The organism is Pontixanthobacter aestiaquae (assembly GCF_009827455.1).
Taxonomy (GTDB): domain Bacteria; phylum Pseudomonadota; class Alphaproteobacteria; order Sphingomonadales; family Sphingomonadaceae; genus Pontixanthobacter; species Pontixanthobacter aestiaquae.
The window spans coordinates 571512-629182 of the sequence record NZ_WTYZ01000001.1 but is presented as its reverse complement, the minus strand read 5'-3'; the positions used below and the strand labels follow the sequence as shown (position 1 = coordinate 629182).

The window sequence follows — 57671 nt, the reverse complement described above, 5'->3', positions numbered from 1 at the left end:
CAACTTCCCCGGGCATTGCGGATCGAGAAATCGGAGGCTTCACCGCTGCTCTCCGGCGAGAAGCGCAAGCCTGCATTGGAAGCAGATCTCACCAGCATATTGGAACGTGAGGGCGTAGCGGTTTCAGAAACCGTCGTGCTGGAACGGCTCGCGCGCACCGATGGCTTCGTCCGCTCGCGCCCGCGCCTGCTCCGCCGCATATCGCAGCCAGGCTATGAGAACATCAAGCTGATCATCGCTGGCGTGCGGCTTGATGGCGAAGAGGGCTGGAAAATCGCCCGTGTCGTCAAACCGCCACCGCAGCGCGGCGCCATGGGCACAATTCTGGTCCAGACATTGCTGATCTATGTGCTGCTGGTGGGCCTGCATTTCCTGCTGCTGCGCCGGATTACCAAGCCACTCAAACAGCTGACTCGCCAAACCGAGTCATTTGGTAACGGGACATCCGATCTGGAGCCGATTGAACCGCAAGGCCCTGAGGATATTCGCAGCCTGATCACAGCGCATAATGCGATGGAAAGCCGGATTGCGGCGCTGCTCGACGAAAAAGACGTAATGCTGGGCGCGATCGGGCATGATCTCAAGACACCATTGGCCGCATTACGCGTGCGGATCGAAAGCGTGGAAGACGAGGCCGAGCGCGCCAAAATGGCCGCCAGTATCGAGGATATTACGCGTTCGCTCGATGATATCCTCTCGCTCGCACGGATCGGCCGCGCCAGTGCGCCGCCGGAGAAAGCCGAATTGTCGGCCTTGGTCCGCTCGGTTGTCGAAGAATTCGAAGATATGGGCAAAGCCGCGTCGCTCGGCGATATGCCGCGCCTCACCCAAGCTATTTACGTGACCTGGCTGCGCCGTGCGCTGCGCAATCTGATCAGCAACGCGCTGCGTTATGCAGGCACCGCGCATATCTCCATGCTGCAAGAGGATCGCACCATCATCCTGCGCGTAGAGGATAGCGGCCCGGGCATCCCCGAAACACAGATCGCCAACATGCTCGAACCCTTCACCCGCGGCGAAGCCTCGCGCAATCGCGAGACCGGCGGTGCAGGTCTGGGCCTGACGCTCGCCCGCGCTATCGCCGAACAGCATGGCGGAGAGTTGATGCTGCAAAATCGCGAAAGCGGCGGATTGCGTGCAGAGATCAGGTTGCCGCTATAAGGGTTGAATACTTGGATGGGTTTCGGTGGATAGGGGGGCTGCCTTGCGCCTCCCAATAGGAGGAAGCTAAAGGATCAACATGACTACGGAGGCTAGAGTGTATGCTTGTCAATGAGGTTCGCGCTGAAATCTCCGGACACCAGGTCCGCGTGGCAAATTACGTCAACAGCGCAAAGCTCTATATCGATGGAGATTGCCGCGACACTTTCGAAGAGCTGTTCTCTTTGGGTCGCGAACCATCACTGAGTGCGTCGATATCGGACACGCCTCGGCCAACGCTTGTCGAAGTGTTTTTGAAGACTGGCCTGCTCAAGGTGAAAATCAAGATTTGCGCCAACGGTCAATTCGTTGCCGGCGACAACTTTTGATTTAGCGACTACCGCATCAATCCACCGATCAGATTGCGCACGAAACGGCCGGCAACAGGCCCTGCGAGATCGGTCGCGATCGAACCGGCTGCCGAGGTTACTCCTGAACGCATCGGATTGGCGCGCGATTTTTTGCCGAGGACCTTGGACGCCGCCATGCCTGCGACAGAACCGACGGCCACTTTGGCACCGCGGCTAAACGCCTTTTCCCAAATGCTCTTGGTTTTGCGCGGCTGTCTGCGGACTTCTTCCTCGCCTTTCGCCTCGACCTCTTTGGCGGTTTCAACCGCATCGGAGGCTTTCTGCGCGAGGACCTCCTCCGCGCTTTCGCGATCCACCTCCTCGTCATATTTGCCCTCGACCGGGCTGATCGATTTGATGATCGCGCGCTCTTTCTTGGTAACCGGACCAAGGCGCGAGCGCGGCGGTTTGATCAGCGTGCGTTGCGTAACGGTCGGCGCGCCGTCTTCGTCGAGCGTAGACACCAGCGCTTCACCCACCTTCAGTTCAGTCAAGACTTGCGCAATTTCGAGTTCAGGGTTGATCCTGAAATTTTCGGCCGCCGCCTTGATCGCTTTGCGATCGCCAGCAGTGAACGCCCGCAGAGCATGCTGAACTCGGCTGCCCAATTGCGCCGCAACCTCGTCAGGAATATCCGTTGGATTCTGCGTAACAAAGAATACGCCGACGCCTTTGGAGCGGATCAGGCGGACGACTTGCTCGATCTTGTCTTCCAGCGCTTTGGGGGCATCGTCGAACAGCAGATGCGCTTCGTCGAAGAAGAACACCAGCTTCGGTTTCTCCGGATCGCCCACTTCGGGAAGTGTCTCGAACAACTCCGCGAGCAGCCACAACAGGAATGTCGCGTAGAGCTTCGGGCTGCGCATCAGCTTGTCGGCGGCGAGCACATTGATGTAGCCGCGCCCTTCCTCATCCGTCTTCAGGAAGTCATCGATTTCAAGCGCAGGCTCGCCGAAGAACTGGTCAGCGCCTTGGCTTTCAAAGCTGAGCAATTGCCGCTGGATCGCGCCAACGCTTTGTCTGGATACATTGCCATAAACCGAAGACAGCTCTTTCGAATTTTGCGAGGCATAGAGAAGCATCGATTGCAGATCTTCAAAGTTGAGCAGCAGCAAACCATTGTCATCTGCATAGCGGAAGACAATCTGCAAAACACCTTCCTGCGTGTCATTCAGATCAAGCAGACGCGCGAGTAATAGCGGGCCCATTTCGGAAATCGTCGTGCGGATCGGGTGCCCTTGCTCGCCATACAAGTCCCAGAAAATCGCCGGATTGTCCGAATATTCGTAAGTCTCCATGCCAAGGTCTTTGGCCCGGCCTTCCAGCTTGTCGGCATGTTTGAACTTGGACGAACCGGCCATCGCAATGCCCGACAGATCGCCTTTCACATCGGCGACAAAAACCGGGACGCCATTGGCCGAAAAGCTCTCTGCCATGCCCTGAAGAGTGACAGTCTTACCGGTACCAGTTGCGCCCGCGATTAATCCGTGGCGATTGGCGCGGCCCAAATCGAGCGATTGGTTCTCGTCATTGCCGCCGAGCCCTAGAAAAATCTCGCCCATTCTGTCTCACTCCAACCCGAATAATGTTCGATCCGCGCTGTGGCGCAGGGCTGCACCAATGGTCAAGGGCGTGGCCGGGAGGTGGTCAAGTATCTCGACTTGCGCGCTGGAGAAGCTAAGGCTGCGGGGAATGTCTGACCGGTCCGCCTTTGTCCTGCTTGACGATGCCCGCGAAAGTGGTGCGGCAAATGCGCATCTGTTTGAAGAACCAGAGCAGATTTTCGTCGCACGGCGAGCAGAGGAAGTCGCTGATATATTGGCGCAGGCTGATGCGGCAAGGCGTAACAGTGGCGGTACGCTGGCAGGTTATCTCGCTTATGAAGCTGGCCTTGCGCTAGAGCCTAAGCTGCTGCCGCTCGCTGAAGCGCGCAGCGGGGCGAATGGGCCTCTCGTTTGGCTTGGCTTGTTTAGGGAGGAACGTGTTTTAGCCGCAGCGGATGTAGAAAACTGGCTGGCAGAGAATGGTGCAGGCGATGCCTCGCTCGGCCCGCTTGAACCGCAAATATCGACGGGCGGATATGTAAAATCATTTGAAGCTCTGCAGGACGCGATCCGTTCAGGCGATATCTATCAAGCCAATCTGACATTTCCGCTCGCAGGGTCCTATCGCGGGGATCCTGTGGCGCTCTATTCGGCGCTGCGACCGGCGGCCAAGGGTGGATATGGCGGGTTGCTGTTCGATGGCGCGCATTGGCTGCTCAGCCTTTCGCCCGAATTGTTCTTCAGCCTGAAAGACCATGCCGCAAAGGTAAAACCGATGAAGGGCACGCGCCCTCGCGGCCAGAACGAGTTCGAGGATAAAGCTTTGGCGGAGGAACTTGCTAGCTCGGTCAAGGACAAGGCCGAAAATCTGATGATCGTCGATCTGATGCGCAATGATCTGTCGCGCGTTGCCAAGGCGGGCAGCGTGCAAGTCGATGCACCGTTCGCGGTCGAAAGTTACCCGACGGTCCACCAGATGGTCTCAACCGTCCGCGCCAGTCTGCAGGATGGTAAAGGTGCGGCCGATCTGATCGGCGCGATCTTCCCGTGCGGATCAATCACTGGCGCGCCCAAAATTCGCGCGATGGAGCTGATCTCCGAAGTCGAGCGCGATGCCCGCGGCGCTTATTGCGGAGCAATTGGTCGAATCGATGCAAATGGCGATGCAGCCTTCAATGTTGCTATTCGCACACTGCGGCTTACTCCGATTGAAAATGATCAGGGCGACGCTGTTCTTGGCGTGGGTTCAGCGATTGTGGCTGATAGTGATGCGATGCAGGAGTGGCGCGAGAGTATCGTCAAAGGCGGTTTTGCGCGCCAATCTTCTCTCGATCACAGCGCGGCCCAATTCGATCTGATCGAGACCATGCGGTTCGATCCGGACACCGGCATTGATCTGCTGGAACTCCATCTCGAACGCATTAAGACGAGCGCTGCAGAACTTGGCTTTTCGTTCGACCGCCACGCGACCCGCAATCAGATCCATGCGTTGTGCTTCGAGTTGGAGCGCCCCGCCAAAGTGCGCTTGCTGGCCGCCCGCAGCGGAGCGATCTCGCTGGTCACTACCGATCTACTGCCCAAACGCGAAGACCCTGTCGAATGCATCGCCTTACCCATACCCGTTGACCCGAGCGACTGGCGGCTCAGGCACAAGACGACTGATCGCGGCTTTTACGAGGCAGCGCGCGATGTTGCTGAAACCTACCGCGCGTCCGAAGCGCTCCTTGTGCGCGACGATGGCCTCCTTACCGAAGGCAGTTGGACCAGCATCTTTGTTGAGCGCGACGGAAAGCTGCTTACCCCGCCAGCCTCCCTCGGACTTTTACCTGGCGTAATGCGCCGCTCGCTGCTGGAGAGCGGCAAAGCGCAAGAAGCCGAACTGACACTCGACGACCTTACCAATGGCTTCTTGCTCGGAAACGCGGTGCGCGGCCTGATTCCCGGAAAGCTGAAACCATGAACACCGCCCCGATTATCGCCCGCATTCCGATCGTCTATGAAGACGGCGAAGCGCTGGTGATCGACAAGCCCGCCGGGCTTCCCGTCGATCCGCCGCGCAATGGCGGGACGTGTCTGGAAGATTATTTTGACGGGCTCCGGCTCGGCTTCAAACGTCGGCCTATTGCCGTGCACCGGCTGGATACCGACACATCGGGTTGCCTGCTGCTCGCGCGCAACCCCAAAGCGGTGAAGCGGTTTGCGCAGGCTTTTCAGGATCGGCTCGTTGGCAAAATCTATCTCGGCATTATCGGCGGCGTGCCATCTGACAGCGAAGGCACTATCGATTTTCCGCTTGGCAAGATCAGCAGCGCCGAAAAGGGGTGGCGGATGGTGCGTGATGAAGGCGGCAAGCCCTCGGTCACACATTGGAAAGTGCTCAAAACCATTGGCGAGAACACGCTGGTCGAGTTTCGCCCGGAAACAGGTCGTACTCACCAGATCCGGGTCCACGCCGAGAGCGGCCTTGGTATGCCCTTGATTGGTGATCCGGTTTACGGGCCGGAGCACGGCAAGAGCATCGGCGCCAAACGCACCATGCTACACGCCTCAGCGATCACCGTGCAGCGGGACAACAAGCCGGAAATAGCAGGCATTGCACCGATGCCGGATGATTTCGTGGCCCTCGGCTTCAGTGATGGATGATGACGCTCCATCCATAGTCGATCGGGCATTAGCTAGCGTTCAAGAGAGCTTCATCGCCAGCTCCGGTCCGGGCGGGCAGAATGTTAACAAAGTCTCCACAGCCGTCCAACTGCGGTTGAATGTCTTCGCATTGCGGCTCAGCCCGCCCGTCTTCAATCGCCTGAAGACACTGGCAGGCAGCAAAATGACCGCCAAAGGCGAGATCGTTCTGACCGCGCGCAGCTACCGCACGCAGGAGCAAAACCGCGAGGATGCACGCAAACGCCTGAGCGAAATGCTGGAGGAAGCCCAGCGCCAGCCGAAAAAGCGCAAAAAGAGCCGCGTGAACCGTGTTGGTAAGGAAAAGAGGATCAAAGCGAAAAAGAACCGCGGGGCGATCAAGGCCAATCGCGGAAAGGTCAGCCGCCGCGACTGGTGAGAATGCTTGACTTTCCCCCGCATTTCACCCATTGGCCTCGGCTTGAAGGGCGGCGTTCAGCGTCGCCTGTTGTTTTTCTGGCCTGATTCGGCTTTTTCGGTCCGGCCCCATTCGAATTTAGGAATACGTCATGGCGAAGCCAGCAACCGTCAAGATCAAGCTCGTCTCGACCGCAGACACCGGATTCTACTACACAACGAAAAAGAATCCCCGGAACATCACCGAGAAGATGACTTTCCGCAAATATGACCCCGTCGTGCGCAAGCATGTCGAGTTCAAAGAAGCGAAAATTAAGTAATCTGAACCGCTGGACTGGGAATAGTTCAGTGACGGTTCAACGCTCTGGCGTTAAGAGGCAGGGCATGAACATTGTGACATCTCTCACTCGGAAGCCGCTGCGCACCGCCATAGCGGGCGCACTGGCTATTGCTTTGCCTGCGGCCATTCTGGCCCCTGCTGCACCGGTAGAGGCTGCAGAAGGTGATCTGGCGAAAGCCGTCGCTGCATTGCGCGGCATCTCTACGATGAAGGCCAACTTCACCCAGACAGACCGTCAGGGGCAGACAATTTCCGGCGTGATGACGCTGAAACGCCCAGGTAAAATCCGCTTCCAATATCAGGATGGCGTGCCCTTGCTGGTGGTTTCCAACGGCAAATCGCTGACCATGATCGATTATGACGTGAATCAGGTCCAGCGCTGGCCGATCAAGAATTCGCCGCTGGGCGCATTGCTCGATCCGAGCCGTGATGTGGCTAAATTCGGCAAGCTGGTTCCGACCGGCAACAAGGACGTGATCAGCGTAGAAGTCCGCGATCCGGGCCGTCCTGAATTTGGCGTTATTACGCTGATTTTTGTTCGCAACGCTGCGGCGCCAGGCGGATACCAGTTGACCAATTGGGTGGCTCTCGACTCGCAAAACCACCGGACCACTGTTCGGCTGACGAATCAACGGTATGGTATGTCGGTGTCTGACACGGCGTTCACGTACAAGGATCCGCGCCGCTCGTCTCGCCGCCCACGGTAAACGCATCGGCGACATCCCGCCCCGCGAATAGGACGGGCTGCGGAGGATTGTTCATTGGCTAGCAATGCAAACAGGCATATTCTTTGCTCTGCAGTTCGGTTGAAGACGGGTTTCCCCCCTGTTGCCTCAGTCTTCATGAAGACCGTGCTGCGCCAAAAGCGTGACGAACGCTAATAGGAAACCCTCGTGCCAACGCCCCCGGCGCGAGGGTTTTTTGTGTTTTGTTTGTTGTTGGTTTTAGCCCCCTCAGTCGCCGGGCGGAATGCATCCGCATTCCTTGGCTACGCCTAACGGCGGCGCGCGGTCGCGCTTGCGGTCAGCTGGTCGCTGACCGGACCATTCCAAGCCTTCGGGACAGCACCCATTCTTGGTCACGGCAGTCATAGGGCCAAGCGGCCCGCCCGCAGCGAAGTGACCGTCAGGGAGCGAAAGCGAGGATAGCCAAGCGAGCCGGATGGCTCGCGCCCGGCGACTGAGGGACCAAGCAAAAGACTGCGCCAAAACAAACTCTCCACTCTTCCAATAGACTTCGCGTCGCAGTCTCCCTATCTCGGCCTCCATGGTTTCAGTAGCATCTTGGAATATCAATTCCGTCCGCCTGCGCATGCCGATTGTGGCGCAATTCCTTACTGAGCAAGCGCCCGATGTACTTTGCCTGCAAGAAATCAAAACGGTTGAGGAAACCTTCCCGTTCGAGGCGTTCAATGCTCTGGGCTACACGCATCATGCGATCCACGGGCAAAAGGGCTATCACGGTGTGGCGACCGTCAGCCGCATTCCGATGAAAGAATTCAGCCGCCATGATTGGCAGGCCAATGGCGAAGCCCGGCACGTTGGAGTCGAACTGACTGGCCGAGGCTTAGGGTCTGGTCAGGACATGGTGATCGAGAACGTCTATGTCCCTGCGGGCGGCGATGTACCGGATCGCGAAGTGAACCCGAAATTCGGCCAGAAGCTGGACTTCTTACAGCGCATGACCGATTGGGCCGAAACAATTGAGCGTCCGACGCTGATCGTCGGCGATTTCAACATAGCGCCACTCGAGAGCGATGTGTGGAGCCATAAGCAATTGCTTAAAGTGGTCAGCCACACACCACTTGAAGTCGAAACACTGCAGCGCTTCAAAGACGCGCATGACTTTGTCGATGTCGGCCGCGAATTTATCAAAGATCCTGAGCGCTATTTCAGCTGGTGGAGCTATCGTTCAAAAGATTACCGCGTCGGTGATCGCGGACGGCGCTTGGACCATATGTGGGCCTCGCCCGAACTGGCAGCCAAAGCCACTGGTCACAGCATTTATGAAGATTGCCGAGGCTGGGAAAAGCCATCGGATCATATTCCGCTGGTAACGGAGTTTGCTCTCTGAGCGCCAACACGCCCTCTCCTTCACGGCGCGTGGCCCGCGCTATCGACGCGCTGCGCCATGGGTGGCCCATAGCCATGGATGGCGGGCCAAGCTTGCTGCCGGTAGAAACCGCAATTGCGGCAAACGCAAAGGCTGATCGGATGCTGATCTCGTCAGCCCGCGCGGCAACGCTCAAGCTCACCAACCAACGCGATGCAGCAGCACCGCATGCACCGGTATTGATCCGTGGTGCCGATAGTTTCGACCTGCAAACCGCATTGCCAATTGCCGATCCCGCGCTCGATTTGGCGAACCCGCTCAAAGGACCCTTCAAAGCGGATGCTATCGATTGGCAGGATAATGCCGTTGCCGCGATGGAGCTTGCGCGGATAGCCGGAATCCTGCCAGCCTTTTTGGTAAACCCAGTGGATGCGGGCGAGGCAGAACATCTCGCCGCCAGCGATCTCGATCATTGGTCGGACACCATCAATCTGGCGATCGCCACACGCGCTAAACTGCCCGTTTCGGCCAGCAAGGACGCGCAAATCGTCGCTTTCCGCAGTGCCGACGACATACGTGAACATGTCGCGCTGATTATCGGCGAGCAAAGCAGCGAGCGCGAACCATTGGTGCGTCTCCATTCGGAATGCCTGACCGGCGATATTCTCGGCAGCCTGAAATGCGATTGCGGTCCGCAGCTTGATGCAGCGCTTGCTGCAATGGCCGACCAAGCTGACAAAGGCGGTTGGGGGATTCTGCTCTACATGCGCCAAGAAGGGCGCGGAATTGGCCTGGTGAACAAGCTGCGCGCCTACCGGTTGCAAGATCAGGGCTTCGATACTGTCGATGCGAACCAACGGCTTGGCCTGCCTGATGAAGCGCGCGATTTCCCTTTGGCAGCGCGGATGCTCGACTTGCTGGGTGTCAACGCAATTCGCCTGATGACCAACAATCCGAAGAAAGTCGCTGCTCTGGAAGCGGCAGGCATCACCATCACCGAGCGCGTTCAGCATCAATTGCCCGATAATCCGCATAATCGCCGCTATCTGGAGACCAAACGTGATCGCTCAGGGCATTTGCTGACATGACCGCAGTCACTCTCCGCCCCGAGCAATCCGGCGACGAAGCAGCGATCCATGCGCTGACCGAAGCCGCATTCCGCGACATGCCATTCAGCGATGGCGACGAGGCACCGCTGGTCGGCAAGCTTCGCGATGCAGGCGATCTAACATTGTCGCTGGTGGCCGAGGATGCCGAGCAGATCGTCGGCCATATCGCGTTTTCGCCGGTCACTATCTCCGACGGCGCGGCGGACTGGTATGGACTCGGCCCCGTCTCGGTCACTCCGGTATTGCAGCAGACTGGTATCGGCAGCAAACTGATAACACGCGGCATCGCTGATATTCGGGCGATGGGTGCCAAGGGCATCATTCTGCTAGGCAGCGACGAATATTATCCGCGCTTTGGCTTCACGCATGATCCAGAGCTGCAATATCCCGGCCCGCCCGCGAAGTATTTCCAGCGGCTTGTTCTCGATGGTGATGCGCCCAAAGGGGTCGTGAAATACGCCCCCGCCTTTGGCTAAGCCGATGTCAAACGCCCCAGCGATTGCCCCATCCGGACCACGCTGAGCGGTTTGAGGTCGTCCGCCCATTCGACTTGACCGGGCTCGAACAGCAGAACCACGGTTGAGCCCAAGAGGAACCGGCCCATCTCGTCACCCGCATTGAGTTTCACCGCATTCTCGCCATCGGTAGCGAAATTGCCACGGACAATCTGCTTTTGGTGCGGTTTGACCAGACCGCCCCACACAGTTTCAATACTCGCTACAATCATTGCACCAACCATCACACTGGCCATTGCGCCAACGGGCGTGTCGAACACGCTGGAAAGCCGTTCATTGCGGGAGAACAGCCGGTCGACATTCTCCGCCGTCACAGTGTTCACGGAGAACAAATCGCCGGGAATATAGGCCGTTTGCCGTAGCGTGCCATCGACCGGCATATGCACACGGTGATAATCGCTGGGTGACAGATAGATCGTGATGAAACTGCCGCCTTCGAATTTTGCAGCAAGATCGGTGTCGCCGCCCAATAGCTCAGCAGCGGTGTAGCTTTGCCCCTTGGCCTGAAAAATCCGGCCATTCTCTATCCGGCCAAGCTGGCTGACCGCACCATCGGCTGGGCACAGTACCTGCGACCCGGCATCAGCCAGCGGACGCATTCCCGGCTTGAGCGCGCGAGTAAAGAAGTCATTGAAACTGCGATACTTGCCCAGCGGCCTCTCCGCCTGCTCCATATCGACGTGGTATGCCTTGACGAAACGCCGGATCAGCCGGTCACGCAGCCATGGACGTTCGCTAGATGCAAACCGGCCCGCCAATCGGGACAAGGCATGTTGCGGCAGAATGTGCTGCAACAGAATGAAGGGGTTGAGGGAAATGGCGCACTCTCCAGCGACTATTGATAATCAACAATCTCCGTAACAGCGCAGCCGCTGTGATACCAGCAAAGGCGTGCTTAGCGGCTTTCGAAGCCTTGCAGACCCTGGCCGAGATTATTCGGACCGATATCCAGATTGTCACCCGACCAGTCCGCCACGAAAATCGTGTTACGACGGACCGAAGGCGCTAGGCGTGCGTCGTTTCCAGCGATTTGCAAGCCGTTCGAGGTATGCAGTTTGTCCTCTGCGCCTACCGCAATGAAGGCCGAGTAATTTTCTTTATTCTGACCTTGGACGAACCAATTATTGGTGATCTGGCCGATCGCGCCCGCAGGCAGATCGATCATGTAATTGGTGCCGCGTCCTGCGGAATCGTCAAAGCTGGAAGAGGCGACATCGACGCGGCTCGCGCGGGCTTTCACATAATGTCCGCCTGTGCCTTTTTCGAAACGGCTGCGCGTGATCCGCAGATGACCGTAATCGCCGATATACACCGAATGCGCGCAGCCACCGCCGCCTTCACATGTACCAAGTCCGGAGAACGTCGATTTGTCGATGACGATCTGCCCGTCGGAATCGTTGGCCGAAAGAATACCTTGCTGGCTGTCGAGGAACCAGCTTTGCGCTACGGTGAGATCGCCTTGCTCCAACCGTATGCCAGCGCCGTTAAAGTCGGGCACAGCCATGCGGCGGAATACGAGGCCGGAAACACTTGCCTCGCGGCCACGCAAAACGAGCGCAGCTTTGCCTTCGCAGGTCACACCGTCAAAAACTGCTTTGCCGCGAGCGGCAGCCATATATGCAATCGATCCGCCCTCTTGCACCGCGCATTGGCGGTGGGTTCCGGCAGCCACCGCAATGGTGCCACTGCCGTTGCCGATCGCGTTGACGGCGTCTTGCAAGCGCTCATATCCGCGGCCGGTTTCCACCACAGTAAACGCAGCGTTTGATTGCGCAAATACCGTTGCCGCGGGTATAGCGGCAATGGCCGTCGCAGCCACAATGGCGGTGATTTTCAGAGACGGGCGAGCAGGAAGTGCTTCGAGGCGGGCTTGTGCGTAATGTTCCATGCGCCCGCGATAGAAGAAAAGGGTTAACGGCCTGCTAAGCCTGTCTTGGCCGGCTGCACGTTAAGGTCGCCACTTCCAACCGCCTTTGGTGCGGCGCTTCGCAATGAATACGAACAGGATCGTCATGATTATCATGGCGGCGACCAGAATTGCGGTCACGCCCAGACCTCCGGACTCAAGCAGTAATGCAGCCCCAAACATAAGTACGATATAGCCAGCGAGCAGCACCCAGCCCTGCCATGCTATCGGCAGGCCAGAGCCATATCCAAACTTCTTCGGTGCAAACCAGTATCCCTCTTCGAAAAACCTATGCAGCATCTCTAATCATCCTTGGATCTTTGGGGCGGACGTCCCCGTTTCGGTTTTAGCGACAGTTGCACAGTGATTCCGTGCGCCTCCAATGCCTCGCGCAGAAGCATTTCGATTTGCGCATTGGCCGAGCGAAGCTCCGCCGCGGCCAGCCGCTCGATCGCAGAATGCACCGCAGGATCAAGCCGAAGGGCAAAGGCTTTCTTGCCGGATTTTGAGGATGGTTTGGCCATCGCTCGAATCTCCAAATCGCTCTATTGCCAAGCCGGCCTATTGATACAGCGTGCCAGCGTTCACCACAGGATGCGCCTCGCGTTCACCGCACAGCACCACCAGCAGGTTCGACACCATCGATGCGCGCCGTTCATCATCGAGCTCGACAATCCCGTCATCGCTGAGTTTGGTCAATGCATCCTCGACCATACCGACTGCGCCAAGTACAATCTTGGCGCGCGCCGCGATGATCGCGTCAGCCTGTTGACGCTTGAGCATCGCGCTGGCGATTTCGGACGCGTAGGCAAGATGCGTGAGACCCGCCTCGTCCACGACGATACCTGCTGTTTTGAGCCGGTCATTAAGCTCTTCCAGAAGCTCGCGATTGATGACATCGCCTCCTGAACGGAGCGTCACTTCCTCGCCTTCGAAATCATCATAGGGATGGCGCGAACCGACTGTGCGCAGACCCGCTTCGATCTGGATATTAACAAACTCCTTATAGTCATCGACATCGAAGCTCGCCTGCGCCGTATCCGCGACACGCCAAACCACATTGCACGCAATTTCTATCGGATTACCGCGCAAATCGTTGATTTTCACCCGCTCCGAATGAATGTTGTGCGCTCGCGCGCTGATCTTGCGACGCATCATCCAGGGCCAGATCCAGCGCAGTCCCTCGGTTCGCTCCGAGCCGCGATATTCGCCGAATAGCGTAATTACCGCTGCTTGATTCGGCTGGATCATAAAGAAACCGCAGGCGATAAAAACCAGGCCAAGTAGCGAGCCGACCATACTGGTAATAAACACGACCTTGGCGGCTTTGCTGGCCCCGTCGATTGGCGTCATACTGGACACCAGCCAGACAGCCAACGCCACGAGCGCAAGCATCAGAAGCAGTAGCATGTAACCGCTAAAAGTGCTGGCCGGGGTTTCGCGGCTTATGTTCATGCCGCCTGTTGTGTCAGACATCATCCTATCTCCGATATAATTATGATATCATATTTATATCAAGCCGGAAAAATGTCAATATATCCCGGTTGGGAGGAAATCAGGTTGGCGGCTCAGTATTGCCGGATCACCGAGAGAAATGCCCCACCATGTGCAGCGAGTTTCTTTGCGCCCACGCCGCCAATGCGGCCCATTTCGTCAAGAGACGCAGGACGTGCGGAGGCCATCTCGCGCAACGTCGCGTCGTGGAAGATGACATAGGGCGGCACTTGCGCTTCCGCGGCCAGTTCTCGGCGCAGCTCTCGCAAAGCATCGAACAATGGATCGCCAACCGGATTGGGTGTTCTGTCACCGCGTTTGGTGGCGCGTGATCGCTTGGGCGGAATAACGATTTCCACCGCTTGTTCGCCCTTGAGAATAGCTGGCGCATCACCACCCAGCGCCAGGCCGCCATGCTCGGTCGAAACCAGCGCCCCGCGGGCCTGCAATGCGCGCGACAAGGGTTGCAGCATCGCCGCTTCCTCTCCCTCGACAATGCCGAACACGCTCAACTGGTCATGGCCGCGCTGCTTGATCCGGTCGTCGCGGCTTCCGGTCAGCACTTTTTGCAAATGCCCGAAGCCAAAGCTCTGTCCGGTCCGGTATGCCGCCGAGAGCAACTTGCGTGCAGTCTCGGTCGCATCAGTGACTTTGGGGGGAGACAGACAATTGTCGCAATTGCCGCACGCTTTCTCCGGCTTCTCTCCGAAATGCCTGAGCAGGACCGCACGGCGACAGGTTGGTGTCTCGACCAGACTGGCGAGCATATCCAGCCGCGTCCGCTCATCGCTGCGACGTTCCTCTGGCAATTCCGCCAACCGCTGCCGCGCTTGCGCAAAATCGCCTGCCCCCCAATACATCGTTGCTTGGGCCGGATCGCCATCACGGCCCGCGCGGCCGGTCTCCTGATAATAGGCTTCTATCGATTTGGGGATGCCCGCATGCGCGACAAACCGCACATCGGGTTTGTCGATGCCCATTCCGAAGGCGATCGTCGCAACAATCACCATGTCTTCTGAAGCCACAAACGCAGCCTGATTTGCCGCGCGCTCTTCTGCTGGCAGACCCGCGTGATAAGGAAGGACCAAGCGGCCCGTCGCTGCTGCCAGCTTGAGTGCCAGATCCTCTACTTTGCGGCGGGTTGGGGCATAAACGATACCTGGTCCGGGTTGCTCTGCCATCAGCGTGGTGATTTGCCGCACCGGGTTATCGCGGTGCTGTATCGCGTAGGTGATATTGGGGCGATCGAAACCCGCGAGTACCAACCCCTCTTGCGGAATGCCCAGCTGGCTCAAAATGTCGGAGCGCGTGCGCTTATCTGCTGTCGCCGTTAGCGCCAGCCGGGGCACTTCCGGAAAACGCTCCATCAGCGGCAGCAATTGACGGTAATCAGGCCGGAAATCATGGCCCCATTCGGACACACAATGCGCTTCATCAATCGCGAACAATGCAATCTGCGAGGATGTCAGGAAATCGCAGAATTGCGGCTGGCTAGCGCGTTCCGGAGCGACATAGAGCAAGTCCAGATCTCCCGCGCGATAGGCATCCATCGTATCGCGCCAATCCGCATCGGCGCTCGTGAGAGTCGCGGCGCGGATGCCATTCGCCCGGGCCGACCGCAACTGGTCATGCATCAGCGCAATCAGCGGAGAAATAACCACGCAGGTCCCATGCAGGAGCGTCGCGGGCAGTTGATAGGTCAGCGACTTGCCAGCGCCGGTTGGCATCACCGCCAGTGTCGAATGCCCTTCCAATATCCGCGCCAACACATCAGGCTGCCGTCCGCGAAACTCGCTGAAACCAAACACTGTGCGCAATTGCTCACGAGCGCGTTCAAGCTGTAAATTAGGGTCAGGAAGTGTCGCCATCAGCGCCCTCATGGCAGAGGCGCCGCCCCGCGCAAACGCCGTATCCACAGCTTTACCCTTTGCGCAGTATGCGATTGCTGTTTATCACCCCGTGCACCATCAGGGGCCGCTGACTTTTTTGGTGAGCGATTCTCAAGAAATTATTGGAAGGGAAACATCATGAAGAAGTTTGTATCTGTCGCTCTCGCCAGCACCGCTGCTCTCGCACTGTCCGCTTGCGGCACTGCTGAAGACGCATCGGCTGACGCTGAAGCGGAAACCGTAGAAGTGCCGGCCGAAGAAGCTGTAGGCGATGTTACTGAAGAGCCCGCTGCCGATGCAGATGCTGCTGGCACCGAAGCTGTTGTTGAAGACACCGCTGGCGACACGGCTGCTGCTGTTGCTGCCGAAGCCGACACCGCCGCAGATGCCGGCGCTGCTGCTGCCAACGACGTGTTGGCCGAAGTTGAAAAAGCTGCCAAAAAAGAAGGCAACAAGATGGTCGATAAGGCCGTCGATCGCGTGAAAAAAGAAGTCGAGTAAACCTCGGCCCTTCTATCGGGAATTTGGAGCGGGCGGGTCGTTAAGGCGATTCGCCCGCTTTTCCTTTGGGGCCAGGCGGGTATGGTGCCTCCATGCAATGGAAACCGACACCGATTCTGCCGCCCTTGGGCTTTCTCATGGCCAGCCTTTTCCTGCTTACTGCCTGCGGGAATGCGGATAACGAGCCGGGACCCGGCGGAGTGAGCGTGGGTGAGGCCCGCGCGCTCGATGAAGCCGCAGAAATGATCGAGGCTAAAAGACTTCCCGAACAAAATCCGCAAGCCAGCGAACCCGCAGAGCAGGCCGAAGAGCCAGCCCGCGAAGACTAACAGAAAAACTCGCTTGAAAGACATAGTGGACGCGAGTGTGAGAGGATCAAACATGGCCGACAGCCCCACCCAAACCGGGATGGACCCGGAAATTTTCTCGCAATTTATTGATCAGCTCCAACGCTATGTTCGCGAACGACTGATCCCGGCAGAGGATGTCGTCATCGCGAATGACCGGATCCCTGACGATCTGGTCGACGAGATGCGTGAAATGGGTTTGTTCGGTTTAACCATGCCAGAGGAATATGGCGGCAGCGGCATGAATGTCCCGCAATATGTCGAGACAATACGCGTGCTCAGCTACGCTCTACCGGCCTATCGCTCCATCACTTCGATCAATCTGGGAATGGTCTGCTCGGCGCTCAAAAACTCTGGCACCGAGGAGCAGAAGAGCGAATGGCTTCCTCGTCTTGCAGCGGGTGAAATCGCATGTTTCGGCCTGACCGAGCCTGGCTCCGGATCGGACAGCGCGGCGATGGCCACGACGGCCAAGCGCGATGGCAATGGTTACGTGCTCAATGGCTCCAAACGCTACATCACCAACGCACCGCATGCCAAACTCGGCCTGATTATGGCGCGCACCAATGATGAAGCATTGCCGCGCAACGCCCATGTCAGCGCGTTCTTGGTGCCAATGGATTCAGATGGGGTCAGCGTTGGTAAGCCAGACCGAAAGATGGGCCAGTCGGGCAGCCATATCGCCGACATCTATCTCGACGATGTGAAAATACCGGGCAACGCCTTGCTCGGCGGAGAAGAAGGGCGCGGCTTTGCAACAGCGATGCAGAGCCTCGACAACGGGCGCCTTTCGGTGGCGGCGGCGAGCTGCGGCTATGCGCGGCGTATTCTCGATACAGCTGTAAAATACGCGACCCAGCGCAAGGCCTTCGGCGAACCCATAAGCCAGTTCCAACTTATTCAGGCAATGCTTGCTGACAGTCAGGCAGAGATTTACGCCGCCGAATGTATGCTGCGCGATGCCAGCACCAAAGCGGATCGAGGCAAGGCCATCATTGAGTGCGCCAGCGCCAAAATGTTCGCCAGCGAAATGTGCAACCGCGTCGCAGATCGCTGCGTGCAGGTGCATGGCGGTGCGGGCTATCTGGCGGAATATGAGGCCGAGCGCTTCTATCGCGACAGCCGGATTTACACTATTTACGAAGGCACCACGCAAATCCTGCAACTGGTGATCGCCAAGAATATGCTCCGCGAATTCGCAGCCGGAGCAGCGGCCTGATGTACACCCTGCTGAGCGGTCTGTCGCTGATCGAAGTATCGAGCTTTGTCGCCTCGCCTACCGCCGGATTGTACTGCGCACAAATGGGCGCGGAAGTGATCCGGGTCGATCAAATTGGCGGCGGTTTGGATTATGATCGCTATCAATTGACGGAGGAAGGTCGCTCGCTCAGCTGGGAAAACCTCAACCGCGCAAAGAAAAGCGTCGCGGTCAATATGCGCAGCGCCGAGGGCCGGGAACTGGTGCAGGAACTGGCGCGCAAAACCGGTCAGCTCATTACCAACGTCCCAGAGCAGAGCTTTCTTTCGCACGCCGTGCTGAAAGAAGGTCGCAGCGATATGATCACAGTCCGGATTATGGGTTGGGGTGATGGACGGCAGGCGATGGACTTTACCGTAAATGCCGCCAGCGGATATCCGCTGATGACTGGCCCAGCCGAGTGGGATCCTGAAACAGCACCCCCGGTCAACCAGCTATTGCCCGCATGGGACTTCATCACTGGTGCCTACACCGCCTTCGCGCTGATGGCTGCGCTACGCCGCCGCGATACTACGGGCGAAGGTGGAGAAGTGCGCATACCCCTTGGTGATGTCGCAATCGGCACGGTCGCGAATAGCGGTGCGATGGCCGAAATGCTCTATCGCGGATCGGATCGTGAGCGGTTGGGCAACGACATCTGGGGCGCGCTGGGCCGCGATTTCATCAGTCGCGACCGCAAGCGCTTTATGGTCGCAGTACTCACGACCAAACAATGGCACGGCGTTGTCGAAGCCTTCGGCATTGCGGGGCAGGTTGAAGCTCTTGAACAGCAGCACGGAATCCGCTTTGCCGATAGCGACCATAACCGCTTCACCCACCGAGCGGAATTGTTTGACTTGCTGCAAGAAGTGGCGAGCGCGCTGGACTATGCCGAACTGGCACAACGCCTTTCCGCCGCCGGATGCACGTATGAACGCTACCGCACGATGCATGAAGCAGCGAACGATCCTGAATTGGTGACCAACAACCCTTTGTTTGGGGCATCGCCAGCGAACCCCAGCGGCTTTGACTATCCCGCCCCCGGACCCTTCGCCAATATGCCCGGGCAATCGCGTGGTGCACCCGAACCTGCGCCATTTCTCGGCGCAAACAGCGAAGAAATATTGGCTGAGCGGTTAGGCTTGGGATCCGGCGAAATCGGCAAATTGATGGATAGCGGCGTAATTGCCGGAAGCGACAAGGACTCACTATGACACTCAGACGCGCCGCTATCGTAAGCCCACTGCGGACACCGGTTGGAAAGTTTCTCGGTTCGCTAGCACCATTGGAAGCAGGGCCGCTTGGTGCAGTGATTCTAAAAGCGCTGATCGAGCGCAGCGGAATTGACCCCGAGCGGGTCGATGATGTGGTGTTCAGCCAAGGTTACGGCAGCGCCGAAGCGCCTGCCATTGGACATTGGAGCTGGCTGGCTGCGGGCCTCCCGCTCGCCGTGCCCGGTTATCAGCTCGACCGTCGCTGCGGCTCCGGCCTGCAGGCGGTGATCAATGCCGCGATGATGGTGCAAACCGGTGCGGCAGATGTGGTGGTCGCAGGCGGCGTAGAGAGCATGTCCAATGTCGAGCATTACACCACGGATATCCGCAGCGGGAAACGTTTTGGCGATCTGACCATGCATGACCGGCTGACGCGCGGCCGCTTGATGAGCCAACCTATCGAACGCTTCGGTGTCATCACCGGCATGATTGAGACGGCAGAAAATCTTGCCAAGGATTACGGTATCAGCCGCGAAGCCTCCGATGCCTACGCTGTGCGCAGCCACCAGAATGCGGCAGCAGCATGGGATGCAGGCAAATTTGATGCGCAATTGGTGCCGGTTGACATCCCCCAACCCAAAAACAGGGGGCGCAGTGATCCGGTTACATTTGCCAAGGATGAAGGCTTCCGAGCCGATGCGAGCATGGACAGCCTAGGCGCGCTGCGCGCTATCGAAGGCAAGAACAATCCCGATGCTGTCGTCACTGCGGGCAATGCCAGCCAGCAGAACGATGCGGCGGCGGCGTGTCTGGTGGTTGCCGAAGACAAGCTCGAAGAGCTCGGCCTTGAGCCTTTGTTGTGGTTTGAAGGCTGGGCAGCCGCGGGATGTGATCCCTCCCGAATGGGCATCGGGCCCGTGCCAGCGGTGGAACGCCTGTTCAATCGCACAGGCAAAGGCTGGAGCGATGTGGATCTGGTTGAATTGAACGAAGCCTTCGCCCCGCAAGTTCTTGCGGTGCTGAAAGGCTGGGGCTGGAGCGAAGATGACAACCGCATGGATATGCTCAACGTCAATGGTTCGGGCATTTCGCTGGGCCATCCAATCGGCGCAACAGGTGGGCGTATCCTCGCCGATATGGCGCATGAAATGCACCGCCGTGAAGCGCGGTTCGGGCTGGAGACTATGTGCATTGGCGGCGGTCAAGGAATCGCGGCATTGTTCGAGCGCGCTATCTGATGAGTGCTTGGGACGCTTGGGTTGGCCGCGAAGCGGTCCAAAGCGATCTGATCGACAGCGCGCTGGCCAAGAGGTGGCGCGCTACGTTTGATCGGGGCGCAAACACCGGCGATGCATTGCCGCAAGGTTTCCATTTCTGCCTGTGCACCCCCGATGCCGCGACTGCTGATCTGGGCGAAGATGGGCACCCCAAGCGCGATGGCAATCCAAACGCTCTGCTGCCACCCATCCCGCTCCCGCGCCGGATGTGGGCGGCAAGCGATATTCGCTTTCTGTCGCCGCTAGGCCGTGCACAAACCGTTGCGCGAACGAGCAAAGTTGTTTCGATCAGCGAGAAGGAGGGCAAGACCGGCAAACTCGCTTTCGTCGAGCTGGAGCATAGCTTTGCGGCGAATGGCGAGAAAGCGATCCACGAGGCACAGACGCTCGTCTATCGCGATGCGGCGGCCCCTGACGCCCCGCTCAGCCCGCCTGCACCCGGCGCAGCGCAATTTGACCTTGATGATTGGGATGCCAGCACCACGACCACGCCCGATTCGCGGCTGCTGTTCCGCTTTTCAGCGCTGACATTCAATACACACCGGATTCACTACGACCTACCCTATGCGCGCGATGTGGAGCGCTATCGCGGCCTAGTGGTGCACGGCCCGCTGATCGCATCGCTGCTGATGCAGCTTGTCGCTGATACGCATGGTGAGAATGCCCTTGCGACTTTCAATTTCCGCGCGATCAGCCCCGCGATTGCGGGTGAACCATTGCATCTGGCAATGCGGCAAAGCGCTGGCGAAATCGAACTCGGAGCCTTCGCTGACGAGGGGCGGCAGACGATGAAAGCGAGCGCGACTCTTAATTGACGTCATTGCGAGCGACCAAAGGTCGCGCGGCAATCCAGAGCATCGCGACCTCCGCAATGACGACGAACTAATCTATCGGATAATCCTCAATCGGCTGCAACACCGAGTAACTCTCCGAAATCGGCTCATGCCCGAGCGGCGGGAACACCAGTTCGGGTGGATCGACCCGTGTGTCAGGCAACCGGTCCAGCAAATCCCGCACCAGCGTTAAACGCCCGCGTTTCTGATCGTTGAAATCCACCAAAGTCCACGGTGCATGATCGCTATGCGTTGCTTTCAGCATCGCCTCACGTGCCTCGGTATAGGCTTCATACTGCTCACGCGCAGCCAGATCGATGGGCGATAATTTCCAGCGCTTCAGCGGGTCTTCTAACCGCTCGGCCAGCCGTTCCTCCTGGTTCACCTGATCGGTCGTCAGCCAATATTTGAACAGCAAAATGCCGTCATCGGTTAGCATTTTTTCAAACTTGGGCGCTTCCTCAAGAAACTGCTCGACTTTCGCGTTATCAGTGAAGCCCATCACTTTTTCGACGCCCGCGCGATTGTACCAGCTGCGGTCGAACAGCACGATTTCGCCCGCCGCGGGAAGATGCTGCACGTAACGTTGGAAATACCACTGTGTCATCTCGGTTTCGTTGGGTTTCGACAAAGCCACTGTGCGGCACTGGCGCGGGTTCAATCGTCCACCCACGGCGCGAATAGCGCCGCCCTTGCCGGCAGTATCGCGGCCTTCGAAAATCACGCAGATTCGCGCACCGGTATGCCGTGCCCAGCGGGCCATGCCCACCAGTTCCTCTTCCAGAGGCTCCATCAGCTCGTCATATTCTTTGCCCTTCAATTTGCCCATCGCGGCACTCTCCAATCCTGACTTAACTTTCGGCCAATAAACTGGTATCAATGGAAACTATGGCTACAGTTCCCCGAGACGACACCGGCACCGGAAGTGATTTTACCACGCTGCCCGAGATGCCGGCAGATGTCTTTACCGCACCGCTGAAAAAACCCGAACATTTGGGCGACGATTGGCTTGAACCGCAGCAAGCGACCTATGACCGCGACCAGGACGCGATCTGGGACGATCTGTTCAGTCGCCAGATGGATGTCCTGCCTGGCCTAGCTGCAAGCGCCTTTATGCAAGGCACCGAAAAGCTCGATCTGGGCAAAGGCGGGGTCCCCGATTTTGGCCGGATCAGCGAAGAACTGGATGGGCTGACAGGCTGGAGCGTGGTCCCTGTGCCCATGCTGATCCCCGATCACGTATTTTTCTGGCATCTCGCCAATCGCCGTTTTCCCGCCGGCAACTTTATCCGCACGCGCGAAACTTTTGATTACATTCAGGAACCCGACGTGTTCCACGATGTGTTCGGTCATGTGCCGATGCTGACCGACCCGACCTATGCCGATTATATGCAGGAATATGGGAAAGCAGGTTGGAAAGCGATGCGGTACAACCGGCTCAAAGCGCTGGGCGCACTTTACTGGTATACAGTCGAGTTCGGCTTGATGGTGGAGGGCGACGAAATCCGCGCCTACGGCGCAGGCATTCTATCAGGCCCGACCGAGGCAGTTTTTTCGGTCAGGGCGGAGAGCCCCAACCGGATCATGCTTAACGTCGACCGGGTTATGCGAACCGATTATGTGATCAGCGATTTGCAGCCGACCTATTTCGTCATCGAGAGTTTTGAGGATCTGTACCGGCAAACCGTCGAACGTGATTTCGATCGGCTATATCGCAATCTTTCACCAGCATTCACCTATGCCAATTCGGCGGTGATCGATGTCGATAATGTCTTGCATCGCGGCACCCAGGAATATCTGCTGCGCGGCGGGCGCGGGAGCGGTGCGAAAGCGGTCTAACTCGCTTTAATAGTTATCGGGTAATTGCTCGCGCACGAGGTGCGTAAGCACGAGAGCGATAACTGCGCCCAACGCGCCAAACAGCACGCTTACGGGCGCGATCGCTTCAATCAGCGAAGAAGGCGCAACGCTGAGCCCGGCCGCCAATGCGCCAGCTATGCTCGCAGCAACGTAGACTGCGGTAGCACGGCCATTGTGCACAGCGAGAACAATCGAAGAGAGCCAGCCGAGGATAGCCCCGACGGCGAGAAGAATTACCAAACCCATCATAAATTCCGAATTACGTTATAGTAAAGCAACGTAAAGGAAGCGCAATTGGTTCCCGCAGACGAAGATACGCAACCCTCATGCGCCGGATAAGCATAGTGAGTTTTGTCAGAAAATCGCCAATAACGCGCAGCCGAGCAGCACACGGTACACCACAAACACCAGCATTGATGCTTTGCGCAGGAAATTCATCAGGAATACCATTGTCAGCAGCGCAGCCACGAAAGTGAACACACCGGTGACGAGCGCATCAATTTGCATCTGCGCCGACAATTCTGCCAGGTCAAAAGCAGCCAGCAAGCCCGCACCCGCGACTGCCGGTATAGCGAGCAGGAAGGAGAACCGGGCCGCCTCGAACCGCGAATAGCCGAGTGCCCGCGCAGCCGTCATCGTCGCGCCGGAACGGCTGGTGCCCGGTATCAGCGCCATCGCCTGTGCGATCCCAACCAGAATGGCATCGCGCAATGTCAGATCTTCATAGCTTTTGGTTTGCTTACCCCAATAGTCCGCCGCACCGAGCAAAAGGCCGAATATAATCAGATTGATCGCAACCAGATCGGTTGTACGAAACCCCTCCATATAGCCGCCCATTTTCAGGAACAGCCCGGCTGCGACGGCCGGAACAGTACCAGCCAGCACCCATAGGAACAGTTTGCGCTGCTCGGGATCACTCCCAATCCCGACAGTCGCAAAGCCGCCACGCGCAAGCCCCATCACGTCTTTGCGAAAATAGATGATAATCGCCAGCAACGAGCCAATATGCACCGCCACATCAATTAGCGGCCCCTGATCGGGCAGGTCGGTCAGGTAAGGAATCAGGATCAAATGGCCTGACGACGATATCGGCAAAAACTCGGTGATGCCTTGAACGATGGCAATCAACACTTGCTGAAACAATGTCATGGTTTGGCCAAATCCCGGATACACAATGAAAGAGCCGGATTGCACGATCGCAACCCGGCTCGTCCCATGGCTTTTCCGCTGCCAAGAGGCAAGCAGGTAACAATGATTACCAGACGCGGACGCGCTGCTCCGGCGGGATATACATGTCATGGTCGGGCGTGACGCCGAACGCTTCATACCAAGCATCCATCTGGCGCACGACACCATTGACGCGGTAAGTCTCGATACTGTGAGGGCCGACGCGCAGACGCTGGCGGATATTTTCTTCGCGGTTTTGCGCCCGCCAAACCTGCGCCCACCCCAGGAAGAAGCGCTGGTCGCCGGTCAGGCCATCGATCACCGGAACATCCTGTCCCGCCGTGGCAATCTTATAGGCACGGTAGGCGAGGCTAAGCCCGCCGACATCGCCGAGGTTCTCGCCTAAGGTCAAACGGCCGTTGAGGCAGGTTTCACCGTCATCAAGCGGGCAAAACTTGTCATATTGTGCGGCCAGATTGTCACCGCGCTTGTCGAAGGCCTCTCGGTCGGCATCGGTCCACCAATTGCGAAGCTCGCCTTTACCGTCGGATTTGGAACCCTGATCGTCGAAACCATGCCCGATTTCATGGCCGATCACGCCGCCGATGGCACCGTAATTGACCGCCGGATCGGCGTTGATGCCAAAGAAGGGTTGCTGCAGAATAGCAGCCGGGAACACGATCTCGTTCTTCGTGGGATTGTAATAGGCATTGACCGTCTGCGGCAGCATAAACCACTCGGTGCGGTCGATCGGTTGCCCCAGATTGGCGACATTGTCTTTGAACTGCCATTCATTCGCCGCCAACGCATTCGCCAGCGGGTCGCTTCCCGAAATAGCGAGATCATCATAGGTTTCCAGATTGTCGCGATAACCGATCTTGGGGTCGAATGTCGCAAGCTTGGCACGTGCCTCTACTTTGGTAGCGTCGCTCATCCAGTCGATTTCATCGATGCTTTGCGCCATCGCAGTACGCAAATTGGCAACGAGCTCGTCCATCGCCGCTTTGTTTTCAGGCGGGAAATAGCGCTCGACATAGGATTTGCCGACCAGTTCGCCCAGCGCATTCTCGGTTGCCGAAATGGCACGTTTCCAGCGCGGGCGCTGTTCTGGCGTGCCGCGCAGCAATTTACCGTAAAACGCGAAACTCGCTTCGTCGAACCGGCTCGGCAGAACACTGGCATTGTTCGACAGGAAGCTCTTGATCGTCCACGCTTGCAAAGTCGCCAGCGGTGTCTCGCCAATCACGTCGAACATGCCAGGAAGGCCGGTGCCGATCTTGGAGAGCGTGTCTTCGGTCAACTCCAGCTCTTTGATTTCCTCTTCGGTCGGCGGCATCGGACCGACGATGAATTTGGGCGATGCATCAAAGCCGGTCAGTTCCAGCATTGTGGCAACAGGAAAATCGCCTGCAATCTCGATCAACTCTTCGCGGGTGAGCGGGTTGTAGGTCAGATCGCGGTTGCGGCTGACTGTGCGATCCCAGATGACTTCGCGCGCAAGGCGATCCTCAAAGCCATAGACAGCTATCGCCGCCGCAGCCGGATCAGCATAGCCAGCTTCGGTCATCAGGAATGTCAGATAGTCGATATAGGCCTTCTTAATCTCGAGGCCTTTTTCACTGGTGTCGGTGTAATAATCGCGATCAGGCAAGCCGAGACCGCCTGTCCCGAGATAGGCTGCATATTGGTCCGATTGTTTGGCATCGACATTGACGAAACCACCAATCGGCGCCGGATAGGCTGCGCTGCTCCACAGCCGCGCAAGACCATCAAGCGATGTCACACTCGCAATGCTGTTCAGATAGGGCAGCGCCGGCGCGAGGTCTGCCGCATCGATTGCATCGGTATCGAGATAGGCGTTGTAGGCATCGACAATGCGTTTTTCATCGCTGGTCAGCGTAGCGGCGTCTTTGGCAGCCAACTCATCGACCAGCGCCTTAACGTCGGAGGTCGATTTCTCGCCCAGCAGCGTGAAAGCGCCAAAGCGGGAAAACTCAGGCGGCAGAGGGTTGGCATCAAGCCATTTCTGGTTCGCGTAAGCGAAAAAGTCATCACCCGGGTCGATGTCTTGCGAAAGCAGGTCCGGATCGACGCCCCATTCACCAAAACTCATAGTTGGCATGGCGACTTCGTCTTCGGCAGCCGAATCCTCCTCGGTAAGACGTTCGATGCCTTTTGCATGGGGTTCATGCGCCAAAGCGGGCGCAGCGGCGGAAAGCGCCAAGGCGCTGGCGCCAGCGATAAGAATAGTCCGGATCATAATAGTTGTGCTCCCATTGCGCGGGGTCCCTGTTGGCAGGGAGTGCGGCCATGATATCATAAAGACCAGCACCGCACAGTGCCGCCCTTCATCGGTTTCAAATGTAACTTTGTCGAAAAGGCAGCCATTCGGCAAGGCAATGCGCGCGATTATGCTGCTTCATGCGTGCCAAATTGTAGCGCGGCGAGACGGCTATAAAGACCGCCCGCATCGGCCAATTCCACATGTGTGCCTTGCTCGACAATTTGCCCCTCTTCCAGCACAATAATCCGGTCAGCGGATCGGACTGTTGCCAAGCGGTGCGCGATCACCAGCGTGGTGCGGCTCTGCATCAACCGGTCGAGCGCTTGCTGCACCAATTGTTCGCTCTCGGCATCGAGCGCGCTGGTGGCTTCATCGAGCAGCAGAATGGGCGAGTCGCGAAGCAGCGCGCGCGCAATCGCGATACGCTGCTTCTGACCGCCGGAAAGGCGTGTGCCGCTTTCGCCCAAATAAGTGTCGAGGCCTTGTGGCAAATCGCGCAGGAACGATTCGGCATTGGCGGCGCGGGCTGCTTCCCAGATATCCTCGTCGCTTGCTGACCACTGGCCATAGCGCAGATTGTCACGCGCATTGGCAGAGAACAGCGTACCCTCTTGCGGGACCAACGCGGTGCGTTTGCGGATTTCGGCGGGATCGGCACTGGTCAGAGGAACGCCGTCGATACGGATTGAACCAGCCTGAGGGTCGTAGAAGCGCTCGACCAGCTGGAAAATCGTGGATTTACCGCCGCCCGATGGACCGACAATCGCGACTGTCTCGCCCGGCTCGACCTCTAAGCTGAAATCCTTGAGCGCCGCCGTTTCCAGCCGTGTCGGGTAGCGGAAGGTCACATTGCGGAATGACAGGCCGCCGCGCGGTGGTTCCGGCAAAGCTTGCGGACGCTCAGGCGCAGCAATAGTCGGTTTCTCGTTGAGCAATTCGTTGAGGCGGCTGGCCGCACCGGCACCGCGCAGCAGCTCGCCATAGACTTCGGTCAGCGCGCCAAAAGCGCCTGCGACGAGCCCCCCGGCAATTACAAATGCCAATATCGTACCGCCACTGATCGAGCCTGTGGTGACTCCAATCGCGCCCTGCCACATGACGATTACGATCGAACCGAAAATGAACAGTATGATGATGGCTGTGAGGGCCGAGCGCAGCAGGATACGTTTCTTCGCAACATCGAATGTGGCTTCCACAGCCTTTGCAAAACGCACACTTTCGCGCTTCTCTTGGTTGAACGCCTGCACAACTTTCATCGAGCCGAGTGTCTCGGACACCATTGAACCAATATCGGCCACACGGTCTTGGCTCGACCGCGAAATATTCCGTATTCGGCGACTAAAGATCATGATCGGCACCATGACCAGCGGTATCGCCACGAGCAGACCCATCGTCAGCCGCGGCGCGAGCCAGAACAGGACAGCCGTTCCGCCGAAAACCATCAATATATTGCGCAACGCGACCGATACCGTTGTGCCCACCACCGTTTGGATCAGCGTGGTATCGGCCGTCATGCGGCTGGCGATTTCGCTCGGGCTGTTTTCTTCATAAAAGCCGGGGGCGAGACGCATCAGATTGTCCTGAACCTTAGCCCTGATATCCGCCACGACGCGCTCCCCGAGCCAGCTGACGAAATAGAAACGCAGTGCCGTGCCTGCCGCCAACACTGTTACAATCATCAGCAAGTACCGGAACCACCGCCCGATCTGTTCGGGATCGCCGCCAGACGCAAAGCCATAATCAACGATAAATTTCAGACCCGCGGGTATCGCGAGTGTTGCCGCAGCTGTGATAACCAGCGCGATAAAGGCCAACAGGACTTTCCCGGGATATTTGATCGCCTCAACCCAAATCATTTTGAGCGGGCCAAGATTTTTGGCCGGTTTGGGACCGTTCGTCGGCTTTGCTGTATTGCGCCCAAATAAAGAGCGTTTCGCAGGGGTTTCGGTAATCTCTAGGGAAGTCTGATCCGCGTCCATAGCCTCGAAATAGGGACGCTGGCGGGCAAAATCTACCGTACGCAGCTCTTTTCCGTGGCATTTCGCAATCATTGTTTGCGTTACAGGCGATTTGCCTCCATGCTGCACTGCACAATGAAGGGCCCGAGAGGTCTCGACCAAATGTCGCAGGGAATTCCAATTGCTTTATACCGCTTATGAAATGCAGCGCGCATGGCTGTCCAGCGCGAGCGCATGGGCCACCGTCGGAGCAGAAATGCTAGCAAATCCCGCTCTGCCGATGGGCTATCTCGGCATGGGTCCGCGCATGGCCTCGGCATTGGAAGTCTTTGCCCACGCCTCGGCGCCCTATGGCAAGCCCGATTTCGGTATCGAAGCGGTGATTGTGGACGGCAATGCCTTCTCGGTCACTGAAACGCGGGTGATGACCAAGCCGTTCGGCGATCTGCTGCATTTCTTTCGCGATGATCTGCCCAAGGACGCACCGAAACTGCTGATCGTCGCGCCGATGAGCGGGCATTACGCCACGCTGCTGCGCGGTACGGTCGAGCGGATGGTCGAAAGCTGCGAAGTTTACATTACCGATTGGGCCGATGCGAAGCTGGTGCCGCAAAGCGCAGGCAAGTTCGATCTGGACGATTACATCGACTATCTGATCGAGTTTATGGAGCATATTGGTCCGGACGCGCATATGATGGCGGTGTGCCAGCCGTCAGTTCCGGCCTTTGCCGCCACGGCGATCATGAACCGTGACACACACCCCTGCGCGCCCAAGACGCTCACCATGATGGGCGGCCCGATCGACACGCGCGAATCCCCGACAACGGTCAATGATCTGGCAATGAAGCGCCCGATTGCGTGGTTCCGCGAGACGGTGATTGCCACGGTGCCGATGACGTACAGAGGCGCGGGCCGCAAAGTATATCCCGGCTTCCTCCAGCTTGCAGGCTTTATGAGCATGAACCTCGGCAGCCATATGCTGAGCCATTACGAGATGTTCAAACACCTCAACAAAGGCGATGACGCCAAGTCCCGGGACAGCGCGCAAGCGACGAAGGATTTCTACGACGAGTACCGCTCTGTCTGCGACATGACAGCGGAATTCTATCTCCAGACCGTCGAAGAAGTGTTCCAGAAACACTCGATCCCGAATGGTACTTTCGTCCATCGCGGCAAAGTGGTCGATCTGCACGAAATTACTGACACAGCAATCCTCGCCATCGAGGGAGAGCGGGACGACATTTCAGGCCTCGGCCAGACCAAGGCTGCTCTCAAACTGGCCGACAAGCTCAGTGATAAAAAGAAGCGCTACTATATGGCCGAAGGCGCGGGGCATTACGGCATCTTCAACGGCAGCAAATGGCGCGACAAAGTTGCTCCGACGGTTGAAGAATTCATCGCCGAGCATGGCTAGCGACTATTCCGGCGGCAGCTCTTTCGGCGTTTTGCCGAAGCTGAAAATCTGTTTGATGATCCGCCGCGCGAGCATCAGCAGCCACACAGTCAGCGCCAGCAGAACCAGCGCGATGCCGCCTGCCCAATACGGATATTCATAAACAGCATAAAGCATGCCTGCTGTCGCCACATCCTCGGCAGTCGACACAGCCACATTGGTCACAGGCTCAGGGCTGGTATTCACCACCGCCCGCGCGCCGGCCTTGCCGCCATGTGCCGCCAGCGAGGCCCCGCCGCCGAGCAGGAACGCGATGACCTGCATCGCGGGGTCCGAAGGGTCGACAATCGCAAGCGCAAGCAGCGCGCCGCCTACGGGACGCAGCAGCGTGTGGACCGTGTCCCAGATACTGTCGAGCCACATCACCTTGTCGGCAAAGAACTCTGCCAGCGCGCCAATCGCCGCAATGCCCATCACCCACGGGTTTTCGAGCACTGCCAGACTGGCGAGATGTTCGGGAACAGGAATGGCATCAAATCGCATCGCCAGTCCGGTGGCGAACACGCACAAATACAGCCGCCAACCCGCAAGCAGGCTTACACTGCCCGCAATCCCGAGAATTTCGATAATACCCATACAATCCTATTCTGGTCGTTGCGGCCAAGAGGATCCAATTTCGGCAGCCTCTTTACGATATAAGTGCCGTAATCCATCCAATAGCACACGCGGCGCGACCGAGTAATGATCCTCCCCAGTGTAGAACTCGCTCTGGATTTCCAGGCCGTCATATCCCCGCAGTTGTAAGCGGTCCACAAACCGCGCTGTTCCCGAAAGGATATTGCTTGCCGACAGAAACCACTCATTCCCCTCGGCGCCGCCCGCTCCAACGTAGATCGAAACCGGAAGTGTCGTAGAATCGCCCCTTGCAAAAGCCTCTTCCGCTTTGAAAACGGCATCATCGACATTGGCCATCGCTGGGCTGCCCAAAATCATCTTGTTGAACGCGTCCGGGCGGGTGAACAGGGCGTAGCCACCCAACATTCCCCCCAATGAATGTCCGTGCAGGATATGCTCACCTGAAAAGCGATAGCGGTCGGCCAGCCTCGGCCGCAGGTCGTCGATCAGGAAGGCGAGAAAATCATCTGCTCGATGCGGATAAGGCGGAAAGGGCGCAACCTTCGCCATTTCTTCCGCTGCGAGCCCGGATGGCGCGAAGCCGTCTCCTGGAGGCGAAAACTCCACTATTCGCTTGCCGACGCCAGCCAACCCTTCCTCGCTCGGGCTTCCTACCCCGATCACGATAACTTCCGGCATCATGTTGCCACCAACCAGCAGGTCGACGGTCGATATTGCCATGCGAGTCATGAGTGGATCGTCCAATACCCATAATACGGGATAAGTCCGTTCCGGCTGCACGGTGTAACTGGCAGGCAATGCGATTGTTACGGCATGGTCGTAATTGAATTGCTCGCTGCGAATCCGCTCGGTGCGCAAGACTTCCATGTTGGCGCGCGCGCCTTCGATGTAGGCCAATTGTGGGTTGGCATGTGCAGGCATTGTGGCAACGGCCAGCAAGAGTAATCCGAATTTTGCAAATGATCTCAACATCATGCTCTTTTCCTTTGTCAACGCTTCGTGCTTGGAGGTCGGACTGAAATTCTAGCCAATCCCACGGCGCGCCGATGTATTTGATCGAACCCCGTAAGTTGTTCGACCAAGAACAACGAAAAGCGGCGACCGGCATCCCGATCGCCGCTTCAGTCATTCACGACATTGTCTAGGAGTCTAGAAAATCTCGAACAGGCCGGCTGCGCCCATGCCGCCACCGACGCACATGGTGACGACGCCATATTTGGCTTTGCGGCGTTGGCCTTCGCGCAGGATGTGGCCGACGCAGCGTGCACCGGTCATGCCGTAGGGGTGGCCAATCGAGATCGAGCCGCCGTTCACGTTGAGCTTGTCATTATCGATGCCCAATTTGTCGCGGCAGTAGAGAACCTGAACGGCGAATGCTTCGTTCAATTCCCACAGATCGATATCGTCTACCGTCAGGTCGAAACGCTTGAGCAATTTCGGGATCGCATAGACTGGGCCAATCCCCATTTCGTCGGGCTCTGTACCGGCAACAGCCATACCGACATAGCGGCCGAGTGGCTGGAGGCCGCGCTTTTCGGCTTCCTTCGCTTCCATCACGATGACAGCAGCAGATCCGTCTGACAGCTGCGATGCGTTACCCGCAGTGATCGTGGTGTTGGGGCCAAGAACCGGCTGCAGCGACTGGAGGCCTTCAAGAGTCGTCGAAGGACGATTGCCTTCATCCTTGGCAATGGTGACGTCGGCATCGGAAATTTCGCCGGTTTCTTTGTCTTTCACCTTATGCGTGGTGCTGACCGAAACGATCTCGTCGTCAAAGATGCCCGCTTCCTGAGCAGCGGCGGTGCGTTGCTGCGATTGCAGGGCGTACTCGTCCTGCGCTTCGCGGCTGATGTTGTAACGCTGGGCCACAGTTTCAGCAGTTTGCAGCATCGGCATATAGACAGCGCCGTGCATTGCCATCAGTTCAGGATCGGGCATCACACGCATTTCAGGCGTTTGCACCAGGCTGATCGATTCCTGACCACCCGCGGCCACAATATCCATGCGGTCGGTGATGACTTGTTTGGCAGCGGTTGCGATGGTCATCAGGCCCGAAGAGCACTGACGGTCAATCGTCATGCCCGACACTTCAATAGGGCAACCTGCACGCAGAGCGACCTGACGGCCAAGATTACCCGCCTGTGCGCCCTGCTGAAGAGCAGCGCCCCACAATACGTCGTCAATCTCGCCGGCTTCGATGCCGGCGCGCTCGATAGCGGGCTTAAGTGCATAAGCACCGAGCGTTGCGCCCGGTGTCGAGTTAAAAGCGCCCTTATAGGCTTTGCCCATACCGGTACGGGCGGTGGATACGATTACTGCGTCGCGCATGGCGAACTCCTTATGTGAAAGTGACTCGATCTATTTCCCGGGGGAAGGGGATTGGAAATTAGACGAAGAACATGGTGATCCATTCTGTGATCAGAGCGGGCTTGTCCTCGCCCTCGATCTCGATGGTAATCTCGCAAGTCTGCTGCCATTGGCCCGGACGTTTCTCGACCATTTCGGTCAGCTTCCAATGGCCTCTGATACGTTTTCCGCTGCGGACAGGAGCGATGAAACGGGTTTTGTTTCCGCCGTAGTTCACGCCCATTTTGATGCCTTCCATGCGCGGCATGTCGGATTCGGCAGAGAGATAGGGGATCATCGACAGGGTAAGAAAACCGTGCGCGATGGTTCCGCCGAATGGCGTCATCTTGGCGGCTTCTTCATTGATGTGAATGAACTGGTGATCGCCCGTTGCATCGGCAAACTGGTTGATCCGTTCCTGGCTCATTTCGGCCCATTCGCTGGTGCCGATAACTTCGCCGACTTTGGCTGCGATATCCTGCGGTGTCATGTTTCTCTCCATGGTGATGCGTTATCTTGCACTGCACCATGGAGCATATCGGAGCCTAGCGCAACGAGGTTTCCGTTAACGTCAACGTGACGTTACGGCATTGCCTAAACGTGGGCCGGAGAGGGAGAGCCCAGCATCGGTTTGGTGTTTGTGTCTGATTCGCGCACCTTCGATTCACGCGCCTTTTCGGCCGCGACCGCATGGAGCCGCTTGGAATAGGTCCACAGTGCGCATTGCAGGCCGATCAGCATCAGGACGTAAGGCTGATATGCAATTCCCTGGAACAGCGAGCCGACGAGATAGATGATTTGCGCATATTGGAGAGCGGTCGCGAGCGGAGCGACCCATTCTTCGCCTTCTCCCTCGCCATTGCCCTGTTTCTTGCGCCATTTACGGCGGATGCGTTCCATCTGCCACAGGCCTAGTGCGTGCAGCCACAGCCAGATAAACAGCCCAGGCCAGCCTTGCTCGCCCAGCATCTCGAACACTGCAGAGTGATAGGCCCGGCCCTCATCGGTCACCTCGCGATATTCGACCGCCATGGTGTTACCCTGTTCCTCGCGGATCGGCATGTTGTAAGTGAAGCTATTGCCGCGGAAGGCATCGAAGCCGCCGCCGGTGGGGTTCTCGTTCGCATAATCAAAAGTCCAGCCCCACACCGCGAGGCGGGTCGACGCAGATTCGTCACCATCGGTGCTGCCCAACGTCGCCATCCGCTCGTAATAGCTTTGTGGCAGGAACGGCAACGCGACAAACACTATGGTCGCTCCCGCAACGATAAAGGTCAGGCGCCGTTTCACATCGCGCAGCGCCAGCACCATCAGCACTGCGATGCAGACAAGGCCGGTCCGCGCCTCTGTACCAACGGGGATCAGGAAGCACGCGAAGATCAAAGCCGCAGCGAACAGTTTCACGCGCCAATCGGGCTTGAAAATCGTGCCATATTTGGTGAACCAGATGACAATCGGAATGCTACAGATCGCCACTGTGGCCAGCGTCGAGCTTTCGTAAATCCCGCTATTGTCGTTCACGAAGAACAGGTTGTTTTCATAACCGCCACCACCAAGCACAATCTTGATGCCCGCACTGATCACAATCGCGGCCACGCTGAGCAGCATGACCAGCAGCGCGCTTTCCAGCCGCAACTTCGTGGTGATCGTTAGCGGCAGGAAAATCGCAAAAAACAATGCCTTCCACACCCATTCCCATTTGGTCGCGGCGAATTCGGGGAAGTCGGCGTTGGATGTCGTCCACCAGCAATAGAATAACAGCACAACCATGATGCCTTGGCGCAAAGTAAAACGCGCGCCTTTCTTCGGGTCGGCGAGCATCCAGCCGGCAAAGGCTGCAAGAAACGTAATCAGCGATATCTGGATGGCGGGCATAATGGTGTAGCCCATTTTACCCGGTGCCAGAATGTCGACATAGAGATAGGCCAGCACCCAGACGAACGGTCTGCGAAAGCCGATGGCCATGACCAATGCGATGAAGCCAGCAAGTGCGAGATCAAGCATCGCGCGCTCCGTCTGACTGGTGTTCCGACTGCCCTGTGACCCCTGCATCGCCCTGATGCCGCTCACGATATTGGCGGCGCTTGCCGCGATCGACATCCAGCTCCGGCTCGCGGTCGAGCTCCGCCTTGCCCGCGATGCGGATCAGCGCAAGCAGGATCAATCCATGCGTCAAAGCGAGGGCGAAATAGTCAATCACGGTACCGCGCGCCTTAGCGGCGGTTGGTTGACGGCCCGTTAAGTTTACCGCGCTAATGCGATAGGCGATGACCCGGATATTGCACGTTCTCGACCATTCGCTGCCGCTTCATAGCGGCTACACCTTCCGCACACGCGCCATCCTGAAGAGCCAGCAGGCCGCGGGAATGGAAGTGCGCGGGATTACCGGCCAACGCCATGCGGCGGACGGTCCGGCGAGTGAACAGGCCGATGGTTTAACCTTTCATCGCACGCCCGGCGAAGCTGACGGACCGGTTGGCGTGCGCGAATGGCGTGAAATTAGCGCACTCGCCAAAGCGATCGAGCGCGTTTGCACGGAATGGCGTCCCGATATTTTGCACGCTCACTCACCAGCTTTGTGCGGCCATGCCGCGCTCAAGGCTTCCAAAGCGCTGAACATTCCGCTGGTTTATGAAATCCGTGCGTTTTGGGAAGATGCTGCTGTCGGCAATGGGACCGGCAGTGAAGGCTCGCTCAAATACCGAATGACGCGCGCTCTTGAAAACCGCGTTATTGCCGGAGCCGATGCGGTTTTCACTATCTGCGAAGGCCTGCGCAATGATTTGATCGAGCGCGGCTTCAATGGCGGCAAGATCGGTGTTTCACCCAATGGCGTAGACCTGGCATTGTTTGGCGATCCGCCGGCTCGTGATGATGCGCTTGCTGAGGGTCTGGGACTGAACGAGCCACCGGTTATCGGCTTTATCGGCAGTTTCTACGATTATGAGGGACTCGACGATCTGATCGCTGCGATGCCGGCACTGCAGAACAAACAACCGGGAACGCAGCTGCTGCTCGTTGGCGGTGGCCCTTGCGATGACGCCTTGCGCGTACAGGCAGCGGCATCACCAGCGGCCCGCGCCATCCACTTCACCGGGCGCGTGCCGCATTCCGAAGTGGAGCGCTATTATTCGCTGATCGACGTGCTTGCCTATCCGCGCAAACGCAGCCGTCTGACCGATCTGGTCACCCCGCTCAAACCGCTAGAAGCAATGGCGCAGCGCCGCATTGTTGCTGCTTCCGATGTCGGGGGACACCGCGAACTGATCGCAGACGGGGTTAGCGGCGTGTTGATGCCTGCCGACAATCCGCAAGGCATTGCCACTGCTCTATCTGATCTGATCGACAATCGCGGAGATTGGCCGACAATGAAAGAGCGCGCACGTGATCACGTTGAGGCCAATCATGATTGGGCGCAGAATATTTATCGTTATCAATCTGTTTACCATCATTTGCTAGCTCGTGCTCCTAATGGGGATTTGACTGCTGCCGCCTAGGCACAGCGGCCTTCCCGCAAGGCAGCAGGACTAACGGATGTTTGGTAACAAAAAGACAGATAAGAGCGGTAAGGTGCCCAGCGGCGCACCGATTAGCTCGCATCCGTATTTTCCGGTTGTGGTGGCGCTCTGGTTTGCTGCTCTGCTTGGAATCGGCAGCCTCGTATTGCCCGTGGCTCTCTTCGAAACAGCAGTCACGGCCACAGGCATCTCTCCTGCAATTCCAGCCGCACAACCGCCATTGGGCGCGACGGCACGCATATTGATCGCGCTGGTTGCTGCGGTGGGTGGCGCTGCAGCAGGCCTGCTGATCGCGCGCAAGGTCGCAGCGGCACAGGGCAGCGAAGCACCGGGACGCAGTGTTCTCGGAAGAGGTTGTGCCGATGACAGTGCACGCTCCGATATTAAAAAACCAATTTCAGCTCATGAAGAACTGGGTACTGCAGGGCTCGACGGACCGATCGCAAAGCCCGCATCATCCGAACGCACTTACTCCGGCAAGCGCCGCGCACTGGCCGTGACCGATGATAGCGGCCCCAGCGAATATCTTGAAGCGGCACCGCTGCCAGGTGGTTCCGCGATGGTTGAACAGGCCGACGAGAGCGTTGTTGAAAATGGTATCGCTGACGAAACTCAAAATGCCAGCGAAGCACCGCTCGAACTGGCCGAACTTGCCGAAGCGGGGCTGTATCCCGTCAATGACGAACTGATAGCCCCCGAAGAACCATCGCTTGTTGACGAAATCGAAACTCCAAACGCGCAATCGCTCAACGCAATCGAACCCGAATATAATGCGCCGCAAGAATCGCAAGACCCGCTTGCCGAACTGCGAGAGGAACTCGGAACTATGACCGATCAATCGAACCCGACAAATACCGATTCGCTGCCAGCTGATCAAAGCGAACCTTCTCCAGCAGTGCCGCAGGTTTACAACCCGCTGGCGAGCCGCCGTCCGCCGTCACAACTGACAGGCGAATTTGCCGCGCCAATGGAAACCGTCGATGAGTTTAATGCCGCCACGAGCTTTATGCGGCAGGACCAAGTACGCCCTGCAGCGCCAGACGAGGTCGAGGCACCGGTTCCCGCACCATTCTCCGAACCTGATCCTGCACACTCACCCGCATCCACATCAGCAGCCGAAGCCTCTGAGGAAAACGCCGCGACGGAAGCAGGTGAGGACCTTAGCGCGAAACCGCTAAATGAGCTGGGAATGGTCGAACTGGTTGAGCGTTTTGCTCTTGCTATGCAGGCTAAGACACAAGCGAATGCACGAGCCGCGGTTTCTACAGAAGCGGAGACCGCACCGCTGGTTTTTCAGCGCAGCAATGCAGCAGCTCTGACCGCGCCATTCGCTCCGTCGGAGCCGGAAGATGCGGGAAATGCAGTTGCCGAGTTCTTTGCCAGTGCTCCTGCAAATTTGAACGAAGACGATACAGCCGAGCAATCCGTACCCACCGAAGCTTCGACGCCGGCACCGCCTCCCGCACCAGCGGTGGCACCCAGCCAGCCAGCAATTCCTGCAGCCATGCGGCCGGTTGGCGAGGACGATGCCGATGATGACACGGGCGACATGCCAGCATTGTCCCTGTCGATACGATCGGTGAAGCCGTCCTTCACTCCTACGCCGAGCGAAACGGTTGAGAACGACAGCGACGCAGGGGCCGAGGAAGCAGAGGAAGAAGGCGCTGCCTACAGTTCGCTGCTCGCCATGAAGAGTCCGTTCGCTTCGGGCCAGGAATTTGTTCGCGTTGAGGACGAGGACAATTTCGACGGCCCACCAGAACCGGCAGTTGTATTTCCGGGTGCGGAGCGCAACGCGGCGCCGGCTGCGGACGGCCCGACTCGCGATCCGGTACTGGAAGCGGTTCCGGAGGCTCCGGCAGAAGCAGCTCGCCCCTTTGATGCTCCTGGTCAGGCTCCAGCCGGTGGTCCGGGAAAACAAGCAGAACCTGCCAACCCCGGCGAAACCGAGCGGGCGCTGCGCGATGCTCTTGAGAAGCTCCAACGGATGAGCGGCGCGGCCTAACCACCGCGCATTCGGTCATGCCGTAACGTCACGCAAAAGGCCTGCCGGTAGAAAATGGCGGGCCTTTTGTTGTGAGCGTTACAAACCCATCGGCAAACTATAGCCGTGCATACGATATCTTGCCTGTTCGCAGTTGCAAAAATCATATCATTTCGCCATTACGGTCTGCCGCGACACTTTATCGTGCCTTTGCGCATGTGAAGATGCGGAACATTGCCGGATCGGGCTGTGGGAGCCCGGGATCCGGCACCTGACATGATGGGATGATGAATGGGATACCCTGCGCCAGAGGGGCTGTACGACCCGCGTAATGAACATGATGCATGCGGCGTCGGTATGGTCGCGCATATCAAAGGCAAGAAATCCCACTCGATCGTTTCCCAAGCGCTCCAGATCCTGGGCAATATCGACCACCGCGGTGCTGTCGGTGCGGACCCTTTATTGGGTGACGGCGCCGGCATCCTGCTGCAGATCCCCGATCCGATCTTCCGGAAATGGGCTGACGGCGCTGGCAAGACGCTGCCGCAGCCAGGCGATTATGCCGTGGCGATGTGCTTTATGCCGCAGGACGAGGCCGCACGCGCCTTCGTCACCGAACAACTCGAGAAATTCGTTACCAAAGAAGGTCAGACCGTTATCGGTTGGCGCGATGTGCCGACGACGCTTGACGGTTTGGGCGACGCGGTCATCGAAACCATGCCGGTTATGCAGCAATGTATCATCGCGCGCGGCGAGAATTGCGCTGATCAGGATGCGTTCGAGCGCAAACTGATCGTGATCCGCAAGCAGACGCTCAATCCGCTGGCCAAACATGCAGAAAAGCATGGCCTGCCCGATCTGACCAAGACCTATATCCCGAGCTTCTCCAGCCGTACCATTGTGTACAAGGGATTGCTACTGGCGAACCAGGTTGGTTCGTTCTACGATGATCTGCGCGATGAAGATTGTGTGTCCGCGCTCGGTCTGGTGCATCAACGCTTCTCCACCAACACCTTCCCGAGCTGGCGTCTCGCCCACCCCTACCGCCTGATCGCTCATAATGGTGAAATCAACACCGTTCGCGGCAATGTGAACTGGATGAACGCGCGCCGCCGCACGATGGAGAGCGAGCTGCTCGGCTCCGATCTCGACAAGATGTGGCCTCTGATCCCGCATGGACAATCGGACACGGCGTGCCTCGACAATGCGCTCGAATTGCTGCTGGCGGGCGGATACAGCCTCGCCCATGCGATGATGATGTTGATGCCCGAAGCTTGGGGCAAGAACGCGCTGATGGATCCGGCGCGGCGGGCATTTTATGAATATCACGCGGCGCTGATGGAGCCATGGGATGGCCCCGCAGCAGTCGCCTTCACCGATGGCCGCCAGATCGGCGCCACGCTGGACCGCAACGGCCTGCGTCCGGCGCGCTTCTGCGTCACCAAGGACGACATTGTGTGCCTGGCATCGGAAAGCGGTGTGCTTCCCTTTGCCGAGGAAGACATCACGCGCAAATGGCGCTTGCAGCCGGGCCGAATGCTGCTGATCGATCTGGAAGAAGGCAGGATCATCGAGGATGAGGAGCTGAAAGCCGATCTCTCCGAAGCGCACCCCTATGCCAAATGGCTCGACCAAGCGCAGTATAAGCTCGAAGATCTGACAGTTGTCGATCCAGAATTTGCCGAACTGCCGCAGGACGAGAACCAGGACACGCCGACACTGCTGCAAGCTCAGCAAGCATTCGGCTACACGCAGGAAGACATTTCCAAATTCCTCGAGCCGATGGCGCGCGACGGTGGTGATCCGATAGGCTCGATGGGGACCGACACGCCGCTCGCCGTACTCTCCAACAAAAGCCGCCTGCTCTACGACTATTTCAAGCAGAACTTCGCGCAAGTGACCAATCCGCCGATCGATCCAATCCGCGAAGAATTGGTGATGAGCCTGCTCTCGATGGTCGGTCCGCGCCCCAATCTGCTCGGCCGCGATGCCGGTTTGCACAAACGCCTCGAGGTGTCGCAGCCAATCCTGACCAATGACGATCTGGCCAAGATCCGCTCGGTCGAATCTGCTCTCGACGGAGCGTTTCGTACCGAAACTATCGATATCACGTGGGATGCATCAACGGGGGCCGAAGGGCTTGCCCTCGCACTGAAAGAAATGTGCTGGGCGGCAACCGAAGCCGTGCTGCAGGATCACAATATTCTGGTCCTGTCAGATCGCGGGCAAGGGCCGGACCGCGTACCGATGCCTGCCCTGCTGGCGACGGCAGCCGTGCATCATCACCTTGTCCGTCAAGGCCTGCGGATGCAGACCGGACTCGTTGTAGAGACCGGCGAAGCGCGCGAAGTGCATCATTATTGCGTGCTCGCCGGCTATGGCGCCGAAGCGATCAATCCGTATCTCGCGTTCGAGACTATCGAGCGGTTGCGCAGCGAACGCCTGCCCGATCTGGATCCTGCCGAAGTCGAAGCCAACTACATCAAGGCCGTCGGCAAAGGCATTCTCAAAGTCATGTCGAAAATGGGCATTTCGACCTACCAATCCTATTGCGGGGCGCAGATCTTTGATGCGGTTGGCCTCTGCTCCGACCTGGTCGAGAGCTTCTTCAAAGGCACCGCGACCACCATTGAAGGGATCGGCCTGCAGCAGGTAGCCGAAGAGTCGGTCCGCCGTCATGCAGTCGCCTATGGAGATAACCCGCTGTACAAGGGTATGCTCGATGTTGGCGGCATCTACCAATACCGGCTGCGCGGCGAAGATCATGCATGGACCCCCGGCAATGTCGCCAATCTGCAGCATGCAGTGCGCGGCAACGATCCAAAGAATTACGACGAATTTGCCAAATCGGTTAATGAGCAATCCGAACGCTTACTGACAATCCGCGGGCTAATGGAACTCAAATCCGCCGAGCAACCGCTCGATATTTCCGAGGTCGAGCCCGCTGTAGAGATCGTAAAACGCTTTTCCACCGGCGCAATGAGCTATGGCTCGATCAGCCGTGAAGCGCATACAACACTAGCGCTGGCCATGAACCGTATTGGTGGGCGCTCCAATACTGGCGAAGGCGGCGAGGAAGTCGACCGTTTTACGCCGATGGAAAACGGCGATTCGATGCGCAGCCGGATCAAACAGGTAGCATCGGGGCGCTTTGGCGTAACGACCGAATATCTCGTCAATTCGGACGATATCCAGATCAAGATGGCGCAAGGCGCCAAGCCCGGCGAAGGCGGCCAGCTGCCCGGCCATAAGGTCGATAAAGTCATCGGCGCGGTACGCCACGCAACGCCGGGCGTTGGTTTGATTTCGCCGCCGCCGCATCATGATATCTATTCGATCGAGGATCTCGCGCAGCTGATCCACGATCTCAAAAACGTGCAGCCAGAGGCGCGCATCTCAGTGAAGCTCGTTTCCGAAGTCGGTGTCGGCACGGTCGCGGCGGGGGTCTCGAAATGTAAAGCCGATCACGTCACGATTTCAGGCTATGAAGGCGGCACCGGTGCATCACCGCTGACCTCGCTGACACACGCTGGCAGCCCGTGGGAAATAGGCCTCGCCGAGACACAGCAGACCCTGTTGCTCAATGATCTGCGTAGCCGGATTGCGGTGCAAGTCGATGGCGGCCTGCGTACCGGACGCGATGTCGCGATTGGTGCCTTGCTTGGCGCGGACGAATTCGGTTTCGCGACCGCTCCGCTCATCGCAGCAGGATGCATCATGATGCGCAAATGCCATCTCAACACCTGCCCGGTCGGCGTCGCAACTCAGGATCCAGTGTTGCGCAAGCGCTTCACCGGCACGCCCGAGCATGTGATCAATTACTTCTTCTTCGTCGCCGAGGAACTCCGCCAGATTATGGCTGATATGGGTTTCCGCACTGTCGAGGAAATGGTCGGCCGCGTCGACCGGATCGATACCAAGCGCGTCAATCGCCACTGGAAGGCAGGCGGCGTCAATCTCGGCAAGCTGCTGCACCAGGTCGAGCTTGATGAAGGCAAACAGTTGTTCCACACCGAAACCCAAGATCATGGCTTGGCGGGCGCGCTCGACAACGAGCTGATCGCCAGATGCCAGACTGCTATCCAGAACGGTGACGCGGTCCAATTCGATATGGCGATCCGCAACGTCAACCGGACGGTGGGTACCATGCTCTCGGGTGAAATTGCCAAAGCGCATGGTCATGCCGGCCTTGCCCCCGATACGATACGCATCAATCTGACCGGTGTGGCCGGGCAAAGTTTCGCTGCATGGCTCGCGCACGGAATCACACTCAAACTGACCGGCGATGCCAATGACTATGTCGGCAAGGGCCTTTCGGGCGGCCGCATTATTGTCTGCCAGCCGGAAAATGTTGATCGCGATCCAAGCAAGAACATCATCGTTGGCAACACCGTGCTCTATGGCGCAATCGCAGGCGAAGCGTTCTTCGAAGGCGTCGCAGGGGAGCGTTTCGCTGTTCGCAACTCGGGTGCCATTGCCGTAGTCGAGGGTGCCGGCGATCATTGCTGCGAATATATGACCGGCGGCGCGGTCGTCGTGCTTGGCCGTACAGGCCGGAACTTCGCGGCGGGCATGAGCGGCGGCGTTGCCTATGTCTACGACCCCAAAGGCACTTTCGATCAGCGCTGCAACCTCGCGCAAGTCGATCTGCTGCCGGTCTCCGCAGAACCCGATGCCGAGGACGGCACCGGCCGTCCGAAGCAACGCGGCACCAGCGTCAATGATTTCGGCATGGGCGACATGCTGCGTCACGATGCTGAGCGGCTCAAAATCCTGATCGAGCGGCACAAGCTGCACACGGGCTCTGCCCGGGCGACACGGATGCTTGATGATTGGGCGGGTACACTTTCGAAATTCGTCAAAGTTATGCCGCGTGATTACGCCCGCGCGCTTCGCCAGTTAGAGGCCGAGCGTGAAGAGGCCGCGACGGTGGCAGCAGAGTAAAGATCATGGGCAAAGATACAGGATTTCTCGAACTCGACCGGCGCGATCGCGACTATATCGATCCGTCCGAACGCGTGCAGAACTACAAGGAATTTGTGGTTCAGCCCGAAGAGGCCGAGCTGAAAAGCCAGGCTTCGCGGTGCATGGATTGCGGCATTCCCTACTGCCATAATGGCTGTCCGGTAAACAACATCATCCCCGACTGGAATCACCTGGTGTATGAGGGCGATTGGAAGAACGCGCTGGAGGTGTTGCACTCCACCAACAACTTCCCCGAATTTACCGGCCGCGTCTGCCCCGCCCCGTGCGAGGCAAGTTGCACGCTCAACATCATCGACCAACCCGTTACGATCAAAAGCATTGAATGCGCCATCGTTGATCGCGGATGGGAAGAAGGCTGGATCAAGCCGCAGATCGCAGAAAAACAGACTGGCAAGGCTGTGGCAGTCATCGGTTCGGGCGCTGCGGGCCTCGCCTGTGCGCAGCAATTGGCGCGCACAGGCCATGCCGTCACTGTGTTCGAAAAGAGCGACCGGATCGGCGGGCTGCTGCGTTACGGCATTCCCGACTTCAAAATGGAAAAGCATCTGATCAATCGCCGCGGGGTGCAGATGGAAGCCGAAGGTGTGACGTTCAAAACCTCCGCCGAAGTGGGCGTGGAAGTCAGTTTCAAAGCGCTGCAAGAGAACTTCGATGCCGTCGTGCTGTCGGGCGGTGCAGAAGAACCACGGCTGCTCGATATTCCCGGTGCAGAACTGCCCGGTGTGCGCGCGGCAATGGAATTCCTGACGCAGCAGAACAAGCGCAATGCGGGCGACGATGAAGTACGCGCAGCCCCCCGCGGCACGCTGACCGCAACCGACAAGCATGTGATCGTAATTGGCGGCGGTGACACCGGGTCCGACTGCGTGGGTACATCCAACCGGCAAGGCGCGAAAAGCGTCACGCAGCTGGAAATCATGCCGCAACCGCCTGAGAAAGAGGACAAGGCGCTCACTTGGCCCGATTGGCCGATGAAAATGCGCACATCCTCCAGCCATGAAGAAGGCGCAGCGCGTGACTGGTCGGTTCTGGCCAAGCGTGTGATCGAGCAAGACGGCGATGTCGCCGGTCTCGAATGCGTGCGCGTCGAGTGGAAAGACCGCCAGATGGTCGAAGTCGAAGGCACCGAGTTTACTTTGCCCGCCGACCTGATTCTGCTGGCGATGGGCTTCACCGGCCCGCGCCGCAGAGGTTTGCTCGACCGGGCTGGCGTGGAATTGGACGGACGCGGCAATGTTGCTGCCGACACTAGTGATTACACGACCAGCGAAAAAAACGTGTTTGCATGCGGCGATATGCGGCGCGGGCAGTCGCTCATCGTATGGGCCATTCGCGAGGGCCGCCAATGCGCGCGCGCCGTTGACGAAGCACTGATGGGTGTGAGCGATCTTCCGCGCTGACACCGAAGCTGTTTGCGACACTTGTGACACGGCACCTACCAATGTCGCATTTCTCACATAGAATTGCTTTCCTTATATAAAATCCGGCATTAAGAGTGCTGGCATATCAATAATTCGGCGTAAGGGCGTGCGCCGTATGTTAGTAAGTAGTACGAGGGTTATAGCGACATTTTGCCAGCAATACCTCTCGAGATGTTGGGTTTATGACGAGTAACGCCGTTTCAATTTGTGGGGCCGACAAAAATTGGTCGCTTCGTAGCCTAGCAGTGCTCGGCGCATCTGGCCTGTGCTTTGCAGGGCCGCCAGCCTATGCGCAGGATATTGCGGATGCGGTAGTCGTGAACGGGCAAGATAGCGCCACTGCGACGATCCGGGTGACCAATCAACCTGCGGAGCCAGGCGAGGACGATGCGGCCCAGCCGCTCCGCCTACCGGCTGAAACGCCTACCGAGACCCCCCCCGAGCGCACCACCACCAGGCTGGTCTGGTCGCAATTCGCCGATGTCCCCGTATCCGGCAGCGCGCCAAGTACACTCCGTTATGGCGGCAAAGTGGACGCCTATGTCGATGTGAAAGGCAGCGCGATCGGGCTCGATGATAGCATCTCGCTTCATTTCCATCCCGAATTCAAATATGGTGAAAGCAGCAATGGCGAAATCGGGCTGATCCCGGAGAATACGCAATTGTTCTACCCCGGTGAGGGCGATGTCTTCGACCTCTCGGTGAATATCACAAAGCGCTGGAATAGCGGTACGACGCTGACTGTGGGCAAAGTCAATATCCTCGATTTGGCGGCGCGTATCCCTATTCAAGGTGGCGGCGGGCATGAAGGTTTTCAAAACCTCGCGACAGCATTACCGCCAAGCGCGATTGTGCCGGGGTCGATCACCGGCGCGGTGCTCAATGTCCCGACCGAGAAAGTGCTCTACCGGTTACTCGTGTTCGATCCCGAATTGCAATCGCGGCGCAGCGGGCTTGAAGACCCCTTCTCCAAAGGTATCGGCATGCTTGCCTCGGTGACGTTCCCTGTGAAAATTGGCGGAAAGCGCGGCTATTACGCGCTCAAGCTTGCGGCCTCATCACGCAGCGAACTGGCCGCCGAAGCACTACCGGCCGCTCTCATTCCGGCACCGGGCTCCAACTTTGGCAATCGTCAGGGCGAAGTCGCGGGCGTATTCGCCTTCCAGCAATATCTAACCGAAGACGCCGCCAACCCGGGCAATGGAATCGGCATTTTCGGGCAAGTTTATGTTTCCAACGGCAACCCGACGTTCCTTGATGCCAGCGGCTTTATCGGGATCAGCGGCAATCCAAAATCACGCCCGCAAGACCGCTTCGGCCTTACCTATTTTCGCTACTCGATCGCCAACGGGCTGGTCGATGCGCTTGGCAATCGGCTCGCCCTGCAGGACGAAGAAGGTATCGAGGCGTTCTATACATTCGGTTGGTCGAAGAATTTGCGCGTGACGGCCAATGTACAAGCGGTTGATTCCGCCGTCACGGTGCGCGATTTTGGAGTCACTGCGGGAATGCGGGTGACGGCGCTGTTTTAACAGAAGACATGAAGTACGGTTCCGATCAGAGTACCGGATCAACTTGCCTGAAAGCCATTTCCGGCATTCCCGCGAAAGCGGGAATCCAGCCTCGCCCAGCGCTAAGCCGTCGTATACTCCCGCTTCGCGGGGATAGCGAGTAACGGGAGGGCGTCCTGCTGGTAGGCTAGTCCTGATCCGATTTCCGTCCGTCGGCTCCAGCTACCGCGCCAGGAAACTCATACTCTGCGTCCGCCATGACATTGGCCAAATTCTGCGCTTGCCATGATGCTTCCCAAGTTACTGTCGGCAAGACTATTTTGTTATTTGGCCCGACCAACATTGGCTTAAGCCCATCAACCGCTTCGTTATCGGCTTTGGTGTGTATGTGAACTGATAGCCCGTCAAAATAGACGCGAAAAATGGGCAGCGGCTTTCCTGTATATTTACCTACCGTTACTGGCTGCTTCACTTCACTGATCGGGCCGTGATTATGAGACAGTCCCCGTGTAGATATTTGTGACAATGTGATAGGGAAAAAGTCATCTGGAAGGTTGGTATCACCATCGCGAACAGCGCGTCGCAGCCTGCGCGCATCAGACGACTTTAAAGTGATCTCTGAAAACTCCCTTCGGTCAGTAACTGCAGCCCGCCACAGCAAACTTAGAAAGAACAACCTCATCTTGGCTGCGTAATCGAAAGAGATTTGACGTATTCCATTCGGAGTGCCGGGAAACATATCCGCGTCCGATGTCGACAGCGCTTTCATCGGTCCCCAAGATTGCCAGACAAGCTTCAGTCGCCTTAATTCCTCAATCGCGCATGTATCGTAATCTGTAAGGATACCTTCTCCAGCTTGAGTGACGAGGGCAAGATCGTACCAGCTATCGAAGCGGCGAGATGGACGTTCTCTTTGCCCGAGCTGTGGAAACGCAATACCTCCTGCTCTTGGCAACGACAATGCGCGCGGGATTATATGTGATTTTACAAACGGGCCGCAATTACCCGTCAATTTGCAAGTGCCGACTTGACCCTTCTTTGTTTTCGCCACCTGAACCTTCTTTCATACTTCGGGGATTGATCCCGACCAATTACCTCCCAGCACAACCAATACACTGGCTGACCGACGGATCGTTGTTCAAACGTGCGGCAGCGATCTGCTCGCCGCAGGTCAAGCAATAGCCCCACTCGTGCTCCTCAATTCGCCTCAGTGCCGCTTTGATCCGACCTTTCTCCGCTTGACGGCGTTTTTCGGAGGCCAGCGCCATTGCCTGCTGCTGCATCGCATCCATCCGGCTTAGCCGCCCGACGCTGTCCTGCTGAAGAGTGACGGGGCCGCGCGATTCTTCGCTGATCCGGTCTTCCTCTTCCAATTGTGCAAGGCGCGATTGGAGTGCAGCGAGAGCGTCTTCCTCGGTCATGGGATTTTCCTACTCGAACGCGATCTGCTTTGTTCGCCAGATGACCCCAAGGCAATTACCGCACCGATCGCACAGACAGTCATGGCCACATGCTACACGATTTGGCCAAAGGTCACACATTGCAGCGGTGTAAGTAGATCAATCTGCTGATTTGAAAGAGAGTTTCCCGGAAGGCCACACTTATAATCAGTGCCGTTCGCGTTCCACTTCACCATTCGATCGCACCGCGACCGTGCTCTTCCAGAAACGCATTGGCCTGACTGAAGGGCTTCGAGCCGAAGAACCCGCGATAGGCAGAAAGCGGGCTGGGATGCACGCTTTTGAGGACCAAATGCCGGTCCGATTGCGTCCCCGAACTTGTAAGCGCCGGAATGCGCGCCGCCTTGCCCTGTGCATGGCTGCCCCACAGGATAAACACGCTGGGCTGCTCGCGCCCGGCCACGGCAGCAACCACCGCATCGGTGATTTCGCTCCAGCCCATCTTTGCATGGCTGCCGGCTTTATGCGCCTCCACCGTCAGCGAATTGTTGAGCAACAGCACACCCTGCCGCGCCCAATGTTCCAGATTGCCGTGGGCGGGCGGTGTCACGCCAAGATCATCGGCCAGTTCCTTGTAAATATTGCCCAGCGAGGGCGGCACTTTCACACCCTCCGGGACAGAGAACGACAAGCCATGCGCCTGCCCCGGTCCGTGATAGGGGTCCTGCCCGAGAATAACGACTTTGACTTGGTCGAGCGGCGTCAGTTCGAGCGCGCGCAGCCGTTGTCCGCGCGGCGGGAAGATCGGCTTACCTGCGGCTTCCTCGGCTTTCAGAAACCCGCCCAGCTTACGCGCCTCGGGCGTAGCCAGCACCGGCTCCAAAACCGGCTGCCAGCTTTCGGGAATACTCTCACTCGCCATCGAGACAGCTTAATGCTTGTGATGGATCGCCGCCAGCAAACCCTTCCCCTTAATCCCCAATCGGCCTAAAGGACGCGCATGGCAGTATATTTTCATGAAGAAGACCTCCCCGAAGGCGTGCTCGCACCCGGACCTGTGGCCGTCGATACCGAAACGATGGGCCTTGTCACCGCGCGTGACCGGCTCTGCGTTGTCCAGATCAGCGATGGTCAGGGCGACGAGCATCTGGTGCGTTTCAAAGTCGGCAGCACTTATGATGCGCCCAATCTGAAAGCGGTTCTGGCTGATCCGGAGCGGCTCAAACTGTATCATTTCGCGCGCTTCGATCTTGCAGCAATCGAATATTATCTCGGCGTCGAAGCCAGCCCGGTGTTCTGCACCAAAATCGCCAGCAAAATGACCCGTACCTATACCGACCGGCACGGCCTCAAAAACCTGGTGGTCGAATTGCTTGGCGGTGAAATCTCCAAGGCGCAGCAAAGCTCCGATTGGGGCGCGCCCGAAATCAACGAGGCGCAGCGTGATTACGCCGCGTCTGATGTGCGTTATCTGCACCGCCTGCATGACGTAATGGTCGAGCGTCTGGCACGCGAAGGCCGCACCGAAATGGCTCAGGCCTGCTTCGATTTTCTCCCCACACGCGCGCGGCTCGACATGGCGGGCTGGGCCGATCACGACATCTTCAGTCACGCGTCAGCTTAGCAAGGCTATTACCACCCGATGAGCACCCATAGGCGGATCGAAACGGCGGAAGCGAAAGAGCTGCGCAGCGCGCGGCAACATTTCGCTGTGCCCGGCGGTTCGCATGACAAGCTGGTCGGGTTTCTCGGCAAAGTCCTGCCCATGGGTGTTGGTGTGCTTGCTGCGCTGATGATTATCACCCCTCTGTCACCGCGCGGCGAAGTCAGCTTCCTGCTCGACCGCAACAAAGTCGCGATGATCGACGAGCGGCTCCGCGTCGAAAACGCGCTCTATCGCGGGAAGGATGATGAAGGCCGTCCGTTCTCGCTGACCGCGGGCGAAGCGGTACAAAGATCGGGCAACGAAGGCATTGTCCGGATGCAGGATCTGGTCGCGCGGCTATTGCTGCCCGAAGGCCCGGCGCGCGTCGGTGCAGAGGCCGGAAGCTATATGATTGACGACCGCCAGGTCGATTTCCCCGATGAAATCAACGTCACCGCTGCTGACGGTTATCGCATGGCTGCAAGCGGTGTCGCGCTCGACCTCCAAACGAAGAAACTGGTCGGTTCTGGCGGCGTATCGGGCGCGGTCCCGGCTGGCACGTTTTCCGCCGACCGGCTTGAAGTCGATCTGTCCGAGCGCATTGTCGCTCTTGACGGGAATGCCAAGCTCCGCATGGTGCCCGGCAAGCTGAGGATACCCTGATGAAAACCACATTTCGCAACTCTGCCAAATCGGCGCTGATCGGCTTTATGCTGACAGCTGCAGCCCTGGGCGGCATACAATTGCATGCACAGGCCATCGCCGCGCATAATTCCAACGCGCCGGTCGATTTCGATGCGGGCCGGATCGAGTTGCAGGACAAGCAAAACCGCGTTGCGCTCTCGGGCAGCGTTGTGGTGCGGCAGGCTGGTTTGACCGTCCGCTCCAACCGGATGCTGGTCAATTACAGCGATGCGGGCACGCTCCAGATCCAGCGGCTTACCGCGACCGGCGGCGTACAGGTCACACGCGGCAATGAAGCGGCGAGCGGCGATGTCGCAGTGTATGATTTCAACCGCCGGATTATCACCATGGCGGGCAATGTCCGCCTGCGCCGTGGCGGCGATACGCTCAGTGGCGGCCGCCTGGTGATTGATTTGCGCAGCGGTGTATCGAGCGTGGATGGACGCGCCAGCGGTTCGTCCTCGGTAACAGGTGAAACAACGACTGACAGCAATACAGGGCGGGTGTCAGGCACGTTCTCGGTGCCGGAGAATTGAGCTAGCGGCCTATTATCGGCGCGGCGCCGCCGCGCGCGCGATCTCGGTCAGACCTTGCGATAGAAGCAGATCAGCCGACTGACTGTTTGACAGCAAGGCCCGGTGCATTTCGAGCAGCTTGCTGAGCAACCGATCCAGCTTTTTTCCGCGCCAGCGCCGCAGTTGCACGGACAAGTCACGCTCGTCCTTCCAGAAAATGCGCCGCGCACGTTTTTCCGATTGGATCACACCGTTAATGTCACCCCGCGGTCCAATCTTCGCCGACAGACTGGCCAGTTGAGCCGCGCGACGCTCGAACGCCAGCAGCAGGCCGACCGGATTGATCGCCAACTCGCGCACCCGCACCAGCTCGGCCTGTAGCTTATTGGTCTCGCCCGAGAGGACCGCATTGACCACCGGCATAAAGCCGTCATCCTCGGTCTTCGCGCCGATTGCGTCCAGCACCGCAACATCGACATTGCGCGGCGATTCGGGAGAGGCATCGAGATAGAGCGCAATCTTCTCGATCTCGGACTGCGCCAGCCGTACATCGAGACCAGCGCCCCGCGCGATGCGCTCGGCGATATCGCCATTGAGCTGCAAGCCCGCCGTGTCCGCCATTGTCCGCACCGAACCGGCGACCGAACCCAAATCGGGCGGCCAGAACATCGCCACCAGCGCATCATCGCGCTTCTCGAGCAGCTTGGCGGTCCGCGATTTGTCGGTGGCCGAAGTTGCAACGATCAGGACCGGGCAAGCATCGCCTGTGCCGAGCAAATGATTGCCTACCGCATCCAGCGCTTCATCACCGCTTGCGCGCACCACAATATGTTTGGAATCGCCGAAAAGTGACCCGGCGCGCGCTTCATCACCGAGCAAGATCGGGTCTTTACGCAAAGTCGCGCCAGCCATCTCCATCCGCTCACCCGGATCATCGAGCATCGAAATAATCGTCTGCGCCGCCGCGCTGGCACCAGCCTCGTCCGGACCGCAAAAATAGAATACTGAACACTCATTCGCGGCTCGGCGGGCCAGCGAGCCGAAATCCTTCTGGGTCGCCTTCATGAGTTTTCCGTCACCGCCGCATACTCAGGATGCGGCGCGCAATGTCAGCGCGACCTGCGTTACGATCCGGTCGGCGATTTCGCGAGAGAGATTTTCCAGCGCCGTCTGCTCCGCTGCGATGGTCGCATATTCGCTTGAGACCACATCGATACCGGCATCCGAACCAGCTGTCCCGTCGAGCAAAATATTGCCATCAGCCAGATCGACCAATTGATAGCGCGCACGCAGAATCCGGCGTTCGCGGCCAATTGTGTCATCGCCCAATACGCCCAGCCCTTCGAGCCGGTCATCCAGGCGTATTTCCAAACGATATTTGGTTTCACCGTCCTTCACGATACCGAGCCGGTCACGCAGAGTATTGCGCACCAGCCATCCGGCTTGGCCAGCGATCGGCGCGACTTCGACCGAGCCAAGCCCCTGCGCCACCGCGCCCTGACTGCCGCCCGCATACATCGGTTTCAAACCGCCGCATGCGGAGAGCGATACGAGCATCGCGAGAGTGAGCGCTGCACGAATCATGTGACGATATTGACCAATCTGTCGGGCACTACGATCACTTTGCGAACCTCCGCTCCATCAAGCGAACGCTGGACCTTCTCGCTCGCGAGTGCAAGCGCTTCCATCTGCTCCTTGGGCAATCCCTTGGCCACGGTCAGCGTGTCGCGTAGCTTGCCTTTGTGCTGGATCGCGATGGTCACTTCATCATCGACCAGCAATGCTTCATCGACTTCGGGCCATTCGGCTTCGGCAATCAACCCCTCGCCGCCCATCTGCTCCCACGCTTCTTCAGCGAGGTGCGGCATCATCGGAGATGCGAGCAACAGGATGGTGCGGATCGCCTCATTGCGCGTCGCCGATGGCCCGGCCTTCTCGGTCGCACCGGTCAGCTCATAGAGCCGCGCGACAGCTTTGTTGAACGAAAGCGCTTCGATGTCGTCAGCAACTGCGGCGATGGTCTGGTGCGTCTTGCGAGCGAGCGCTTTGTCTTCGCCCGAAGCACCCGCATCGAACTGGCCAAACAAACGCCACAGCCGGTGGACGAACCGCGAGCAGCCTTCGATCCCCGCTTCTGACCACGGCAAATCGCGCTCTGGCGGACTGTCGCTGAGCATAAACCAGCGTACTGCGTCGGCCCCGTAGGTCTCGATAATATCATCGGGATCGACGACATTCTTCTTCGACTTGGACATCTTGATAACGCGGCCGATATCGACCGGATTCCCGTCAGACTTCAGAACCGCACTCTCACCGCCGCGCTCAACTTCCGACGGTGTGAAATAGACCTCACGACCACTGTCTTGGCGCGAATAGGTTTCATGCGTCACCATGCCCTGCGTAAACAGGCTGGCGAAAGGCTCGCCGAAGTCGATCTGGCCCATATGCTTCAGCGCGCGGGTCCAGAAACGGGCATAGAGCAAGTGGAGGATCGCATGTTCGATCCCGCCAATATATTGCTCGACCGGCAGCCATTTGGCGACTTCTTCGGCATCGAATGGTCTGTCCACAGGCTGGCTCGCAAAGCGCAGAAAATACCAGCTGGAATTGGTGAATGTGTCGAGCGTATCGGTCTCACGCTCGGCCTTACCGCCGCATTTCGGGCAATCGACATGTTTCCATGTTGGGTGACGCCCAAGCGGATTGCCGGGTTCCTTGAAATCAATATCCTCAGGGAGCTCAATCGGCAGGCTCTCTTTGGGCGCGGGCACCACACCGCAAGCATCACAATGGATAAACGGGATCGGCGTGCCCCAATAGCGCTGGCGCGATACGCCCCAATCCCGCAGCCGCCACACAGTCTGGCCTTCGCCCCATTTTCCGGCCTCGGCGCGCGTGATGATAGCCGCCTTGGCATCATCGACGCTCATGCCGTTTAGGAAATCGGAGTTCACCAGTACGCCATCGCCAGATTCTGCTTCACTCAGCGGCGCATCGGCATCCGCACCCTCGGGCGCAACTACACGCAGGATCGGCAGGCCATATTTGGTCGAGAATTCAAAGTCGCGCTGATCGTGGCCGGGCACGCCCATCACCGCGCCGGTGCCGTAATCCATCAGCACGAAGTTCGCGATATAGACCGGCAGGTCGCCGCCCGTGATGGGATGGATCGCCTTGATGCCCGTGTCGAAGCCCAACTTCTCAGCGGTTTCCAGCTCAGCAGCTGTGGTTCCGCCAGCCTTGCACTTTTCGATAAATGCCTGAGCGTCGGAATTACTCTCAGCGACACCTTGGGCAATCGGGTGATCGGCAGCGACAGCCACAAAGCTCGCCCCAAAGATCGTGTCGGGGCGGGTCGAATAGACCTCCACTTCCTGCCCATCACTAAGGTCGAACTTGAATTGTAGACCCTGCGATTTACCGATCCAGTTTTCCTGCATCAGTCGGACTTTGTCTGGCCAATCCTTGAGCTCGCCCAAACCGTCCAGCAAATCGTCAGCAAAATCGGTGATCTTGAGGAACCACTGGTTGAGCTTGCGCTTTTCAACCTCTGCGCCGCTGCGCCAGCCTTTGCCGTCGATCACCTGCTCATTGGCGAGCACGGTGTTGTCGACCGGGTCCCAATTGACTTCGCTTTCCTTGCGGTAGACGAGGCCCGCGTTGAACATATCGATGAACAGCGCTTGCTCATGCCCGTAATATTCGGGATCGCAGGTGGCGAATTCGCGGTTCCAATCGAGCGCAAAGCCGATGCGCTTCAACTGCGCTTTCATGTTGGCGATATTGTCGCGCGTCCAGCCGCCCGGGTGCACGCCCTTTTCCATCGCCGCATTCTCGGCTGGCATACCGAAAGCGTCCCAGCCCATAGGGTGGAGCACCTCGTGCCCGCGCATTTTCTTATAACGCGCCAGCACGTCGCCCATCGTGTAATTGCGGACATGGCCGATATGGATGCGCCCGCTGGGATAAGGGAACATCTCCAGCACGTAACTCTTGGGCTTATCGCTGTTGCTGTCTGCCTCGAAACAGCGCGCTTCATCCCATGCGCGTTGCCAGCGCCCGTCCGCTACTGACGGATCGAAACGTTTCTCGGTCATAGATTTCCCGTCCGGCTCAAACGAGCCGCGTGTTTAGCTTTTAAAGGATTTCCGGCGAAGATCGCGAGCTTTGGTCAGAATGATGTCTTCCAGCTTCTGCACAGTCGCAGCCTGCACCGGAGCATCGACCCAGCCGCCGCCCTGGGCAACCTGACGGCTTGCCGCGACGCGCAACGCGTCAGCGCGCAGATCCTGATCGAGAATGGTTACCGTGACTTTCACACGCTCACCCGGGTTGGTCGGGTTCGCATACCAGTCGGTGACAATGACGCCGCCCGCGCTATCCGCCTGCAGCAGCGGCGCAAAAGCAACCGTATCAAGCGCCGCGCGCCACAGGTAGGAGTTCACCCCGATTGTGGTCAGCTGTGAAGCAGCCAGATCGGCAGATGGGCGCTCTCGCCCTCCACATGCAGCGAGGCTGCCTAGCGCAGCTGTGACGAGCAGCATGCGTGAAAAACGGGAAGCGAAGAGTGGGTGTGCGCTCATGGTGATTTCACAGTGTCCTATTAACGGCGTTAGGGCCTCTATAACCCGCCAACACGGCGCGGCAAGACATAGCAGGCAATTTCGCCGCTTGCGCCTTGCCACACAAACAGATCGGAAGTGATCCCGCTGGCGGCGGCACAAAGCGGGTTCGGGCGTGAATAACGGCTTAATCCGCGGTAATTTTGTGGGACTCGTGCAACACTGTCCCAGAACTTGGATATGGCGCTGTGGAAAAGCTGGTCATTTCTCCGGGCCGATGTAACGTATGATTGCTCTGATTCGAAAGCGTAACGATTAGGGCGCATATGAGAGTCAGGAAATATTCAGGCCCGATACGGTCTGATATGGAGAGGAAAGTAGGCAGGAACAGTGGCAAAGCCAGCTAACATGGCACGGATAGGCAAGATTGGGGCGGCGCTTGGCGCTGCCGCGGCTGTTGCTCTCGCTGTGCCAAGTACTGGTTTGGCCCTTGGTGGTACCGAGTCAGTGACGGCCAATGTATCCAAAGCCGGATTCGCGCCATTCACTCCTTCTACTGTTGATCCCAAATTGGCCCGCCGTGTTGCTGAAAGCATCCGAGCGAAAGGTCTTGATCTGCGCTTCACTCCTGCGGGAACGGCTTCCATCCGCGATAAGACCGTAACGGTGGCCGTACGTGTCGATGATCAAACCGCGCGCGTTATCTCTGTGCGCTCTTCTGCCAAAATTGCGCAATCGCAAAATAGCGCGAGCAGCATTGCAATCACACCGACGCGTTATAATCTGGGCATCGCCCGCGGTTATCAAACCTTTGCCAAAGCGCCTAAGCTGACTGCTGAAATGCCAGCAGGTGTTCGTACAATCGAGATGCCCGATCTGGCTGATTACAAGCCGGTCGAAAGCACTGCGCCTGATAAGCCCAGCCGTTTCAAGCCCCGCATCGCGCTTGAAAACAACAGCAGTCTCGGCCGTGCTCCGCGCACTCTGGAAGGTCAGGGCGAACAGATGGTCGACCTTGGCGGCGCCTATCGCGTGACCAAGAATCTGGATGTGACCGCCGGCGTCCGTCTGTCGCAAGACCGTGACCGGATCGCTCCGCTGACTGACAATGTTCAGGACAATCAGGCAGTTTACGTTGGAACCCAGTTCCGCTTCTAAGGCCTGCTGCGCGGCTGCAGCGCTGCAAGAATTCGATTTCAATGACGTGATCAACCCTGCTTTTGCAGGGTTTTTTATTGTGTTAGCCGCAGGCTCACCTATGGCATGACGTTACGGAACAGGCGGATAGCGCCACTGGTAATCCAAGGGGAAAAGAGGTGAGTGAAATGGCACGTGTGGCAATCGTAACCGGCGGAACCCGCGGCATTGGGCGGGCAATCTGCGAAAATTTGCGCGATAGCGGCTTCACTGTTGCGGCGAATTATGGCGGTAACGACCAGAAGGCGCAGGAATTCACTGCGGAAACCGGTATTAAGGCGTATAAATGGGATGTCGGCGACCACGAAGCCTCACTCGCAGGATGCGCGCAAGTCGGTGAAGACCTCGGGCCGATAGATGCGGTGGTCAACAATGCGGGTATCACGCGCGACGGCACCCTGCACAAAATGAGCTATGAAGATTGGCACGAAGTGATGCGCGTCAATCTGGGCGGGTGCTTCAACATGGCCAAAGCATGCTTCCCGGGCATGCGCGAACGCAAATGGGGCCGGATCGTCAATATCGGATCAATCAACGGTCAGGCTGGTCAATACGGCCAGGTAAACTACGCCGCCGCCAAATCAGGAATCCACGGCTTTACCAAAGCGCTCGCGCAGGAAGGCGCGAAATTCGGCGTTACGGTCAATGCGATTGCGCCCGGCTATATCGACACCGATATGGTCGCCGCAGTGCCTGAGCCGGTCCTTGAAAAGATCGTCGCCAAGATTCCTGTCGGCCGCCTTGGCCAAGCGAGCGAAATCGCCCGCGCGGTCGGTTTCTTCTGCTCCGAGGAAGCAGGATTCGTCACCGGCTCCACCATGAGCGTCAATGGCGGCCAGCATATGTATTGATGGGGACACCGGCTTACGTGCCCCCACATTACCGATTTGCTCTAATAATCGACCTTCTCTGCTCGCTCACGCAGGCGTTCCGCCAAAGGCGGAAGGTCGGTTGTTGTCTTATCCGCAATCACAGCTTTTGCTTCAATAATTGCCGCATCGGCGGATTTGTCGCCCGCAGCCACTTCGCCCGCGAGATTCATTAGCGGCATATAGAGTTGGTCGGGCTCACCCTTTTGAGTGAGCGCAAATGGCCTACCTGCCGCTTCCATGCCGGTCCAGATATCGCGAACACCGGCCCAATAATCTGCGGTTTTTGCCCAATATTCATCGCCTATTTCGGTCGGGAACGCGTCGCTTTTGACGTAAGTGTTTACGCCGACTTCGCGCACCAGAACGCGCGCCTCGCCATCCAGCGCGAGCTTGGAATTGTCCTGCTCATGCACCCAGCCATCGGGGGTGATCGCATGGCGGTTCATCGCCACGACCGCGTGGTAATCATCGCGCTTCGTCATGTCGCGACGCGGAAGCGGACGCCATTCTGCGGGCGGGACCCATTCGGACATGCCGTTTTCGTGGCTCCAGTATCCCACAGCGCCATAACGCGGGGAATCATCCACCTGATAGACCGCCTGCGACCAGCTGCCGGCGCTGTCTTCTTCACTCACGTCGCGCATTTCCCATGCATTCCCGCCGATAAAGTTCAGCACCTTGTTGGGCTGATATTGCCAATCCTGCCGCCAATGTTTGATCGGCATCTTCTGCTCGCCGCCAACCACAAGGATGTGCTGGAGGCTGATAAAGTCGCCGCGATCCTCAATCACGCGGACGATTTCATAGCCGCCGGAAAGATACGGATCTTTGGGTTCATAGCCTTTCGTGAAAGCGACCGTTTCGGTGAATTTGAACTGGACTTTG

At 58.1% G+C, this 57671-nt stretch carries 54 protein-coding genes (2 of these 54 cut by a window edge); 28 read left to right on the top strand and 26 right to left on the bottom strand.

Annotation, left to right across the window (positions count from 1 at the left end; all coding sequences use genetic code 11):
* On the top strand, positions 1-1161 hold the 3' portion of the coding sequence (locus tag GRI35_RS02900) for a sensor histidine kinase (RefSeq protein WP_160612712.1). 285 nt of this gene lie to the left of the window's left edge; the window shows 1161 of its 1446 coding nt (coding positions 286-1446); its start codon lies beyond the left edge, outside the window; the stop codon is at positions 1159-1161.
* A 101-nt stretch (positions 1162-1262) separates the two neighbouring features.
* On the top strand, positions 1263-1529 hold the full coding sequence (locus GRI35_RS02895; protein ID WP_160612711.1) for a hypothetical protein: 267 nt from the start codon (positions 1263-1265) through the stop codon (positions 1527-1529).
* Between the two features lie 8 nt (positions 1530-1537).
* On the opposite strand, the gene GRI35_RS02890 is transcribed toward GRI35_RS02895, so the two are convergent.
* Positions 1538-3112 carry a helicase HerA-like domain-containing protein gene (locus GRI35_RS02890; protein WP_160612709.1) on the bottom strand — a complete coding sequence of 525 codons (1575 nt, stop codon included), beginning with the start codon at positions 3110-3112 and terminating at the stop codon, positions 1538-1540.
* Between the two features lie 130 nt (positions 3113-3242).
* Here GRI35_RS02890 and pabB point away from each other — a divergent pair, with 130 nt between their 5' ends.
* From pabB to GRI35_RS02850, 8 genes are all read left to right on the top strand, one after another.
* Positions 3243-5054, top strand: a complete 1812-nt coding sequence (gene pabB, locus GRI35_RS02885) for an aminodeoxychorismate synthase component I (RefSeq protein ID WP_160612707.1) — start codon at positions 3243-3245, stop codon at positions 5052-5054.
* Positions 5051-5737, top strand: a complete 687-nt coding sequence (locus GRI35_RS02880) for an RluA family pseudouridine synthase (RefSeq protein ID WP_160612705.1) — start codon at positions 5051-5053, stop codon at positions 5735-5737. Before pabB ends, GRI35_RS02880 begins: the two co-directional genes overlap by 4 nt.
* Positions 5703-6155 carry an alternative ribosome rescue aminoacyl-tRNA hydrolase ArfB gene (gene arfB / locus GRI35_RS02875; RefSeq protein WP_407985040.1) on the top strand — a complete coding sequence of 151 codons (453 nt, stop codon included), beginning with the start codon at positions 5703-5705 and terminating at the stop codon, positions 6153-6155. Before GRI35_RS02880 ends, arfB begins: the two co-directional genes overlap by 35 nt.
* Positions 6156-6285: 130 nt before the next feature.
* Entirely contained in the window at positions 6286-6453 is a 168-nt protein-coding gene (gene rpmG / locus GRI35_RS02870) for a 50S ribosomal protein L33 (RefSeq protein ID WP_160601956.1), read from the top strand.
* Between the two features lie 64 nt (positions 6454-6517).
* Positions 6518-7180 carry a LolA family protein gene (locus GRI35_RS02865; RefSeq protein ID WP_160612703.1) on the top strand — a complete coding sequence of 221 codons (663 nt, stop codon included), beginning with the start codon at positions 6518-6520 and terminating at the stop codon, positions 7178-7180.
* 559 nt (positions 7181-7739) lie between these two features.
* Positions 7740-8546 carry an exodeoxyribonuclease III gene (gene xth, locus GRI35_RS02860; protein ID WP_160612701.1) on the top strand — a complete coding sequence of 269 codons (807 nt, stop codon included), beginning with the start codon at positions 7740-7742 and terminating at the stop codon, positions 8544-8546.
* Positions 8547-8575: 29 nt separating this feature from the next.
* Positions 8576-9613, top strand: a complete 1038-nt coding sequence (ribA, locus tag GRI35_RS02855; protein ID WP_290258953.1) for a GTP cyclohydrolase II — start codon at positions 8576-8578, stop codon at positions 9611-9613.
* Positions 9610-10110, top strand: a complete 501-nt coding sequence (locus GRI35_RS02850; RefSeq protein WP_160612700.1) for a GNAT family N-acetyltransferase — start codon at positions 9610-9612, stop codon at positions 10108-10110. The genes ribA and GRI35_RS02850 overlap by 4 nt, the downstream gene beginning before the upstream one ends.
* Here the strand turns inward: GRI35_RS02850 and asd are convergent.
* From asd to recQ, 6 genes are all read right to left on the bottom strand, one after another.
* Positions 10107-10907, bottom strand: a complete 801-nt coding sequence (gene asd / locus GRI35_RS02845) for an archaetidylserine decarboxylase (protein WP_235900112.1) — start codon at positions 10905-10907, stop codon at positions 10107-10109. The genes GRI35_RS02850 and asd overlap by 4 nt on opposite strands.
* 137 nt (positions 10908-11044) lie before the next feature.
* Positions 11045-12037 carry a right-handed parallel beta-helix repeat-containing protein gene (locus tag GRI35_RS02840; RefSeq protein ID WP_160612698.1) on the bottom strand — a complete coding sequence of 331 codons (993 nt, stop codon included), beginning with the start codon at positions 12035-12037 and terminating at the stop codon, positions 11045-11047.
* A gap of 60 nt (positions 12038-12097) precedes the next feature.
* Positions 12098-12355 (bottom strand): DUF2207 domain-containing protein, encoded by a 258-nt coding sequence (locus tag GRI35_RS02835; RefSeq protein ID WP_160612696.1) that lies wholly within the window; start codon positions 12353-12355, stop codon positions 12098-12100.
* A 2-nt stretch (positions 12356-12357) separates the two neighbouring features.
* Positions 12358-12579, bottom strand: coding sequence for a toxin-antitoxin system HicB family antitoxin (locus GRI35_RS02830; protein WP_160612694.1), 222 nt, complete (start codon positions 12577-12579; stop codon positions 12358-12360).
* Positions 12580-12616: 37 nt separating this feature from the next.
* Positions 12617-13531: an SPFH domain-containing protein gene (locus tag GRI35_RS02825; RefSeq protein ID WP_202390583.1), complete on the bottom strand. Its 915-nt coding sequence runs from the start codon at positions 13529-13531 to the stop codon at positions 12617-12619.
* Positions 13532-13623: 92 nt separating this feature from the next.
* A complete protein-coding gene (recQ, locus tag GRI35_RS02820; RefSeq protein WP_160612692.1) occupies positions 13624-15417 on the bottom strand; it encodes a DNA helicase RecQ in 1794 nt (597 codons plus the stop codon).
* Positions 15418-15576: 159 nt separating this feature from the next.
* Here recQ and GRI35_RS02815 point away from each other — a divergent pair, with 159 nt between their 5' ends.
* The 6 genes from GRI35_RS02815 (at position 15577) to GRI35_RS02790 (ending at position 20829) form a co-directional block, all read left to right on the top strand.
* Positions 15577-15939 carry a hypothetical protein gene (locus GRI35_RS02815; RefSeq protein WP_202390491.1) on the top strand — a complete coding sequence of 121 codons (363 nt, stop codon included), beginning with the start codon at positions 15577-15579 and terminating at the stop codon, positions 15937-15939.
* A gap of 137 nt (positions 15940-16076) precedes the next feature.
* Positions 16077-16268, top strand: a complete 192-nt coding sequence (locus tag GRI35_RS02810) for a hypothetical protein (protein ID WP_160612690.1) — start codon at positions 16077-16079, stop codon at positions 16266-16268.
* 52 nt (positions 16269-16320) lie between these two features.
* Positions 16321-17505 carry an acyl-CoA dehydrogenase family protein gene (locus GRI35_RS02805; RefSeq protein ID WP_160612688.1) on the top strand — a complete coding sequence of 395 codons (1185 nt, stop codon included), beginning with the start codon at positions 16321-16323 and terminating at the stop codon, positions 17503-17505.
* Positions 17505-18737 (top strand): CoA transferase, encoded by a 1233-nt coding sequence (locus GRI35_RS02800; protein ID WP_160612686.1) that lies wholly within the window; start codon positions 17505-17507, stop codon positions 18735-18737. Before GRI35_RS02805 ends, GRI35_RS02800 begins: the two co-directional genes overlap by 1 nt.
* Complete coding sequence (locus GRI35_RS02795) at positions 18734-19975, top strand: acetyl-CoA C-acetyltransferase (protein ID WP_160612684.1); 1242 nt, start codon at positions 18734-18736, stop codon at positions 19973-19975. The genes GRI35_RS02800 and GRI35_RS02795 overlap by 4 nt, the downstream gene beginning before the upstream one ends.
* Complete coding sequence (locus GRI35_RS02790) at positions 19975-20829, top strand: hypothetical protein (RefSeq protein ID WP_160612682.1); 855 nt, start codon at positions 19975-19977, stop codon at positions 20827-20829. The genes GRI35_RS02795 and GRI35_RS02790 overlap by 1 nt, the downstream gene beginning before the upstream one ends.
* Before the next feature lie 67 nt (positions 20830-20896).
* Here GRI35_RS02790 and ppk2 read toward each other — a convergent pair whose 3' ends face one another.
* Positions 20897-21676, bottom strand: coding sequence for a polyphosphate kinase 2 (gene ppk2 / locus GRI35_RS02785; protein ID WP_160612680.1), 780 nt, complete (start codon positions 21674-21676; stop codon positions 20897-20899).
* A 119-nt stretch (positions 21677-21795) separates the two neighbouring features.
* Between ppk2 and phhA the strand changes: the two genes are divergently transcribed.
* Positions 21796-22686 carry a phenylalanine 4-monooxygenase gene (gene phhA, locus GRI35_RS02780; RefSeq protein ID WP_160614715.1) on the top strand — a complete coding sequence of 297 codons (891 nt, stop codon included), beginning with the start codon at positions 21796-21798 and terminating at the stop codon, positions 22684-22686.
* A 6-nt stretch (positions 22687-22692) separates the two neighbouring features.
* On the opposite strand, the gene GRI35_RS02775 is transcribed toward phhA, so the two are convergent.
* The 4 genes from GRI35_RS02775 to GRI35_RS02760 form a co-directional block, all read right to left on the bottom strand.
* The gene (locus GRI35_RS02775; RefSeq protein WP_160612678.1) at positions 22693-22956 is read right to left on the bottom strand and encodes a hypothetical protein; all 264 of its coding nucleotides are present in this window, start codon (positions 22954-22956) and stop codon (positions 22693-22695) included.
* Positions 22957-23061: 105 nt separating this feature from the next.
* Entirely contained in the window at positions 23062-23856 is a 795-nt protein-coding gene (locus tag GRI35_RS02770) for an undecaprenyl-diphosphate phosphatase (protein ID WP_160612676.1), read from the bottom strand.
* 106 nt (positions 23857-23962) lie between these two features.
* The gene (locus GRI35_RS02765) at positions 23963-26134 is read right to left on the bottom strand and encodes a M13 family metallopeptidase (protein WP_160612674.1); all 2172 of its coding nucleotides are present in this window, start codon (positions 26132-26134) and stop codon (positions 23963-23965) included.
* Between the two features lie 149 nt (positions 26135-26283).
* Positions 26284-28137 (bottom strand): ABC transporter transmembrane domain-containing protein, encoded by a 1854-nt coding sequence (locus GRI35_RS02760; RefSeq protein WP_160614714.1) that lies wholly within the window; start codon positions 28135-28137, stop codon positions 26284-26286.
* A 160-nt stretch (positions 28138-28297) separates the two neighbouring features.
* Here GRI35_RS02760 and GRI35_RS02755 point away from each other — a divergent pair, with 160 nt between their 5' ends.
* Complete coding sequence (locus tag GRI35_RS02755) at positions 28298-29530, top strand: polyhydroxyalkanoate depolymerase (RefSeq protein WP_160612672.1); 1233 nt, start codon at positions 28298-28300, stop codon at positions 29528-29530.
* A gap of 3 nt (positions 29531-29533) precedes the next feature.
* On the opposite strand, the gene GRI35_RS02750 is transcribed toward GRI35_RS02755, so the two are convergent.
* From GRI35_RS02750 to GRI35_RS13670, 6 genes are all read right to left on the bottom strand, one after another.
* The gene (locus GRI35_RS02750; RefSeq protein WP_160612670.1) at positions 29534-30145 is read right to left on the bottom strand and encodes a DUF4126 domain-containing protein; all 612 of its coding nucleotides are present in this window, start codon (positions 30143-30145) and stop codon (positions 29534-29536) included.
* A gap of 6 nt (positions 30146-30151) precedes the next feature.
* Complete coding sequence (locus GRI35_RS02745; RefSeq protein ID WP_160612668.1) at positions 30152-31120, bottom strand: alpha/beta hydrolase; 969 nt, start codon at positions 31118-31120, stop codon at positions 30152-30154.
* Positions 31121-31294: 174 nt separating this feature from the next.
* Positions 31295-32473 (bottom strand): acetyl-CoA C-acyltransferase, encoded by a 1179-nt coding sequence (locus GRI35_RS02740; RefSeq protein ID WP_160612666.1) that lies wholly within the window; start codon positions 32471-32473, stop codon positions 31295-31297.
* A gap of 58 nt (positions 32474-32531) precedes the next feature.
* A complete protein-coding gene (locus tag GRI35_RS02735) occupies positions 32532-32981 on the bottom strand; it encodes a MaoC family dehydratase (RefSeq protein ID WP_160612664.1) in 450 nt (149 codons plus the stop codon).
* Between the two features lie 104 nt (positions 32982-33085).
* Entirely contained in the window at positions 33086-34495 is a 1410-nt protein-coding gene (locus GRI35_RS02730) for a DUF5935 domain-containing protein (protein WP_160612662.1), read from the bottom strand.
* On the bottom strand, positions 34488-34691 hold the full coding sequence (locus GRI35_RS13670; RefSeq protein WP_202390490.1) for a hypothetical protein: 204 nt from the start codon (positions 34689-34691) through the stop codon (positions 34488-34490). Before GRI35_RS13670 ends, GRI35_RS02730 begins: the two co-directional genes overlap by 8 nt.
* A 67-nt stretch (positions 34692-34758) precedes the next feature.
* Between GRI35_RS13670 and GRI35_RS02725 the strand changes: the two genes are divergently transcribed.
* The 5 genes from GRI35_RS02725 to GRI35_RS02705 all read left to right on the top strand — a co-directional run bounded on the left by GRI35_RS02725 (position 34759) and on the right by GRI35_RS02705 (position 45932).
* Positions 34759-35988, top strand: coding sequence for a TIGR04063 family PEP-CTERM/XrtA system glycosyltransferase (locus GRI35_RS02725; protein ID WP_160612660.1), 1230 nt, complete (start codon positions 34759-34761; stop codon positions 35986-35988).
* A gap of 37 nt (positions 35989-36025) precedes the next feature.
* Positions 36026-38014, top strand: coding sequence for a hypothetical protein (locus tag GRI35_RS02720; protein ID WP_160612658.1), 1989 nt, complete (start codon positions 36026-36028; stop codon positions 38012-38014).
* Positions 38015-38284: 270 nt separating this feature from the next.
* The gene (gltB, locus tag GRI35_RS02715) at positions 38285-42937 is read left to right on the top strand and encodes a glutamate synthase large subunit (protein WP_160612656.1); all 4653 of its coding nucleotides are present in this window, start codon (positions 38285-38287) and stop codon (positions 42935-42937) included.
* A 5-nt stretch (positions 42938-42942) separates the two neighbouring features.
* Positions 42943-44379 carry a glutamate synthase subunit beta gene (locus tag GRI35_RS02710; RefSeq protein ID WP_160612654.1) on the top strand — a complete coding sequence of 479 codons (1437 nt, stop codon included), beginning with the start codon at positions 42943-42945 and terminating at the stop codon, positions 44377-44379.
* Positions 44380-44582: 203 nt separating this feature from the next.
* Positions 44583-45932, top strand: coding sequence for a carbohydrate porin (locus tag GRI35_RS02705; protein ID WP_160612652.1), 1350 nt, complete (start codon positions 44583-44585; stop codon positions 45930-45932).
* A 166-nt stretch (positions 45933-46098) separates the two neighbouring features.
* Here GRI35_RS02705 and GRI35_RS02700 read toward each other — a convergent pair whose 3' ends face one another.
* The 3 genes from GRI35_RS02700 to ung all read right to left on the bottom strand — a co-directional run bounded on the left by GRI35_RS02700 (position 46099) and on the right by ung (position 48233).
* Positions 46099-46962 carry a hypothetical protein gene (locus GRI35_RS02700; protein WP_160612650.1) on the bottom strand — a complete coding sequence of 288 codons (864 nt, stop codon included), beginning with the start codon at positions 46960-46962 and terminating at the stop codon, positions 46099-46101.
* Positions 46963-47002: 40 nt separating this feature from the next.
* The gene (locus tag GRI35_RS02695) at positions 47003-47332 is read right to left on the bottom strand and encodes a TraR/DksA family transcriptional regulator (protein WP_160612648.1); all 330 of its coding nucleotides are present in this window, start codon (positions 47330-47332) and stop codon (positions 47003-47005) included.
* Positions 47333-47540: 208 nt separating this feature from the next.
* The gene (gene ung / locus GRI35_RS02690) at positions 47541-48233 is read right to left on the bottom strand and encodes a uracil-DNA glycosylase (protein WP_160612646.1); all 693 of its coding nucleotides are present in this window, start codon (positions 48231-48233) and stop codon (positions 47541-47543) included.
* Between the two features lie 78 nt (positions 48234-48311).
* Between ung and GRI35_RS02685 the strand changes: the two genes are divergently transcribed.
* From GRI35_RS02685 to GRI35_RS02675, 3 genes are read left to right on the top strand one after another with little or no spacing between them, the layout of a single operon-like run.
* Positions 48312-48935: a ribonuclease D gene (locus GRI35_RS02685; protein WP_160612644.1), complete on the top strand. Its 624-nt coding sequence runs from the start codon at positions 48312-48314 to the stop codon at positions 48933-48935.
* Between the two features lie 18 nt (positions 48936-48953).
* Positions 48954-49619, top strand: coding sequence for an LPS export ABC transporter periplasmic protein LptC (gene lptC / locus GRI35_RS02680; RefSeq protein WP_160612642.1), 666 nt, complete (start codon positions 48954-48956; stop codon positions 49617-49619).
* Positions 49619-50176 carry an LptA/OstA family protein gene (locus tag GRI35_RS02675; RefSeq protein ID WP_160612640.1) on the top strand — a complete coding sequence of 186 codons (558 nt, stop codon included), beginning with the start codon at positions 49619-49621 and terminating at the stop codon, positions 50174-50176. The genes lptC and GRI35_RS02675 overlap by 1 nt, the downstream gene beginning before the upstream one ends.
* Positions 50177-50188: 12 nt before the next feature.
* On the opposite strand, the gene holA is transcribed toward GRI35_RS02675, so the two are convergent.
* The 4 genes from holA to GRI35_RS02655 are packed head-to-tail and all read right to left on the bottom strand — an operon-like array spanning position 50189 to position 54738.
* Positions 50189-51220 carry a DNA polymerase III subunit delta gene (holA, locus tag GRI35_RS02670; protein WP_160612638.1) on the bottom strand — a complete coding sequence of 344 codons (1032 nt, stop codon included), beginning with the start codon at positions 51218-51220 and terminating at the stop codon, positions 50189-50191.
* Between the two features lie 24 nt (positions 51221-51244).
* Positions 51245-51739, bottom strand: coding sequence for an LPS assembly lipoprotein LptE (lptE, locus tag GRI35_RS02665; protein WP_160612636.1), 495 nt, complete (start codon positions 51737-51739; stop codon positions 51245-51247).
* Positions 51736-54252 carry a leucine--tRNA ligase gene (leuS, locus tag GRI35_RS02660; protein WP_160612634.1) on the bottom strand — a complete coding sequence of 839 codons (2517 nt, stop codon included), beginning with the start codon at positions 54250-54252 and terminating at the stop codon, positions 51736-51738. The genes lptE and leuS overlap by 4 nt, the downstream gene beginning before the upstream one ends.
* 33 nt (positions 54253-54285) lie before the next feature.
* Positions 54286-54738 (bottom strand): DUF3576 domain-containing protein, encoded by a 453-nt coding sequence (locus GRI35_RS02655; RefSeq protein ID WP_202390489.1) that lies wholly within the window; start codon positions 54736-54738, stop codon positions 54286-54288.
* Between the two features lie 369 nt (positions 54739-55107).
* Here GRI35_RS02655 and GRI35_RS02650 point away from each other — a divergent pair, with 369 nt between their 5' ends.
* Together GRI35_RS02650 and phbB are read left to right on the top strand one after the other, a co-directional pair.
* Positions 55108-55875: a hypothetical protein gene (locus GRI35_RS02650; RefSeq protein ID WP_290258956.1), complete on the top strand. Its 768-nt coding sequence runs from the start codon at positions 55108-55110 to the stop codon at positions 55873-55875.
* A gap of 167 nt (positions 55876-56042) precedes the next feature.
* Positions 56043-56765: an acetoacetyl-CoA reductase gene (phbB, locus tag GRI35_RS02645; protein ID WP_160612630.1), complete on the top strand. Its 723-nt coding sequence runs from the start codon at positions 56043-56045 to the stop codon at positions 56763-56765.
* Positions 56766-56806: 41 nt separating this feature from the next.
* Here the strand turns inward: phbB and GRI35_RS02640 are convergent, their stop codons facing one another.
* Positions 56807-57671, bottom strand: the 3' portion of a protein-coding gene (locus GRI35_RS02640; protein WP_160612629.1) for a DUF6607 family protein. Its footprint extends 167 nt past the window's final position; the window shows 865 of its 1032 coding nt (coding positions 168-1032); the start codon falls outside the window, past its right edge; the stop codon is at positions 56807-56809.

Coding starts and splice junctions, on each gene's coding strand:
- GRI35_RS02835 (WP_160612696.1), bottom strand. CDS start 12,355: ATGCTGCATAGGTTTTTCGAAGAGGGATACTGGTTTGCACCGAAGAAG.
- GRI35_RS02795 (WP_160612684.1), top strand. CDS start 18,734: ATGACACTCAGACGCGCCGCTATCGTAAGCCCACTGCGGACACCGGTT.
- GRI35_RS02810 (WP_160612690.1), top strand. CDS start 16,077: ATGGCCAGCCTTTTCCTGCTTACTGCCTGCGGGAATGCGGATAACGAG.
- GRI35_RS02815 (WP_202390491.1), top strand. CDS start 15,577: ATGAAGAAGTTTGTATCTGTCGCTCTCGCCAGCACCGCTGCTCTCGCA.
- GRI35_RS02740 (WP_160612666.1), bottom strand. CDS start 32,473: ATGCGCGACGCAGTAATCGTATCCACCGCCCGTACCGGTATGGGCAAA.
- GRI35_RS02720 (WP_160612658.1), top strand. CDS start 36,026: ATGTTTGGTAACAAAAAGACAGATAAGAGCGGTAAGGTGCCCAGCGGC.
- GRI35_RS02685 (WP_160612644.1), top strand. CDS start 48,312: ATGGCAGTATATTTTCATGAAGAAGACCTCCCCGAAGGCGTGCTCGCA.
- ppk2 (WP_160612680.1), bottom strand. CDS start 21,676: ATGGGCAAATTGAAGGGCAAAGAATATGACGAGCTGATGGAGCCTCTG.
- GRI35_RS02710 (WP_160612654.1), top strand. CDS start 42,943: ATGGGCAAAGATACAGGATTTCTCGAACTCGACCGGCGCGATCGCGAC.
- GRI35_RS02695 (WP_160612648.1), bottom strand. CDS start 47,332: ATGACCGAGGAAGACGCTCTCGCTGCACTCCAATCGCGCCTTGCACAA.
- phbB (WP_160612630.1), top strand. CDS start 56,043: ATGGCACGTGTGGCAATCGTAACCGGCGGAACCCGCGGCATTGGGCGG.
- GRI35_RS02840 (WP_160612698.1), bottom strand. CDS start 12,037: ATGGAACATTACGCACAAGCCCGCCTCGAAGCACTTCCTGCTCGCCCG.
- leuS (WP_160612634.1), bottom strand. CDS start 54,252: ATGACCGAGAAACGTTTCGATCCGTCAGTAGCGGACGGGCGCTGGCAA.
- ung (WP_160612646.1), bottom strand. CDS start 48,233: ATGGCGAGTGAGAGTATTCCCGAAAGCTGGCAGCCGGTTTTGGAGCCG.
- GRI35_RS02790 (WP_160612682.1), top strand. CDS start 19,975: ATGAGTGCTTGGGACGCTTGGGTTGGCCGCGAAGCGGTCCAAAGCGAT.
- phhA (WP_160614715.1), top strand. CDS start 21,796: ATGCCGGCAGATGTCTTTACCGCACCGCTGAAAAAACCCGAACATTTG.
- lptE (WP_160612636.1), bottom strand. CDS start 51,739: ATGATTCGTGCAGCGCTCACTCTCGCGATGCTCGTATCGCTCTCCGCA.
- GRI35_RS02725 (WP_160612660.1), top strand. CDS start 34,759: ATGACCCGGATATTGCACGTTCTCGACCATTCGCTGCCGCTTCATAGC.
- GRI35_RS02825 (WP_202390583.1), bottom strand. CDS start 13,531: ATGTCTGACACAACAGGCGGCATGAACATAAGCCGCGAAACCCCGGCC.
- GRI35_RS02865 (WP_160612703.1), top strand. CDS start 6,518: ATGAACATTGTGACATCTCTCACTCGGAAGCCGCTGCGCACCGCCATA.
- arfB (WP_407985040.1), top strand. CDS start 5,703: ATGATTTCGTGGCCCTCGGCTTCAGTGATGGATGATGACGCTCCATCC.
- GRI35_RS02850 (WP_160612700.1), top strand. CDS start 9,610: ATGACCGCAGTCACTCTCCGCCCCGAGCAATCCGGCGACGAAGCAGCG.
- lptC (WP_160612642.1), top strand. CDS start 48,954: ATGAGCACCCATAGGCGGATCGAAACGGCGGAAGCGAAAGAGCTGCGC.
- GRI35_RS02895 (WP_160612711.1), top strand. CDS start 1,263: ATGCTTGTCAATGAGGTTCGCGCTGAAATCTCCGGACACCAGGTCCGC.
- rpmG (WP_160601956.1), top strand. CDS start 6,286: ATGGCGAAGCCAGCAACCGTCAAGATCAAGCTCGTCTCGACCGCAGAC.
- GRI35_RS02730 (WP_160612662.1), bottom strand. CDS start 34,495: ATGCTTGATCTCGCACTTGCTGGCTTCATCGCATTGGTCATGGCCATC.
- GRI35_RS02880 (WP_160612705.1), top strand. CDS start 5,051: ATGAACACCGCCCCGATTATCGCCCGCATTCCGATCGTCTATGAAGAC.
- GRI35_RS02800 (WP_160612686.1), top strand. CDS start 17,505: ATGTACACCCTGCTGAGCGGTCTGTCGCTGATCGAAGTATCGAGCTTT.
- GRI35_RS02750 (WP_160612670.1), bottom strand. CDS start 30,145: ATGGGTATTATCGAAATTCTCGGGATTGCGGGCAGTGTAAGCCTGCTT.
- GRI35_RS02830 (WP_160612694.1), bottom strand. CDS start 12,579: ATGGCCAAACCATCCTCAAAATCCGGCAAGAAAGCCTTTGCCCTTCGG.
- GRI35_RS02745 (WP_160612668.1), bottom strand. CDS start 31,120: ATGATGTTGAGATCATTTGCAAAATTCGGATTACTCTTGCTGGCCGTT.
- holA (WP_160612638.1), bottom strand. CDS start 51,220: ATGAAGGCGACCCAGAAGGATTTCGGCTCGCTGGCCCGCCGAGCCGCG.
- gltB (WP_160612656.1), top strand. CDS start 38,285: ATGGGATACCCTGCGCCAGAGGGGCTGTACGACCCGCGTAATGAACAT.
- GRI35_RS02735 (WP_160612664.1), bottom strand. CDS start 32,981: ATGACACCGCAGGATATCGCAGCCAAAGTCGGCGAAGTTATCGGCACC.
- GRI35_RS02675 (WP_160612640.1), top strand. CDS start 49,619: ATGAAAACCACATTTCGCAACTCTGCCAAATCGGCGCTGATCGGCTTT.
- xth (WP_160612701.1), top strand. CDS start 7,740: ATGGTTTCAGTAGCATCTTGGAATATCAATTCCGTCCGCCTGCGCATG.
- GRI35_RS02760 (WP_160614714.1), bottom strand. CDS start 28,137: ATGGACGCGGATCAGACTTCCCTAGAGATTACCGAAACCCCTGCGAAA.
- GRI35_RS02770 (WP_160612676.1), bottom strand. CDS start 23,856: ATGACATTGTTTCAGCAAGTGTTGATTGCCATCGTTCAAGGCATCACC.
- pabB (WP_160612707.1), top strand. CDS start 3,243: ATGTCTGACCGGTCCGCCTTTGTCCTGCTTGACGATGCCCGCGAAAGT.
- GRI35_RS02805 (WP_160612688.1), top strand. CDS start 16,321: ATGGCCGACAGCCCCACCCAAACCGGGATGGACCCGGAAATTTTCTCG.
- recQ (WP_160612692.1), bottom strand. CDS start 15,417: ATGGCGACACTTCCTGACCCTAATTTACAGCTTGAACGCGCTCGTGAG.
- GRI35_RS02765 (WP_160612674.1), bottom strand. CDS start 26,134: ATGATCCGGACTATTCTTATCGCTGGCGCCAGCGCCTTGGCGCTTTCC.
- GRI35_RS02775 (WP_160612678.1), bottom strand. CDS start 22,956: ATGATGGGTTTGGTAATTCTTCTCGCCGTCGGGGCTATCCTCGGCTGG.
- GRI35_RS02705 (WP_160612652.1), top strand. CDS start 44,583: ATGACGAGTAACGCCGTTTCAATTTGTGGGGCCGACAAAAATTGGTCG.
- GRI35_RS02655 (WP_202390489.1), bottom strand. CDS start 54,738: ATGAGCGCACACCCACTCTTCGCTTCCCGTTTTTCACGCATGCTGCTC.
- GRI35_RS02890 (WP_160612709.1), bottom strand. CDS start 3,112: ATGGGCGAGATTTTTCTAGGGCTCGGCGGCAATGACGAGAACCAATCG.